The 57,671-nt window shown below is 44.1% G+C and carries 39 protein-coding genes (1 of these 39 running past the window's edge); 21 read left to right on the top strand and 18 right to left on the bottom strand.

Going from position 1 to position 57,671, the window contains the following annotated elements; genetic code table 11:
• The 9 genes from WJR50_RS15695 to WJR50_RS15655 form a co-directional block, all read right to left on the bottom strand.
• Window positions 1-171 carry the start of a VCBS repeat-containing protein gene (locus WJR50_RS15695; RefSeq protein WP_341294254.1) on the bottom strand. It extends 3,237 nt beyond the left edge of the window, so 171 of the gene's 3,408 nt are visible here — the first part of the coding sequence; the start codon lies at window positions 169-171; its stop codon lies beyond the left edge, outside the window.
• Between the two features lie 96 nt (window positions 172-267).
• Complete coding sequence (locus WJR50_RS15690) at window positions 268-1,794, bottom strand: RagB/SusD family nutrient uptake outer membrane protein (RefSeq protein ID WP_341294253.1); 1,527 nt, start codon at window positions 1,792-1,794, stop codon at window positions 268-270.
• A 14-nt stretch (window positions 1,795-1,808) separates the two neighbouring features.
• Window positions 1,809-4,760 (bottom strand): SusC/RagA family TonB-linked outer membrane protein, encoded by a 2,952-nt coding sequence (locus tag WJR50_RS15685; protein WP_341294252.1) that lies wholly within the window; start codon window positions 4,758-4,760, stop codon window positions 1,809-1,811.
• A gap of 629 nt (window positions 4,761-5,389) precedes the next feature.
• Window positions 5,390-7,177: a hypothetical protein gene (locus WJR50_RS15680; protein ID WP_341294251.1), complete on the bottom strand. Its 1,788-nt coding sequence runs from the start codon at window positions 7,175-7,177 to the stop codon at window positions 5,390-5,392.
• A 125-nt stretch (window positions 7,178-7,302) separates the two neighbouring features.
• Entirely contained in the window at window positions 7,303-8,928 is a 1,626-nt protein-coding gene (locus tag WJR50_RS15675; protein ID WP_341294250.1) for a RagB/SusD family nutrient uptake outer membrane protein, read from the bottom strand.
• Between the two features lie 27 nt (window positions 8,929-8,955).
• Window positions 8,956-12,432, bottom strand: a complete 3,477-nt coding sequence (locus tag WJR50_RS15670; protein ID WP_341294249.1) for a SusC/RagA family TonB-linked outer membrane protein — start codon at window positions 12,430-12,432, stop codon at window positions 8,956-8,958.
• 78 nt (window positions 12,433-12,510) lie between these two features.
• Window positions 12,511-13,494: a FecR family protein gene (locus WJR50_RS15665; protein WP_341294248.1), complete on the bottom strand. Its 984-nt coding sequence runs from the start codon at window positions 13,492-13,494 to the stop codon at window positions 12,511-12,513.
• Window positions 13,495-13,601: 107 nt separating this feature from the next.
• The gene (locus WJR50_RS15660; protein ID WP_341294247.1) at window positions 13,602-14,195 is read right to left on the bottom strand and encodes an RNA polymerase sigma factor; all 594 of its coding nucleotides are present in this window, start codon (window positions 14,193-14,195) and stop codon (window positions 13,602-13,604) included.
• 166 nt (window positions 14,196-14,361) lie between these two features.
• Window positions 14,362-15,801: a M20 family metallopeptidase gene (locus tag WJR50_RS15655; RefSeq protein WP_341294246.1), complete on the bottom strand. Its 1,440-nt coding sequence runs from the start codon at window positions 15,799-15,801 to the stop codon at window positions 14,362-14,364.
• A gap of 253 nt (window positions 15,802-16,054) precedes the next feature.
• Here WJR50_RS15655 and WJR50_RS15650 point away from each other — a divergent pair, with 253 nt between their 5' ends.
• Window positions 16,055-19,186 (top strand): WD40/YVTN/BNR-like repeat-containing protein, encoded by a 3,132-nt coding sequence (locus tag WJR50_RS15650; RefSeq protein ID WP_341294245.1) that lies wholly within the window; start codon window positions 16,055-16,057, stop codon window positions 19,184-19,186.
• Window positions 19,187-19,285: 99 nt separating this feature from the next.
• Here WJR50_RS15650 and WJR50_RS15645 read toward each other — a convergent pair whose 3' ends face one another.
• Window positions 19,286-20,293, bottom strand: a complete 1,008-nt coding sequence (locus WJR50_RS15645) for an LLM class flavin-dependent oxidoreductase (protein ID WP_341294244.1) — start codon at window positions 20,291-20,293, stop codon at window positions 19,286-19,288.
• 380 nt (window positions 20,294-20,673) lie between these two features.
• On the opposite strand from WJR50_RS15645, the gene WJR50_RS15640 reads away from it, so the two are divergent.
• A complete protein-coding gene (locus WJR50_RS15640; RefSeq protein WP_341294243.1) occupies window positions 20,674-21,387 on the top strand; it encodes an HAD family hydrolase in 714 nt (237 codons plus the stop codon).
• Between the two features lie 19 nt (window positions 21,388-21,406).
• On the opposite strand, the gene WJR50_RS15635 is transcribed toward WJR50_RS15640, so the two are convergent.
• Window positions 21,407-23,635, bottom strand: coding sequence for a hypothetical protein (locus WJR50_RS15635; protein WP_341294242.1), 2,229 nt, complete (start codon window positions 23,633-23,635; stop codon window positions 21,407-21,409).
• Window positions 23,636-24,059: 424 nt separating this feature from the next.
• Here WJR50_RS15635 and WJR50_RS15630 point away from each other — a divergent pair, with 424 nt between their 5' ends.
• Window positions 24,060-25,658, top strand: coding sequence for a M81 family metallopeptidase (locus WJR50_RS15630; protein ID WP_341294241.1), 1,599 nt, complete (start codon window positions 24,060-24,062; stop codon window positions 25,656-25,658).
• Window positions 25,659-25,772: 114 nt separating this feature from the next.
• On the opposite strand, the gene WJR50_RS15625 is transcribed toward WJR50_RS15630, so the two are convergent.
• From WJR50_RS15625 to WJR50_RS15615, 3 genes are all read right to left on the bottom strand, one after another.
• Window positions 25,773-26,300, bottom strand: coding sequence for an OmpH/Skp family outer membrane protein (locus WJR50_RS15625; RefSeq protein ID WP_341294240.1), 528 nt, complete (start codon window positions 26,298-26,300; stop codon window positions 25,773-25,775).
• Between the two features lie 533 nt (window positions 26,301-26,833).
• Entirely contained in the window at window positions 26,834-27,835 is a 1,002-nt protein-coding gene (araD1, locus tag WJR50_RS15620; protein ID WP_341294239.1) for an AraD1 family protein, read from the bottom strand.
• A gap of 220 nt (window positions 27,836-28,055) precedes the next feature.
• The gene (locus WJR50_RS15615) at window positions 28,056-29,237 is read right to left on the bottom strand and encodes an enolase C-terminal domain-like protein (RefSeq protein ID WP_341294238.1); all 1,182 of its coding nucleotides are present in this window, start codon (window positions 29,235-29,237) and stop codon (window positions 28,056-28,058) included.
• Window positions 29,238-29,464: 227 nt separating this feature from the next.
• Here WJR50_RS15615 and WJR50_RS15610 point away from each other — a divergent pair, with 227 nt between their 5' ends.
• From WJR50_RS15610 to WJR50_RS15595, 4 genes are all read left to right on the top strand, one after another.
• Window positions 29,465-30,325: an endonuclease/exonuclease/phosphatase family protein gene (locus WJR50_RS15610; RefSeq protein WP_341294237.1), complete on the top strand. Its 861-nt coding sequence runs from the start codon at window positions 29,465-29,467 to the stop codon at window positions 30,323-30,325.
• Window positions 30,326-30,548: 223 nt separating this feature from the next.
• Complete coding sequence (locus tag WJR50_RS15605; RefSeq protein WP_341294236.1) at window positions 30,549-31,838, top strand: PP2C family protein-serine/threonine phosphatase; 1,290 nt, start codon at window positions 30,549-30,551, stop codon at window positions 31,836-31,838.
• Between the two features lie 266 nt (window positions 31,839-32,104).
• Complete coding sequence (locus WJR50_RS15600; protein WP_341294235.1) at window positions 32,105-33,154, top strand: zinc-binding metallopeptidase family protein; 1,050 nt, start codon at window positions 32,105-32,107, stop codon at window positions 33,152-33,154.
• A gap of 121 nt (window positions 33,155-33,275) precedes the next feature.
• Entirely contained in the window at window positions 33,276-34,037 is a 762-nt protein-coding gene (locus tag WJR50_RS15595; protein WP_341294234.1) for an SUKH-4 family immunity protein, read from the top strand.
• Window positions 34,038-34,283: 246 nt separating this feature from the next.
• On the opposite strand, the gene WJR50_RS15590 is transcribed toward WJR50_RS15595, so the two are convergent.
• Window positions 34,284-36,464 (bottom strand): acylase, encoded by a 2,181-nt coding sequence (locus WJR50_RS15590; protein ID WP_341294233.1) that lies wholly within the window; start codon window positions 36,462-36,464, stop codon window positions 34,284-34,286.
• Window positions 36,465-36,594: 130 nt separating this feature from the next.
• Window positions 36,595-37,596, bottom strand: a complete 1,002-nt coding sequence (locus WJR50_RS15585) for an aspartyl protease family protein (RefSeq protein WP_341294232.1) — start codon at window positions 37,594-37,596, stop codon at window positions 36,595-36,597.
• A gap of 1,009 nt (window positions 37,597-38,605) precedes the next feature.
• On the opposite strand from WJR50_RS15585, the gene WJR50_RS15580 reads away from it, so the two are divergent.
• From WJR50_RS15580 to WJR50_RS15535, 10 genes are all read left to right on the top strand, one after another.
• Window positions 38,606-41,869, top strand: coding sequence for a CHAT domain-containing protein (locus WJR50_RS15580; protein ID WP_341294231.1), 3,264 nt, complete (start codon window positions 38,606-38,608; stop codon window positions 41,867-41,869).
• A gap of 126 nt (window positions 41,870-41,995) precedes the next feature.
• Entirely contained in the window at window positions 41,996-43,186 is a 1,191-nt protein-coding gene (locus WJR50_RS15575; protein ID WP_341294230.1) for a hypothetical protein, read from the top strand.
• Between the two features lie 150 nt (window positions 43,187-43,336).
• On the top strand, window positions 43,337-44,254 hold the full coding sequence (locus WJR50_RS15570; RefSeq protein ID WP_341294229.1) for a hypothetical protein: 918 nt from the start codon (window positions 43,337-43,339) through the stop codon (window positions 44,252-44,254).
• A 139-nt stretch (window positions 44,255-44,393) separates the two neighbouring features.
• Window positions 44,394-44,591 carry a hypothetical protein gene (locus WJR50_RS15565; RefSeq protein ID WP_341294228.1) on the top strand — a complete coding sequence of 66 codons (198 nt, stop codon included), beginning with the start codon at window positions 44,394-44,396 and terminating at the stop codon, window positions 44,589-44,591.
• A gap of 42 nt (window positions 44,592-44,633) precedes the next feature.
• Complete coding sequence (locus WJR50_RS15560) at window positions 44,634-45,170, top strand: C39 family peptidase (protein ID WP_341294227.1); 537 nt, start codon at window positions 44,634-44,636, stop codon at window positions 45,168-45,170.
• 127 nt (window positions 45,171-45,297) lie between these two features.
• Window positions 45,298-46,536, top strand: a complete 1,239-nt coding sequence (locus tag WJR50_RS15555) for a hypothetical protein (RefSeq protein WP_341294226.1) — start codon at window positions 45,298-45,300, stop codon at window positions 46,534-46,536.
• A 212-nt stretch (window positions 46,537-46,748) separates the two neighbouring features.
• Window positions 46,749-47,138, top strand: coding sequence for a hypothetical protein (locus tag WJR50_RS15550; RefSeq protein ID WP_341294225.1), 390 nt, complete (start codon window positions 46,749-46,751; stop codon window positions 47,136-47,138).
• 83 nt (window positions 47,139-47,221) lie between these two features.
• Window positions 47,222-47,794 carry an RNA polymerase sigma factor gene (locus WJR50_RS15545; protein WP_341294224.1) on the top strand — a complete coding sequence of 191 codons (573 nt, stop codon included), beginning with the start codon at window positions 47,222-47,224 and terminating at the stop codon, window positions 47,792-47,794.
• Between the two features lie 10 nt (window positions 47,795-47,804).
• Window positions 47,805-48,542 (top strand): tetratricopeptide repeat protein, encoded by a 738-nt coding sequence (locus tag WJR50_RS15540; protein WP_341294223.1) that lies wholly within the window; start codon window positions 47,805-47,807, stop codon window positions 48,540-48,542.
• Window positions 48,543-48,867: 325 nt separating this feature from the next.
• The gene (locus WJR50_RS15535; protein ID WP_341294222.1) at window positions 48,868-49,578 is read left to right on the top strand and encodes a hypothetical protein; all 711 of its coding nucleotides are present in this window, start codon (window positions 48,868-48,870) and stop codon (window positions 49,576-49,578) included.
• A 41-nt stretch (window positions 49,579-49,619) separates the two neighbouring features.
• Here WJR50_RS15535 and WJR50_RS15530 read toward each other — a convergent pair whose 3' ends face one another.
• Window positions 49,620-50,642: an alpha/beta hydrolase gene (locus WJR50_RS15530; RefSeq protein WP_341294221.1), complete on the bottom strand. Its 1,023-nt coding sequence runs from the start codon at window positions 50,640-50,642 to the stop codon at window positions 49,620-49,622.
• Between the two features lie 341 nt (window positions 50,643-50,983).
• Here WJR50_RS15530 and WJR50_RS15525 point away from each other — a divergent pair, with 341 nt between their 5' ends.
• Window positions 50,984-51,127, top strand: coding sequence for a hypothetical protein (locus WJR50_RS15525; protein ID WP_341294220.1), 144 nt, complete (start codon window positions 50,984-50,986; stop codon window positions 51,125-51,127).
• A gap of 209 nt (window positions 51,128-51,336) precedes the next feature.
• On the opposite strand, the gene WJR50_RS15520 is transcribed toward WJR50_RS15525, so the two are convergent.
• Window positions 51,337-52,716, bottom strand: coding sequence for a hypothetical protein (locus tag WJR50_RS15520; protein WP_341294219.1), 1,380 nt, complete (start codon window positions 52,714-52,716; stop codon window positions 51,337-51,339).
• Between the two features lie 379 nt (window positions 52,717-53,095).
• Here WJR50_RS15520 and WJR50_RS15515 point away from each other — a divergent pair, with 379 nt between their 5' ends.
• From WJR50_RS15515 to WJR50_RS15505, 3 genes are all read left to right on the top strand, one after another.
• A complete protein-coding gene (locus tag WJR50_RS15515) occupies window positions 53,096-54,544 on the top strand; it encodes an MltF family protein (protein ID WP_341294218.1) in 1,449 nt (482 codons plus the stop codon).
• 171 nt (window positions 54,545-54,715) lie between these two features.
• Window positions 54,716-55,036, top strand: coding sequence for an EthD family reductase (locus WJR50_RS15510; protein ID WP_341294217.1), 321 nt, complete (start codon window positions 54,716-54,718; stop codon window positions 55,034-55,036).
• A 323-nt stretch (window positions 55,037-55,359) separates the two neighbouring features.
• A partial coding sequence (locus WJR50_RS15505) for a ligand-binding sensor domain-containing protein (RefSeq protein WP_341294216.1) occupies window positions 55,360-57,671 on the top strand: 2,312 nt, incomplete at its 3' end.

Raw genomic sequence — 57,671 nt, 5'->3', positions numbered from 1 at the left:
ATTCCGAAAATCAATGCGGGTATGGTCTGGAGAAAGCAATGTAAATCGTTTGTCTGCGCCAGGATTACAAAGTTCTGTGCTTTCTTCTCCTTTTTCACAAGCACCCAAAAACAGACATGCCCAAGCAAAAATAGCGCAGGCAGGCTTATTCCTGGCAAAGCTTATAAGCATGTATATGTTCAGTATCCGCTGCATCATCCAACAAATTTTCAAAAGCAGGGAGTAAATTAATTCACTCCCCGCCTGAACTTATCTACTTCACACTAACTAATACCCTGGATTTTGTACCAGATTTGGATTACCGTTTAACTGAGCAGCTGGTATCGGGAATAAGTTTTTGTTGGGATCAGACGCATCCTTTTCCCACCAGGGAGCATTAAATCGGTCAAAACGAATCATATTGGTACGACTATGTCCTTCAAAGGCTACTTCTCTCTGAATTTCCTCAAAAAGTGCATCTTCTGTCAGAGGATCAATTGGACCCAGCTCTGATCTTTCCCTCACCTGACGCACCAGTTCTACTGCTTCCGCGCTGGATGGATTCAATCTCCACAAGGCTTCTGCTCTCATCAGGAGAATGTCACCATAGCGTAACAGCGGGAAGTCGTTGTCCATATCCAACTGGATTCCTCTTTCAAACTCAAACTTACCGATACGCGCACCTGCATCACTAAAGGCAAAAGGAGTCAGTTCATTGATGTAGGGCGTAAAAACAATAGGCGGGCCGCTGGGGTCCATATTACCTTCCGAGTCCACTTCAATCGCTCCGTTGGGATCTAGGAGGGGCTCACCAGTAGCAGAATACTGCTGCCCTACAATAAACATATCCTTGCGTACGTCTTCATCTTCAAAGGAATTGTAAAATTCTTCCAGGGCGGTATAACCATTCCACGGACCGGTAGAAAAATTGTAAGTACGGGCATTAAGAGGGTGCAGCGTACGCATGTGCAAGCTAAATCCGTTGGCATTGCCCGCCTCGTAGGGAATGACAAAAATATTCTCGCTTGACCCGCTATTCTGCACGGCAAAATTATCAAAGTAATTTACTTCCAGCGAAAACTGTCCGCCATCAATAATTTCCTGAGCCGTAGAAGCAGCCAGTTCCCACTCTGGGGTCCCGGTATACACTTCTGCATTCAGGTACAATTTGGTCAAGAGCGCCATGGCTGCCCATTTGTTCATTCTTCCGTAGGTTGCAGTACTTACTTCTTCTGGCAAGACCTGAATCACTTCATTCAACTCATCTACAAGGAAACCGAACACCTCGGCCCGTGCGGTACGTGTAGGATTAGGCTCAGCATCAGAGAATGAAGTAATGAAAGGCACGTCACCAAACATGTCTATCATCAGAAAGTAGTAGTAGGCTCTGAGTGCTCTCAGCTCTGCTACAAAGCGCTCAGCCTGCTCAGGTGGAGCTAAATCCTGAAGCTGCTCAATCAGACGATTGCAGGTAGAGATACCTCCAAAACCCATGTTCCAGGATGCATTAAACGCACCGAAAGTAATCTCCCATTCGTGGCGATGCAATCGTGCCCAGATGCCTCCATCGTCCCAGGGACCGAATTTGGCAGGTGCAGCGCTGGTGGCTGTTGACAGCTCCTGTACCGACCAGGGGTCACCGGCATAAGCATATAATGAAGTATAGGCTGTACCAAGTGCAGCGACAAACTGATCGTCTGTCTGAAAAAAGTCGTCGGGTGTGAGTTCACTATATAGTTCTGTATCCAGGTCTGTGCAGGAGAGCCCCAACATGATTGTCATGCACATTAACCCTTTTGTAAGTATATTTTTCATGAGTGGTTGCTATTTTAGAATCCTACATTAAGGCCAAAAGTGTATGTCCTGGTCCGGAAATAGGAGTTACGATCGTCTATGCCAGGTGCCAGCTGATTTCCTCCATAATCATAATGTACTTCAGGATCTACCCCAGTGTAATCAGTAATGACAAAAAGATTTTGTCCGGTAAGATAAAATCTCAGGTTTTTGAAAACGGATTCATCTCCCAAGCTCACATTGTAGCCTAGTGTAGCGTTATCCAGTTTAAAGAAATCTGCCTTCTCCACATAATAGCTATTCCAGGATTCTGGCTGAGTAAGCTCTGGCAGATAGTACTTGGTTCTCACCGGATTATAGTTGTTGGAAGCCGCCGGAGATTCATAATAAGCACGGTTGATGTTCACCAGGCTATGCCCGAATGCACCACGCATCACAAAGTTGAGGTCAAAATTACCGAAGGTAAGGGAGTTGTTCCATGACAATTCAAAGTCAGGAAGCCCGTTTCCTACTACTAGAGCATCGTCAATTTGGGTAATGTTACCATCCTCATTCTGATCTGTAATGATGCGTTGTCCATCTTCATTTAAGCCTTCAAAGATCGGTGCCATAATGTCCCCGATTTCTTCTCCTTCTTTGAGACGAATGACCAGGGTTCCATTCAGGCCGGGAGGGCCAAGGTTTCCTAAAAACAACTGGGTATTTTCATCATTTAACTTTACCAGTTCAGTATTGAAAGTTGAAAAAGTAACCCCGGTATTATAAGTAAACCCTTCATTACTTTGTAAGGCCAGATAATTCACCAACACTTCCAAACCATTACTTTTTAGTTCTCCAATATTCTTAAGAGTAGTGCCAAAGAAATTAGGTGGTACCGGAACACTGATAGACTGCAATACATCTTTGGTGTCTCGTATGTAATAATCTAACGAACCGCTCAGGCGATTATTCATGAAAGCGAAATCCAAACCTATATTTGTTTCTGCTTTTTGTTCCCACTTAAGGTCAGGATTAGGGTTAGAGGCTACGCCGAAACTGGGCACATAGGCTCCATTGTACAGAAATCTGGCTCCCGGACCTAAACGTTGAAGATACTCATAGTTTTCATTTGGAATGTTACCCGTGATACCATAACCCGCTCTAAGCTTAAGCATTTCCATAGGCAAATCGGCCAGACGCTGAATATCTATACCACCACTGAAGGAGTAAAAATCACCCCAGCGGTTATTGGCACCAAACTTAGATGAGCCCTCACGTCTGTACGCTGCTGTAAGGAAGTAGGTATCATCAAAGTTAAAGATAGCCCGTCCAAAAAAGGAGATTAGCCGGGACTCCTCCCTCGCACTCCCCATAGAAGCCAGGTTATTGGCGATATCCAGTCCCAAGCCTAAATTGTTGTACAATAATTCGTCGGTGATAAAATTACCATTGGCAGCACTGAAATTTTCGTAGCCTAGCTCCTGCCATGAATAACCTACTACCGTATTCAGGCCTAGCTTACCGATTTGTCTTTTGAAAGAACCGGTAAGTTCAAAAAGCTCGTTGAGACGATCTTCTGAAAATTTATTCGCCAATCCATTTCTTCCCTGACCGGAGTTAAACCTCATCCTGGAAGTAAAATACTGAGAACGCATGTCACTTTCGTACTGCTGAGAATAAAAGGCACTAAGATTTAGTCCACTGAGTACTTCAAACTCAGCTCTCAGGCTACCCAGTATGGTTTTGAAGTTTCCCTCATCGGTTACTTCCCTGGAAATCGCGTAAGGATTATGATACTCGGGCGTAGAAGGTTCCCAGTAGCCAAGGGTAGGATCATTTTCAAGATAGATAGGAGCCGTTGGGTCGGCAATAATGGCAAACCTAAGTGCTTCATAATTAACAAAGTCAGCCTTCCTTCTGGTGATACCAATATTGGCTGTCAGGTTCAGGCGATCATTGATAGCTCTCTGGGTAAGATTCAACCTGCCATTGAGCTGATCAAAACCACTGCCTATGGCAATACCTTCCACATCACGGTAGTTTACAGACACCCGATAGCTGGAAGACTTACTGCTATTGGACAAAGACACATTGTGTACATTGGAAACACCAGTCTGCGTAACCAGATCCAGCCAGTCGGTTTCATAGCCATTGTCCTGCCCTCCAGCTTCTATAAATTGCTCGGGAGTAGAGTTGGGTACAAACCTTGCTACTTCTTCTATAGCCACATAGCCATTATAATCAATAGCCGAAGTTCCTTCTATTCCTCCTTTTTTGGTGGTAACAATGATCACACCTGAAGCACCCCGTGTACCATAAATGGCAGCAGCCGATGCATCTTTAAGTACTTCAATAGATGCAATATCATTAGGGTCAACCGACTGCAGCGAGCCTCCTACCACACCGTCAATTACTATCAGAGGTTGAGAGTTGGCACCAAAAGTAGATAAACCTCTCAGGCGTACATTAAAGCCCGCGTTAGGGTCGCCACCTGGTTTGGCAATGGATAAGCCGGCTACTTTTCCCTGAAGCAACTGTGCAGGATCATTGACGTTTCCCCGGTTAAACTCTTTTTCATCCACACTGGCGACCGAACTGGTAATCTCCTTTTTTTCCGCAGTACCGTAACCAATTACCACCACTTCGCTCAGGCTTTTGATGTCCTCACTCAGCGTAATGTTGATAACATCTCTTCCATTAATAGCAACTTCTTCAGTAAGATAGCCGATGGAGGAAAATACCAGTGTGTTGTCACTGCTTGCTACCTGTATACTATAATTTCCATCCACATCCGTTACTGTTCCTTCACTTTTACCTTGTATGAGAATATTGACACCCGGTAAAGCAGAACCATCTGATAAAGCGGTAACTTGTCCACTAATGGTCCTGGTATTTTGAGCATATATGAAACTAACAGGTAGCAGTAAAAGTATAAATAGTCCTTTCCTCACTACCTGTCTGAGCAGATAGAAAAGGAGCCAACGATTGAATAGTAGAATCTTTGACATCGCATGATAGTTTTAGGTTGTGATAAAAAATAAATGAACCCGCTCAGCTTAGGACAGAGCGATATTCAGGTGTATAAAGCTACAGGCTTAGTAGCCTTTTTTTGGGGTATTAAATTGTAAGGATAATGGAGGTAATGGTTTAAGATTGTTGAATTAATTTTAATCTGATGCCCGTGGTCCCTGGTGTGTTGAACTACTGAAATAATCTGGGAAGATTGTTGTAGTCCCTACGAATTCAATGTATCCTCTAGGATACTCTGGTATCAGTCCGATACAGCTTACGCTTACAATCCAAAAATCACCCTATTACAAATCTCATAAAATTCTCAGATTGCTATGATACTAATTTGATGATTTGTAACGGGAAAAACATACAGTATTTTACCCTATATTTACACTATTTTATCTCAATTAGAAAAGCATATCCTAATATCGGGATAATTTAGTTTTATTTTTCAATTTTGGTTTGTTAATAAAGAATTGATATCAGCAATATCTATAAGGCCATTTCATTGAAAATTTTTCAACAAAATCCTTATATTCAATCTCTCTTCATTATCTTCTCCGCTGCTTTTTTAAAATATGCTCTCAGAAGGCTTCGTATGGAAAAGGTAGAGTTGACAAAAAAATTAACGGAAAGTGAGGGTATGCTTAAAGGGAGTAATGCCGGTAAGATAAACATGTTTACCTTCGGTTCTTAAGCTTCCGAAATGTGAGCTGTATTTTTCCCCTTCCAAACGGTGAATGGATCGGTGCGCAACTGTACCTGGCCCAAACTGTATGCTGTTGTCTCCTGCTTTATATTCTCCTGTTCCTTCTTCCAGAAAAAAGTTATCCTCTCCATCTTCCGCTCGGCTGACGCCTGATAACTCTCCTTCTTCTTCAAAACAAAGCTCAATAGTGACCGCCACTTCGTCCTGTCCGTTTACCTCAAAACTCACTTCATTGCTACCATTTTTTTCTTCTACAGTGACAGTAGTTTCCAGCATTTTTATATTGCTGGTGGGGCGATCAGCAAAGGACATCTTGTTCCAGAAACGATCATCAATACTGGGGGTGAGAGCATAATCACCGTTTTGCCTTCTTTTGTCCTGCGGTAAAGGCTGGTAATAGGGCACTTCCAGTTTTTGGTGCAGCACATACTTATTACCTTCTTTCTTCAAGCCTTCGCTTCTGAAGTAGCCCATGCTAAAAAATTGTGAAGATAAACGCATGTATTTCAAGACTGCATCACCTTTCCGAAACGAAAAGAAGTTCGGGCTGTTGGCACGTCCCGAAGCAATAATCATTGGCCAGTCTACCCCTCCAAAAATAGTGGTACTGCTATCTCCCCGGCGGATTCTAGCCAGATGAGAGGTGGTAAAAAACTTTTCAAAGTCGGTGGGCGGTGGCGTACTTTTAGGTAACTCCTGCTGCAGCAATGGTTCTTCCATAAAATCTACCAGAGCATGATCTAAGACATTTCCAAAATCCTCAAACTGCTCAATGATCCTGCATATTCCGGCATACTCATGGTTTTGATCTCGTATGGCCAGGTAGCGGTAATGCAGGTAATAGGCAACCATACTTTTAGAGGAGTACTGATCCTGCCGCCGAGAATCTACGGTTACCAGTTCGCCATTGGGTTCCATGTAATAATAGGTCATGTTCAGATTTTTCCGCACCGGTTCCAGCAGAGAAGGTATATCCAGCAAACGGCTTATGGTGATGAGCGCCCGATCTACGACTTCCGAATAATTCCGGCTTCTTTCCAGAAAATGTCCGTCACTGTCAATGTATATGCCCTCACCCAGCCAGTCATGGATTCTGTTAACGTACTTTTCATTCGGGTACAAAGCATTAAGGCGAGCCAGCGCAGCACTGATTACCCAGCGGTGGTTGGGCGTATGTACACCGCCTACCGTTAGCGCGTCGCCTGCTTTGAGTAAAAACTGTTTTACCCCACTTTTAACCTCTTCCAGTGCTTTCGTATCCTCCTCAACCAGCAAAGACGTACCAGCGCAGAGCAGTTCTACCAAAAATGCCGTATCAGGAGGTGATTCCAGATTACCTGCATTCATAGTGCCATCCGGTCGCTGCTCCTGTAGCAGAAAGCGAACGATTTTTTCAAGATAAGCCGATACTTCAGGGCTCTGATGGTAAGTGGATTGCTCATTGCTATAAGCTGCGGATAACATTCCAAACGCATAACCCAGCCTTCTGCTATAGCGGTTGATCTCCTCATCTTTAGAGGCGAGCAGTTGGGCAAGCTGGCTGTCATTCGCTTTGACTAATCTTTTCATGAGCGCTTGGTCAGTAGTATTTTTTGCAGGAGATAATTCATCTGCTATCGGCAAGGCATGCGTGGGAAAAGCTAATGCAAGCGTGCTTAACTGAAGGGATTGTTTAAGAAAGGTGTGGCGGGTGATTTTTTGCATCACAAGAGAGGGTTTTTATTATTTTTTCTGAAGCTAAACTTTGTTTCAGAATTCCAAAAGTCAAAAAGTGAGCATTAAAAAAAACTCTCGCCTTTGGTTAAGACGAGAGTTTTAAGCGTAGAGAATTAATTATAATCAGGATTTTGTGTAAAGCCACTGATGTCAATTTCAGACTGTGGAATTGGCCTTAGTAAATTTTTTACTGTCAGGTCATTGTTTAAGGCTGCATGCGGATTGTATTCTAAAGTACGCTCCACAAGCTGTCCGGTTCTTTTCAAATCCATCCAGCGGTTTACTTCACCCATCAGTTCTCTGGCTCTTTCGTCCAGGATAAAATCAAGGTCAACTTCGCTTTCAGTTATAGGCGTAGTAAGTCCTGCTCTGGCTCTTAGAGTAGTCAGAAGGTCAGCAGCTTCGGCAACATTTCCTAATTGTAGATTGGCTTCGGCAGCGATCAGGTAGGCTTCACCAGCCCGCATCATCACCATATCTCTGGTGCCTTCTGACTGTTGATCGGGTTGGGTAAAAGGTACGCCAGGATTGTCAAACTTTCTGAACATGGGATAATGCACGTCGGTGACCCCATTGTTGGTAAAGTACGTTCCTGGATTAATAACTGCATAAGGAACCGCATCTATGGCTTCCTGGCTCCAGGCCGTCTTGGGAAAATAAATGGCTGTATCTCCGGCCAGAATGCTACCATCTTCGGAATCTATCTCTGCGTAGATTACTCTTCTATAGGTTGCGTCAGCTCTTTCATCTCCTTCTTCAAACAGCTTGAAAAAGAATGGAGTAGGGGCCGGGCCTAGTCCTTTTTGATACTGATTGCCACGGGTCATGCCGGGATAATCAAAATAGCGGAATTTGTACATCATGTGCCTGGAATTGCCCCATCCTCTGCTCACCACATCACCACCGAACAAGTAGGCAAAAACCACTTCGGGATTCCGTTGGTTGCCGACGTCTACCAGTTCCTCAAAAGAGGATACCAGCGGATACTTTGAAATGATGGTTGCTGCCAAAGCAGCTGCTTCGGTAAAATCTTCAGAAGTTCCAAATGACTTGTAACCTCGGGTAAGCAGTACCTTAGACATCAGGTGTCTTACGGCGTCTTTGGAAACTCTGCCATACGCTTCAGGATTTTCACTCACCCCTTGCAGTGCATCTTCCAGGTCTGTGATAATTTGCGCATACACTTCCTCTTCAGAGGCACGAAAAAAGTCTGTTTCTGCGGTAGTCACCTGATACAAGACCAAAGGAACGCCCCCATAATTTTCAACCAGATTGAAATAAGACCAGGCCCTGAAAAATTTGGCCTCAGCCATACCTGTAGTTTTGGTTTCTTCATCTACGCCCTGAATGGCCTCAGCATTATCCAGCACCACATTGGCTGCTGAAATGACGGAATACTGATTGTCCCAGTATACATCAAATACCCAGATGGTAGAATTCATGTTCACGTAATCGTTGATAGGATCTACGCCTGAAACCACAGTTCCCCGTGTGACGAGATCGGTGCCCAGATCTTCCAGTGTGTAGTACATATCTGCTGTGTACTTGGTGGTGGTTTCCCGGGCACGTTCGTATACGGATGCTACCAGTTGGTCAAAAGTCTCAGGGTTTTCGCTGGCAGTTTCCAGAGAAAGTGCAGTGCGGTTTTCTTCTTCCAGAAAGTCTTCACAGGCAGAAAGCCCTAAGACAAAGAGGAAAGATAAGATTAAGCTGGTGATTTTATGATTGAATATTTTCATTGTGTTCATTTTTAATTTACTGAATTTTTAGAAACTCAGGTTGATTCCTGCCATGTAAGTACGTGACATAAAGGCTGCGCCCCAGTCATTTCTTCCGGCATTTTCAGGGTCCCAACCATCATAATCGGTCATGATAAATGGGTCCTGCACTGTGGCATACATGCGTAGGCTTCCAAGGTTCAATCGGTCAAGCAGCGTTCCGGGCAGCGTATAGCCCAGGGTAATGTAGCCTACCTTGGTGAATGACACATCTCTGTATTTGATCACATCCTGGTACTGACCGCCATTACCGGGCTGATACCATTCGTCGGTAGGGTTAGTAGGAGTCCAGTAGTCTATTTTGTATCCATTAAAAACTCTTGAAGGCACATTGTCCCAGGGAAATGAAGTAGCATTGTGGAAGTTACTCCTGATTTTATTACCCTGGCTGGTATAGACAAAGAAGGAGAAATCAAAATTCTTGTAGTTCATGGTACTGGTGATGCCCCCCGTCCATATCGGAGTTACGTTGCCGATAATGACCCGATCTTCTTCAGGAGTAATTTGTCCGTCATCATTCTGGTCTACTACTTTGACCTGTCCGGGAAATTGGTCGTACTTGGCGGCTTCATCCGCCTCATCCAGCTGCCATACGCCATCCAGCTCATAATTATAAATTGAACCGATAGGCTCGCCCACTCTGTTGATCAGGCTGGTTCCCTGTACAGTAAACATGATATCATCCAGGCCTCCGTACAGCTTGTCTATGGTATTTCTGTTGAGCGAGAAGTTGAAATTGGTGGTCCATTTGAATGCATTGTTATCAAAATTTACTGTATTCAGACCGAACTCAATTCCTTTGTTGGTAGACTCACCCACATTATCAAATGTTCCGCCAAATCCGGTCACAGAAGGTAAAGGTCTGAAGAATATGATATCTGTGTTTTTCCGATTATACACATCTATGGAACCATAAATACGGTTATTCAAAAACCCAAAATCAATTCCAAGATTCACTTCTGTAGTTCTCTCCCAGGTCAGATCTGCATTTGCCAGGCTATTGATATATAATGTCTGCACTGAGGCATCTCCCAAATTGGTGGAACTCGCTACCAGTAGTGACTGAGAGCCTAATGGGCTAAGCCCTCCTCCCTGACCGTTGTTTCCGGTTTGGCCATAGCTTAATCGCAGTTTGGCTTCTGAAAAAATATTCTGATCGCTCATAAAGTCTTCCTCTACAATTCGCCATGCAAAGGCAGCAGAAGGGAAAAAGGCCCATTTGTTTTGATCAGAAAGTATGGAAGCGCCATCGTAGCGTCCGGTAAGGGTAAATAAGTATTTATCCAGCAAGCCATAGTTGACTCTGGCAGTGTAGGACTCTATGGACTGTTTGGCAAAGTCACTGGACAAATCATTGATATCCAGACCAGCATCCAGGTTGTAAAACTTGTAGTCGTCGGTAGAGAAATTACGCACCTGAGTGAAGTAACTCTCCCGTCTCTCCATGTACTGAGAATAAACCAGGGTAGCATTCAGATTGTGGATATTACCAAAGGATCGCGAATAATTTGCGATGTTATCCCAGGTATAGGAAAAATAATTAAAGTTATTCACCTGCGCCCTTCTACTGGCTATATTCCCATTGGTACTTTTGGAATACAATCCTCTGTATTCTCCATAACGGGTAAATTTGATATTTGGAGAGAATTTGGTAGTGAACGTAAGACCTTCCAGAGGCGTGATCTTCAGTGCGATGTCACCCAGATATTGTAGGTATTTGTCTTCTTTGGTAATATTGGCGGGGTCAAATAGAGGGTTGGTAATCTGGGTTTCTTTTTGTGTGGGCCAGAATTTTAATGTTCCATCTTCATTATAGGGTCTACCGATAGGCTTAAGCCGGTATGCACTTCTAAAAGCTTCCCAGCTACCGGTGTTTTGAATAGCCATGGTTACATAATTGTTGTAACTCAGGTTGAGCCAGTCGGCAAGATCACTGCTGAAGTTACCCCGCAGGTTAAATCTGGTAAAGTCTTCACCCTCAATATTGCCTTCATCTTTGGTGTAACCAAAGCCAACACCATACACAGTTGTTTCTGACCCACCACTGAGGTCTACGGTATGGTTGGTCTGAAAACCATTTTGTAATATCAGATCTACCCAGTCGGTATTAACGCCATCGGCAACATTCTGCATTTCCTCTTCATCCAGATAGTCGGACAAAACCACATCTTCTCTCCTATAATCCAGGTCGCCGCTGGCAAACTGATTACCCACCACCACATCTTTCAGAAACTCCACATACTCAGGCCCGTTGTAGTTTGGGGGAAGATGGTAGGCCTGCTTCACACCGACATAGTTGTTGTATCTGACGCTCAACTTGCCTTCGGAACCTCTTTTGGTTTTGATAATCACCACACCATTACTGCCTCTTGACCCGTAAATTGCTGTGGCTGAAGCATCTTTCAGCACATCCATTCTTTCAATATCGGCAGGGTTTAGAAAAGAGATATCATCTACAAAAATGCCATCTACAATAAAGAGAGGATTCTGTCCCGGATTAAAACCACCTTGCGCAGCGGTCTCATTGGTATTGATGGTACTTGCTCCCCGAATACGGATGTTAAAACCCCCACTGCCCGGTTTGTTGTCGGTTCGCTGAATCACCACTCCGGGCACCTGCCCCTGCAACGAAGAAACCGCATCTACTTTGTTCACTTTTTCCAGTTGCTCCGCATCCATAGACACTACTGAGCCGGTGAGGTCGGTACGCTTTACTTCTCCGTAGCCCACTACAACTACTTCGCCCAAGGCCTGAATATCAGGTACGAGTGAAACATTGATTACATTTTGATCACCAATCGCTACTTCTTCGGTGGTGTATCCCACAGAAGAAAAAACCAGTGTCGTAGCATCATCCGACACATTGAGGCGGTAATTACCTTCTATATCGGTCACTGTACCTGTGGTAGTATTTTTAACCAAAATACTTACCCCCGGCAAGGGATCATTATTCTCATCGGTTACCTTACCAGTGATGGTTTTAGCCAGTATCATTTTCTGAGAAACACTCTGCATGCCCAGGCTAAATACCGGGCTAATCACTCCCTCCCTTTCTTCATTAATGCTATTTCTGGCTTCAACTTTTTGAATAGCCTTTTCCTCACGTTCTGCTGCCTTGATGATATAATGGCTTTCATCAATTTTCTTGTAGGTAAGTCCCAGCGGTTCCAGAAGATGAGACAGCAACTGATCAAAATCCTCAAAGTTCAGTGCCGACTTATTCACAATTTTCTTCTCCACCACTTTCTGGTCAAACATAAAATTGACCTCATAACGGGTACCTATTTCTTCCAGTACCTGCTTCAGTTGCTGCTGGTTCTGCACTTTTTCTGAGGCAGGCTCATTATGATGCACCTCCCTGCTGTCTGTTACAGCGGCAAGCTGCTGAGCCATTGCTCCGCTTTGGTAGCAACAAATCAGCGCGACCACCAAATAATTAGTACATTTTTGTACAAAATTTACCATAATCGTTTAGTTTTAGGATTAGACGTTTATTTATCATCCTGCCGGTAATGGTGCCCCCACACCGCTGGCAGGATTTTTTTATGGATTGCTAAATATGATTTGCTTACCCTTCTGCTCTACCTCTATCCCATAGATCTCAGAGATTGCAGATAATATCACTTCTGTATCTTTCAGGGATAGCTTGGCAGTAGCGGTTAAGCTGATATCTTTCAGCTCATTATCAGGGATCACCACTTCAAAGCCGTAATAATCTTCCAGTGCACGAGCGATTTCAGCCAGAGAAGTATTGTCCAGCAGTAGTTCCTGGTTACGCCAGGTAGAATAGTTTTCCGGATTGACAATTTGCTTTGAAAGGCTTTGGGTATTTTCAGAGAAAGTAACCAGTTCGCCAGGCTCCATAAATATTTCCTCCGAAGTATCTTCTTTGTTCACTGCCAGTTTTACTTTACCGGAGTGCAAAACTACTTCCGTATCGCCGCGGCGGTTATTGACATTAAACTCAGTGCCCAAAACTTCCACATTCATCTGCGAAGCGTGCACTTCAAATTTGCGGTCATCCTGGGTATGTACCACCGAGAAATAAGCTTCGCCATCCAGCCATACCTGACGTACCGGATTCTCTTCCCAATCAGTAGCATAACTGAGGCTGGAATTGGCATTTAGCGTAACTTCAGAGCCATCGGGCAGGCTAATGGTTTTCACCTCCCCGAAGGCTGTTTGCACAGTGGTAGTATTGTTTTGAGAGTTGAGATACAGCAATGTGGCAAAACCAAGCAGCAATATGCCCACCCAAACCGCTGCCATGCGGTACCACGGACGAGAGCCTTGCACATATTGCGTTTTTTCCTGAAGAGGAGAAAGTTGAACAGACTTAGCAGCGGTGGCTTTGGCAAAAATCTCTTTACGGAGTTTTTCTTTTTCAGCACTACTTAACCCTTCAAGAGGAGAAACTTTATCCTCAGGAGCAGCATCAAACCAGGCGTTAAACAGCCTTTCGCCTTCCTGAGAGGGTTTTCCGGATAAATAGTCACGGATAATTTTATCCAAATCTTTTTGACTCATGCACTATGTAGATTGTTGTCTCTATACTAATAGCCGTATAAGACATATCTATCCCCTACGCGTCATCAAAAAAAATTAAAATATTTTCTGGAGTGGGAAATTTTGGTTCAACCCAAGAGGTCAAATATGAACAGAAACACAGCGGAAATGGTAAACTCCTGTATATTGGCACGCAATATTTTTATTGCCTTAGTGATCTGGTTCTCTACGGTTTTGGTAGATATCTGTAGTTTTTTGGCGATCTCCTGATTGGAATAATGCTCCATCCGGCTGAGCCTGAAGACTAACCTGCACCTTTCCGGCAATTGATTGATTGCTTCTTCTAGCGTCTTACTCAGTTCTTCAAAAGCAATGAAGTCAAGCGTAGAATTGTCGGTTTCCGATGCTGTTTTCTTGATTGCCTCTACATATTTGTCTTTGACTGCCTGTGCACGGATATGGTCAAGCAGCGTATACTTTAAGGCTGTAAAGATATAAGCCGCAAAGCTGGATTTGATATTGAGCTGCGTTCTTCTTCTCCAGAGATTGGCAAAAACCTCCTGAGTAAGTTCTTTGGCGGTCTCCAGGGAACCAGTACGATGATAAGCATGGGTTAACATTTTCTCCCAATACCTATTATAAAGCATTTCAAATGCATCTTCATCTCCTTGCCGCAGAAGCTGTATAAGAAGGTTCTCATCAAAATTTTCCTTATCAGGCATTGGAATAAAGTAAGTAGGCAGTATTCGTTTTGGCTATCTAATTTTGAACATTATTTCATAATATTCAAAAAATCACAAAACAATATCAATCAAAAACATTTTTTTTACCATGCTTACTTTACTCCAATGCGCGTATGATAAGGCTTTGAACGCTTGCGCTTATTCGTTATTCCGAACCGCGATAGTCCAGAGGAGGTTCTCTGTCGCCTACCAATGATTCATATTCAAAATCCTCTCCCTGTCGGTTGGTCAATTCATTATCAGCTTTGTTAATAATGTCAGGATTAGTGTAAATATCGTAAGCAGTCAGGGCAAGAGTTTTGGCAGCCACGATAAGCCCTTTGGTTCCTATGCTGGTGCCACCTGCCGCAGTAGACTGCCAGCTATGGCCGGGGGTGCCGGGAACAAAACAGGCCGTTCGCAAACCGGCGGTAGGTACTACCCAGCTAATATCCCCAACATCGGTAGAGCCTCCCCTTCCTCTTTCTATCACCTCAAAGGGTTCTACTTCTTCAGCTTTGGACAAAGGCACTGGCTCATCCAGCGAAGTTTGTAATTTCTCAGCAAAGGCTTTTTCTTCCTCCGAATACTGCACACCTCCCACTGCTCTCAGATTCTTATCCATCAGCGTAGAGAGTGTTTCGTTGGGCAGCACATTATAAATTCCATGGATAATCTCATAATCCATTTCGGTACCGGTTCCCAGGGCTGCGCCTTCGGCAGCTTTCACCACCCGTTCAAAAATTTCTTTAACTCGCCTTACTTCGGGGTGACGGACATAGTAATATACTTCAGCAAAGGCAGGTACAACATTAGGCGCTTCTCCACCGCTGGTAATCACATAATGGATACGTGTTTCCATAGGCACATGCTCCCGTAAAAGATTAACCATATCATTCATGGCTTCTACTCCATCCAATGCTGAGCGTGCTTTGTCAGGAGAAGACGCGGCATGGGCGGCAATGCCATGAAAACGAAATTTGGCAGATTTGTTGGCCAGCGAGGAAGTTGCTACCGCTGAATTGCTGCTGCCCGGATGCCAATGCAAGACGGCATCCACGTCATCAAAAAGTCCGGCTCTCACCATATATACTTTACCGGCGCCTCCCTCTTCAGCGGGAGTACCGTAGAAGCGAATCGTACCTTGCGTTCCTGAAGCCTTAAGCCATTCTTTGATGGCAACAGCAGCCGCTGCAGAACCCGAACCAAAAAGGTTATGCCCACAACCGTGTCCGGCTCCGCCTTCTACCATCACTTCTCGCTCCGGTACAGCAGCCTGTGACAAACCCGGCAGCGCATCATATTCTCCCAGAATGGCAATAATCGGTTCTCCGCTACCATAACTTGCAGTAAAAGCGGTAGGAATATCAGCTACGCCACTGTTGATCTCAAAACCTTCTTCCTGCAAATGCTCCATCAATAGGGCCGAGCTTTTCTCTTCCTGGTATCCCACTTCTGCATATTCCCAGATTTTGCGGGCAATTACTCCGTAGGTTTCCTGCTGCTCATCAATATATTCAAGCATCATTTGTGGGTCAGTTTGCTTTTGCGCAAAAGCAGAAACGCAAATGCATAACAGGCTAAATAACAATAATGACTTTTTCATAATATATAGGTTAGCGTGTCTCTCAAACAGCTTTGTAATAAAGACATATATAACATCTTCAATTTTAAAACTAAATTTTACAAAAATAAATTATCAAAAAATTAAATGTAAATACACGCTCAATTTTCGTTATTTTCTTCCTCAAAGAAAGCGGACTTGGTAAATCCTCATTATATTTACGGCTTCTACTCACTATACAACTGATTGAAAAAAGAGGCTAACAACTCTTTTTTATAGAATGATAATTTAGCTTATGATGAAAACATTACTATCTAGCCTATTGTGCCTGAGCCTGTTTTTTGGAATTAATCCAGCCTATACACAAAGCGAGCAGGCAAACAGTAATTCGGCCTATTTTTCGGCCATGAAATTCAGAAATGTAGGCCCTACCCGAGGAGGGAGGGTAACCGCAGTGGCTGGAGTTGCTTCCAAGCCTGGCACGTTCTACATGGGCAGCACCGGAGGAGGCGTCTGGAAAACTGAGGATTATGGTATCACCTATGAAAATCTTTCCGATGGTTACTTTGCCTCGCCCTCTATCGGTGCTATCAGCGTTTATCAGAATAACCCTGACATTATTTATGTAGGCACCGGTTCGGATGGTTTACGATCCAATATTATTTCCGGTAAAGGCATGTATAAATCCACCGATGCTGGCAAAAGCTGGGATTTCTTAGGCCTGGAAGATGCTGGCCTGATTGGGGCCGTGGAAATCCACCCTCAGCATCCCGATACCGCGTTTGTAGCAGCCATCGGTCAGCCTTTCCAGCCCAATGAGCAAAGAGGGGTTTTCCGTACCTATGATGGTGGCAAAAGCTGGGAAAAAGTGTTTTACCACTCAGATACCGTTGGAGCAGTAGATCTGGAGTTTGCTCCTGATAATCCCCAAACTATTTATGCGGCACTTTGGCGTGCCGAGCGCAAGCCCTGGACCATCATCAGCGGAGGCGCTAATGAATCTGGTGGTATCTATAAATCCACAGATGGAGGTGATAGCTGGAGCAGACTGGAAAATGGTCTTCCTCAGGGGCTGATCGGTAAAATTGACCTGGCCGTATCTCCGGCAGACCCCAACCGCCTCTACGCGCTGGTAGAAGCTCCTCTCGTGGATACCCCCGGAGCATCCACTCCGGGAAAAGGTGGAGGGCTCTACCGCTCCGATGACCGAGGCGAAACTTTTGAATTTATCAGCAACCACGATGGACTGCTGGATCGCCCTTTTTACTATTGTAATATAGCGGCTAACCCACTGGATGCTGATGTACTCTTTGCCATGGCTACCCAATTCTTTAAATCTACTGATGGAGGAAAAAGTTGGAAAACCATGAGCACTCCGCATGGAGACAACCACGACATCTGGATCAATCCTAATGATACTTCCCTGTTTATTCAAGCCAATGACGGAGGCGTAAATGTGACTACTAACGGTGGCAAGACCTGGTCTACCCAGAGCAATCAGCCCACTGCTGAGCTTTACCAGATTGAAGTAGATGACCAGCATCCCTATTGGGTATATGCCGGTCAGCAGGATAATACGACCATTGCAGTTCCCAGTCTTCCTCCTTATGATGCACCTGCCGGAGGCCCGGGTTTCTGGCTGGCTGTAGGCGGCTGCGAAACCGGGCCAGCGGTGCCTAAACCTGGTAACCCCAATATTGTGTATTCCAATTGTAAAGGACGCTTCGGCGTATTTGACAAACGTACCGGACAAGAGCAGCAGTATTATGTTGGTGCGGCTTATATCTATGGACATAATCCTGAAAATCTGGAATACCGTTTCCAACGGGTATCACCCATTCATGTTTCTCCTCATAACCCTGATGTCGTCTACCATGGCTCACAGTACGTGCATAAAACCACAGATGATGGTAAAACCTGGGAGAGAATTTCTCCTGACCTGACAGCCAACGATCCTGCCACGCAAGTAATTTCCGGTTCTCCTATTACCCGTGACGTAACCGGGGAGGAATACTACAGTACGATTTATTCAATCCGGGAATCTCCTTTAGAAGAGGGCGTAATCTGGGTAGGCGCTAATGATGGTCCTGTTCATGTGACCAAAGACGGCGGTAAAACTTGGGAAAATGTAACGCCTAATGACTTACCGGATGGTGGCCGGGTAGATAGCGTTGAACCCTCTCCGCATCAGCCGGGTAAAGCTTACTTTTCGGTACTGCTCTACCAATTGGGTGACTGGAAACCTTACATCTATAAAACAGAAGATTATGGTGCAAGCTGGACCTTGCTTACCGATGGTACCAACGGTATTCCGGCAGATTATCCCACACGAGTAGTACGTGAAGACCCTGTGAAAGAAGGTTTACTGTATGCAGGTACTGAATATGGACTGTTTGTATCTCTGAACGATGGAGAGAGCTGGCAGCCATTTCAACAAAACCTGCCGATTACGCCGGTCACTGACATCAAAGTTTTCCGTAACGACCTGCTCCTTTCCACCATGGGCCGTTCTTTCTGGATACTGGATAATATTACGCCTTTACATCAACTAGCGAATGCCAAAGAAGCAGCCAGCGCTTACCTTTATCAACCGGAAGATGCCTACCGCTATCGCTACAGAGATACGGACAAAGATGAAATTCCTTACTATCCTGAGCCTTCGGTTATCATTGATTACTTTTTGAAGAATAGCTCTGAGGGAGAAGTGAAACTGGATATTCTGAATGCCAAGCAGCAGTTGATACGCTCATTTAGTAGCAGTGATACGCAGGATACCACTCAGGAAGAAATGGTAGATATGGCTACCGGTTTCTACAAAGGAGAAACTTCAGACGCACTGAAAAGCTCGGCAGGCTCACATCGCTTCCGCTGGAATATGCAGTATCCCGGCCCCTGGGATCAGAATCCTAAGCGAAGCTATCAGAGAGGACCTATGGTAAGCCCCGGCACCTATACCGCTCGTCTGACAGTGGATGGAAAAACCTATACGCAAAGCTTTGAAGTGCTGGCCGACCCTCGCCTGAAGTATCAGAATGTGAGCGAAGAAGATATTAATGCGCAAATTCAACTGGTGATGAACATCATCGGGCTGGAAGACAGCACCAAGCTAACCGCCGCCAAGATCAAAGAAAGAAGAGAAGAACTGGCAAAACTGATGGAAGAAAATGGTGCAAGCAATAAATACAAGAAGGAAGATCAGAAGTTGGCCCAGATTCAGGATCAGTTGGTTACTTCAGAAGGTATTTACATGCGTCCGATGCTGATTGATCAGCTAAGCTACCTCCGCTCCATGCTGGAGCAGGCCGACCAGCGACCCGGCAGTGATGCCTATCAACGGTATGAAGAGCTAAAAGCCCAATGGAACGACCTTCAGGATGAACTCAATAGTTTTGAGCTGGAAGGCTTACCGCGGAGTAGCGATGACTAGTGAGGTAAAACCTCATCCATCCGAAATGAAATGTTTATTCAAACGGGCGCTTAAGTTTAAGCGCCCGTTTTTTTTATTCACATTATTTTTCCAAGAAAATCATGCTTCTTTCATGATTTCCGAAAAAATGCGGTAAGAGTTGAGCCTGTCTTCATGATGGTAGATATGAGAAGCCACCATCAGTTCATTGACGCCTGTCTCCTGTAAAAAAGCTTCTGTTTTTTGTCTCACCGTTTCCCTGCTACCGATAAAAGCGTATTTGAGCATGCGCTGAAATGCTGGATGCTGCATTAGCTCTCTGATCTCAGCATTCATCTCAGTGGGAGGCTGCATATAATCCAGATTGTTGGTCAGCACCCCAAGCATCATTCTGACCAGTGAGGTAGACATCTTTTCCGCTTCCTGATCGGTTTCTGCGGCGATCACATTGATACAGGCAATAGCATAAGGCTCCTTAAGATGTTCGGAAGGCTGAAACTCATTATGGTAAATGTGCAGAGCTTCAAACAAATGGGTAGGCGCAAAATGGCTGGCAAAAGCGTAAGGAAGTCCCTTTTTGGCAGCCAGATGTGCACTGTCGGTACTAGAACCCAGAATGTAAATAGGCACTTCAACTCCTTCTGCTACCGTAGCCCTTACCTGATGATCAGCATTATCTTCTGAGAAATACTGCTGAATCTCATCCACTTCTTCAGGAAACTGGTACACCGCCCGCATCCTGTCAGAGCGGATAGCCTGGGCGGTCACCTGATCGGTTCCTGGCGCTCTTCCTAATCCCAGGTCAATACGACCGGGATACAATGAGCCTAAAGTACCAAACTGCTCAGATACTATCAGAGGTGAATGATTGGGTAGCATAATGCCACCCGAGCCTACTCTGATTTTCTCTGTCCCTCCGGCAATATGCCCGATCAACACCGCAGTGGCGGAACTGGCAATGCTGATCATATTGTGGTGTTCGGCGAGCCAGAAGCGGGTATAGCCCATGGCTTCGGCTTTTTGTGCCAGGTCCAGGCTATTTTTGAATACTTCAGCCGGACTGAAACCTGCCCCAACTGAAGCCAGCTCCAATATGGAATAAGGTATATTTTTATGATTCGTTGACATCTCAATAATTTATATCTTTTGTACTAAATGTTGTAACACATATACAGACTCTCTATCGTATCTTTCCGCCAGAGGTTTTGATATGTGAACAATTTACTGACGGCAAACTATCATGTTTTCCAGGAATGCTCACCTGAGAATAATAGTTTTCACCTTATTAAGTTGTACGCATAACATATCATAACGTCCAATCATTTCTGTTTTCCGGATTCTTAGCGTAAATTCACTCCTACAAGTTCAGCTAAGCCAAATGCTGTTCATTTGAGTAGCATAGCATAAGTAACTCTATATTTCTATGCTGTAAAAATCTAATATTTAGCATTTTAGGCCACCCTGGCAGGGTTTGGTAAATAAAAGCACTGGTGCTTATTTTTAAATCAATGATGAAGAACCCCGACTTAAAGAAACTTCCCCAAAACATAAGCTGTGTCATATTTGATTGTGATGGCGTACTGGTAGACAGTGAAATACTGGCCTCTCAAGCTTCACTACGCATGCTTAAACCTTATGGTATCAGCATGACACCCCAGGAATACGCGCACTTGTATGCTGGTAAAAAAGAAGAAGACATACTCGCCAGTGTCCAGAAAGATTTTAACATCAGCCTGCCCGACGACTTTCTCTCAAAAGTACGATTGGAAATAGAGCATAGCTTAGACCATGATTTGCAGGCAATAGCCGGAGTTGTAGAAACCATTTCTCCCCTGCCTGTTACCAAAGCAGTGGTCTCCAACAGCCGCCTGGTGAGAGTAATTTCTTCCCTGAAGGTAGCCGGACTCACTGAGCTTTTTGGAAAAAAACTGTTTGCTGCGGAAATGGTAGCACGTCCTAAACCGGCACCGGATGTGTACTTGTTTGCCGCGCAAGAGTTAGGCGTTAAACCTTCAGAATGTCTGGTGGTAGAAGACAGCCAGAGTGGTGTTACTGCCGCGCATAGTGCGGGTATGCATGTGATCGGTTTTCTGGGCGCTAGCCACATTCCTGATGGACATGAAAAAACTGTAAGGGAGGTCGGTGCTTTCACTGTGGCTTCCAGTATGGAAGAATTGGCGCAACTCTTCACCGAAGTCTTTGATGATTATAGCCTACAATAGCCTTAGCAGAGTTTATCTTTTATTCAATGGTTTCAAATCCAATGTCGTCCAGGATGATTACACCATAATTATTTTGGTCAAATACAAACTCAATTTGTCTCAGTTGCTGGAGGTCGAAGGAGGAATCGTTTTGCTGGAATTTTGAAAGCGGTAGATGGAAAGTTTCGGGCTGCACTTCCCATTCATCTCCAATCATGTCTTTGCTCAGCGAAGCGGTTTTCATAAACCTGGTTTTCAGCATGGGGGCTATCTTTTTTTCATCGCTAAGCTGCATACTTGCGGTTTTGCCATCCCGGTCGGAAAGTACAATGCTAAAGTTAAGCGTCGGTTCTTCTCTTTCATCGGAAGAATTTTGCTCTTTATCCTGTTGTTTTAACTCCCGATAATCTCCTGCAGCCAGGGTAACTAGCATACTTCCACTGCTATCTATCTGCACACCCAGGCTATCTTTCAGCACAATCTCATAGCTAGCCAGAGCATCAGGCTGCATCTCTTTTCCATAGTCCCAACCCAAAACAACAGCATTATTTTGCTGGCTTTCCCCATCACGGGTACTCAGGTTTTCTTCTCTCCAGATGACTGTATTTTCTGCCTTAAGCTCGGCAAATTCCGAAGCTGTTGTAATATCCATGTCATCTTCAAAATCTACCAGCGTTTGGGTATGCTGGTCATAGAAATGTGTAAGATAATATTCCTGAGGAAGCCAGTCTCTTGCTAGAACTGCATTTTTGAAGAGGGGCAGGTAGCTTTTATCATCATGCAAGGCTGCTTCGGTAAAAGCACTGATAAAGACCTTTGCCGCCTCTCGTTGCTCTTCTCCGCTAAGCATAGGCTCAGTATTTAACAACCATTTTGCAGGAGCGCCAAAATCCGCTCTACCCCAGCTGGCATTAAACTGCCCGTGATTGGCCTGATGCAGATATACGCCTGCTTTAAAATAATTACTACTGTCAGCAAAAGCCAGGCGCCGATAAGTACGCATACCCCAGAAGCTTATCTCATCTGAATCATACGAGCCTTGTAAGGATAAATAGTTAACATTCTCAAGGTCTATTTGCCGGTGGTAACGGTAATCCGTAGGAGCAATAGACACCACGCCTTTTATGTTGTAATTAAAATTGAATTCCTCATCGGCATTATCCGGGAAGTACAGCAGTTCGTTGAAAACTGCTGCAATACATACCGCCTCCCCTCCACGAGAGTGGCCTACCAGCATGATATTATCCATATCCACTTTTCCGGAAAGCTCATGCTCAGGGCTATTATTCCATTTTTTCCACTGCTCCAGATGCTTCAGTAACAGCCATGCCCGTGCAGGCATCTCCTTGCCTCTAAAATCACCTGACCAATGGGCATTGATGAAATTCTCATCTACCGAAACAGTAATGAAACCCCGACTGGCCAGTAATTCTCCCAAATAAGCGTATCCACCGTCCGAATAATCTATCATACTATGGTTGCCATGTACGATCAGCACCAGGGGAAAAGGCCCTTCACCTTCCGGCAGGTAGACGCGGCCATTTAAAGGAAATTCAGTAACGCCAAATCCCCAGTAGCGTTCCCTCCATTTTTTCTTGTCACCCTTCCATTCGGGAAGCAGCAAACTGGCATCTACCGCTGGGGTTTTGAACCTGACCGCCTCAGCGTACTCTTCTCTTTTTTGATCATTGCCGCTACCGTAGGTAAATGTCTGCACTTCATAATCACCTTGAGAAGCAGGGTTTTCCAGTCCCTGCTCAGACAATGTACTTACCTTTGCGTTTTCAAAAGGCGGAGGCAGCGTTTCCGTATAGGGATCATAACCTTCCTGCAACAGCCAGTAGATGCCAACTCCCACACATAACACAACAGTCGCTATTCCTACCCAGGCCGGTATGGCTTTTTGGTTTACCGACAGCTTTCTGATGCTATAGTAGCCAATGATGGCGCATACAATGCCCAGCAGCGACGCGATAAAAAAAACCTGATCGGGCCAACGAAAAGCATAGGTTTTTACTAGAATAAGTGCTGCTACTGTGCTCAAAACAGCCGCCATCAAACTCATGGAAATCTGCCTCAAAGCTTTCCCTGAATATATAATAATGTAGTAAAGTGAGAGATTTGCCAGCAGGCCAATTACTGCGCCAATCAGCATCATCAGCAGAGGATGCAGACTTGTCTGAAAATGATAACCGGCAATGCCAAATACAAAAACGCTAAAGATCAGTAGGGCAGGGAAAGGAGTAGCTGTCAGGGACTTTCTGTCCATTGTGAGTTTTTATTGAGATGGTGATAATACTTTTATGCAATCAATAGCTTACAGTATCAAATTACCTGAAAAAGAAAATGACTGCCTCTGGTTCTTAATGAAAACTCCACTTTGAAATCACCTAACGGACCAGGCAATGCTATTGGGAGCGACAAACTTAATATGTAAACATAATATTGCAATAATTATTCTAGTCAAAATTTTTGCGATATATTGTAAATTTATACCACATATAATTTTAAAATCACACATAGCTTATTTCATTTGCATACTACAACTATCAGGTAATGAACTGATAATCAAAACTACTGATCAGAAGCATTCACTCATACTTATGGAAGCCTGAGCAAGCGTTTACTCAAGCTATGTAAACCGAATTTTCTTTATATTCCCGCTTTTTGAAACTTAACCAAATACGCTATACATGAAATTTGTTTTCTACCTGACCACTGCCTTTTACCTTCTCATTGCCTCAATATTTTATTCCTGCACAACCAATAGTCAGGGAGAAGAGGCCGAATCAGCAAGTCAGCAGGAAGAGTTGCCCAGAGTGGCCATTGCCGGGCTGGGCATAGAGTCCAGTACATTTTCACCCGCACTTACCGAAGAAGAGGCTTTTCATGCCAGGTATGGTGAGGAAGTTTTTGACCGCTATCCCTTTTTATCAGAAGACAATTCGCACCGGAACAGGGCGGAATGGTTTCCCACCGTAGTGGGCAAGTCTATACCTGGTGGAGCAGTGACTCGCGAAACCTATGAGTCGTTGGTTACACAGACCCTGGAAAGACTGGAGGAAAATCTGCCTTATGACGGCCTGTTTCTGGATATACACGGAGCGATGAGCGTAGTTGGCCTGGATGATCCGGAAGGAGATTATATCAAAAGGATTCGTGATGTGGTAGGCACAGAAACCCTCATTTCTACCTCCATGGACCTGCATGGAAATGTTTCCTTACGACTGGCGCAACATAGCGACCTGATTACCTGCTACCGCATGGCGCCTCACGAGGATGCGCTGGAATCCAAAGAGAGAGCGCTGGACAATCTGCTCACCCGACTGGAAAATGGCAAAGGTAAACCTGCTTACAAAGCCTGGATACGCGTGCCTATCCTACTGCCAGGAGAAAAGACCAGTACTAGAATAGAGCCGGGCAAAAGTTTGTATGCTCAAGTTGACCCCCTAACCCAGCAGGAAGGCGTGATTGACGCTGCCATCTGGATGGGGTATCCCTGGGCGGATGAACCACGTAACCACGGGGTTGTAATGGTAACCGGTGATGATCAGGAGAAAGTGACCAGTGCCGCTGAAAAGCTGGCCCAAAGCTTCTGGGAAGTCCGCAATGAGTTTGAGTTTGTAGCCCCCACGGCTACTCTGCACGAAGCCCTTGACAAGGCCGTAGTCAGTGACAAGCAGCCGTTTATGATCAGTGATTCGGGAGATAATCCGACTGCCGGAGGGGCCGGGGATGTTACCTGGACATTGAAAGAGATTCTGGACCGCCCTGAATTTAAATCTGAGGATGGTCCCTCTCTGATTTATGCGTCTATTCCCGGACCTGAGTTTGTGGAAAAAGCAGTGGAAGTCGGTGTGGGTGGAAAGATAGACGCACTTGCCGGTGCCAATGTGGACGACCGCTTTGCCCCTCCGGTACGTCTTGCCGGCACCATAGAAGCGATTGAACATGGCGATAGAGATGCCGAAACCGAAGTAGTAGTGAAGGTGGGCAGCGCTCATGTCATTGTTACCAAAAAGCGTAAGCCTTACCATCACGAAAGCGACTTTACCAATCTGGGGCTGAACCCCAAAGAGACCGATATCGTGGTCGTAAAGATTGGTTATCTGGTACCGGAGCTTTATGATATGCGTGCCGACTGGTTGCTGGCACTTACCCCTGGCGGAGTAGATCAGGACCTGGAACGTCTGGACTACAAAAGGCTGCAAAGGCCTATCTTCCCTTTGGATAAAGATATGGAAGATCCCGACCTGGAGGCCAAACTGATTCCTGCTTCGGATGAGATTTGACAGGAAGCTGATTTCAATTGTTTAAAAAAAAGGTAAGGCGAGTATGATACTCGCCTTACCTTTTTTTTGCCCAAGCTCTGCCTGATGAATCGGGCAAATGAATATAAATATCTTCTATTGTTCTACCGTAACGCCCAACTCCTGTAATACCATATCTGAAAAGCTATTATCCTGCACATCAGGATAAAGCGCAATCAAATTACCGGAGATTGACTTTGAGAAAACATGGGTATAGCCATTGGCCTCTGCTACCTTTTCAATCGCATCCATCACCTTATCGCGTACCGGTCCTAACAGTTCAGTGTATCTTTGCTGTAGTTTTTGCTGAGCCTCCTGCTGTTTTTGCTGAATTTGCTGTTGAAGCGCCTGTAACTCCTGCTCTTTTGCTGCTTTAGCTTCTTCTGTCATGGTGCCTGCGCTACTCTCATACGCCTGAACGTCTTGCTGAAATTGCTGCGTCATCGTCTGCATCTCGGAAGTGAGCTGCGTCTCAAACTCACGCAACTGCGTATCAACAGTCTGTGTTTCAGGAAGTTGATTGAGAATATAGTTTACCTCTGCAAACCCTATTTTTGTCTGAGCAAATACGCTAGTGCTTGCAAAAACTAACAGCAAGCCAAGCATTGTTTTCTTCATCATCATTGTTGTGTAGTTTAATATCTCGGTAAGATAAATATTTTCATACTATTATCGTGAAAAAGAGAGAGAAACCTCCATAGGTAATCAGCTTTAACCCTTAGAACGAAAGCGCTAATCGCAAATTGCCTACCCCTTCTCATCAGTTTGATGGATAGTATTTGATATCTCCTGAGACTAAATACGCAGCCTGTACAGAGATAAGTGTAGCATTTGAGCTGAATATGCGCATTTATGATGAGCCTATTCGCCTTTGATATAGCTTTTAATCTCTTGTTTCTCTACCCAGAATGATTGTATATTTCCTATAATGCAGGTTCAGGGTGAGTCCGTAGATCTTTCGTTGATCCTTCGTTTTTTCTCCATCATACCTCAGTCTCTGGTTTTTGTACTTATTTGAGATCAAAGGCAATCGCCCCTATCCTAATTTACCTACATAACAGTGGTAAGCCAGGCGGCTATGCTGACTGTAAGGTTATTCCAATTTATCAGTAAAATCAAAGCGTATTGCCCAAAGCGTAACTCCTCAGCGTTCCTGACTATATATTCTGGACACGAATTAATTTTTCTTCCTCCTGTACTATGTTCAGCGGATTTTTCAAGGCTCTGCCCATGCCTTTCCAATGTACTTCCATCAGGTCGTGCTGTTCCAGTTGAATCTGCTCTCCGAAGCTGAAGGCATCGGCACCAAAGAAATGTACATGCGCCTGAAAGGGCTGTCTGTGTCCCGGATATTTGAAATGATGGTACTCCAGATTGGCCAGGCTATGAGCCATATGCTTCTCTCCGGTGTTAATTTCTTTGCTCCAGATAAGCTTCTCTTCTCTGTAAATATTCACAGTGCCGACAATATCCTGAAAGTCCTGATCTATCACCAGTTCGGGACCGATCGCACACTGCCGCAGCTTGGAAGGCGCCAGATAGAGATAATTCTTTTTCTCCATCTTATGGTCGGAGAACTCATTGGCAGTGCAGTAGCCCACCCTGCGGGGATTACCCTGCTCATCCACCACATAGATACCGGCTACCTCCGGTTCTTCTCCCCCATCATCGCCAAAAGAAGGTACTTCCAGCGGCTCGCCATGCGCACGCAGTATATCGCCCTGTCCTTTGTAGAACCACTCCGGTTGCACACCTATGTTGCCCTCAGCCGGCCTACCACCCTCCAAGCCCCACTGGTACATCTGCATACTATCCGTAAGGGCATTCTGCTCGGCCTGATGCATGCTCTGCCGGTTGAGGGCACTGCTTTTATGGGTCAGCCCGGTACCTGCCACGATGCAGGCGGCAGGATTGTCAGGGTGATCAAAGGCCGGTAAAAGCTTCCAGTCAGATTTGCCCTGATAGATCGCATCATAATCAAGTGTCTCTTTGCTCAGGCTGGCCTCTATGGAGTGCTGCATAGTATTTCCTGCTTTTATCGCTTTTTGTGCCAGTTCGTATACCGAAGGGAGATGGTTTAGCAGTACCAACTGAGGTTCTTTTACCAAAGCTACTCTCCTGCCCTGCTGAGGATGCTGTATCTGGACCAGGTGTGTCATATTCGTCATGGTTTGATTGGCTAGTGTTTATTTGCTAAGGTGCTGTCTCATAAGTTCTTCAAGTATCATTTTGAGCTTAGTTAAGTATGAAGACTTATTTACATTACACTAAAAACTGGTTTCAGTCTTCAAGACTGAAATCATGAATGAGGACAAAGTCTGAGACTTTGCTTCATTTGTCCACTTCAGTTAGAAACTGAAGCGAGTAACTGTTAGCTACTTATGTTATGATTTCAAAATTCTCCAGGCCTTCCGTTTTCAAAGTCAATCCCATACCGGATTTGTGATCGTCCAGTTGAAGCTGACCGTTTTCTGCTACGGCTTCACCCTCAAAGATATACCAGAAAAGCTCATTGCCTACTTCAACCGGTGTTTTAGGAAAGTACTCAGCCATCGGGCTGGCAAATGAACTCATCACCACATGCAGGTTGTGCATCTGCCCTCCGTGGGGGATCACTTCTACGCCGTATACCTCTGCCATATGACAAATTCTGTGGGCTTCGGTAAAGCCACCCACCCGGTTGGTATCAAACTGTATGATGTCCAGGGCGTTGGCCTGCAACAACTCATGAAAGCCATAGCGGCCAAACTCATGTTCTCCTCCGGAGATGGGAATATCGGTTGTCTGCTTCAGTTTGGCAAAGTTGGACACTTCGTCGGGCAGCAGCAGTTCCTCCACCCAGCGGAGGTTGTAGGGTTCCAGGGCTTTCAAGAATCGCTTAGCATAAGCGAAGTTGAAGCCCATGTAGGCATCCAGCATCACATCAACTTCATCCCCCACCGTGTCCCTCACTACCTTTACCATCTCCACATTCCTTTTCATACCCGCCATACCTTCTGTCATCGGATAACCGCAGCGAAGCTTCATGGCTTTGAAGCCCTGCTTCTTGTAGGTGTCGGCCTCCTGCTGCAACTCATCCAGCTTACGGGCATACAGCCTGCTATAATAAGCTGGTATAGAGGCTTTGGTTCTGCCACCCATCAGCATAAATACAGGTTGCTTCAACTGCTGGCCTTTCAGGTCCCAGAGGGCGATATCCAGAGCGCTAATGGCGGCCAGCACTGCCCCTTTTCGTCCGTAAGCGATGCTGGAGCGGTACATTTTCTCGTAGAGATATTCGGTGTTCAGGGGGTTCTCTCCGACTAAGAGCGGGGCTAATCTGCTGTCAATAATGTTTTTGGTGAGGTCGGGAGCAAGACCGGCATTGCCGATACCTGTCAGGCCATTGTCGGTTTCTATTTCCACCACCAGCCAGCTGAAAAAGCGGAAAGGTGCCTGGGAGTCCTGTCCGGCCGGAGGCTGAAAAGTTAATGCGCTTAAGGGTGTGGCAAAGATGGTGTCGGAGGTTTTGACCTCTCCTTTCCATCGGTATACTTTGCTGGTGACTTTGTTAATCTTCATGGTTCAGGTTGTATGCTTAGTTTTATGTGTGATAGGCTGTATATAAGATAAAGCTTCACGCTTCTAAAATACAAGTTATTATTTTTTGATTGCCAGACCAAAAGAGGTATAATACTGCTACTATAAAGCTCATAAGTTGAGTGACAATTGTGGAAGCGAGTATATATTTCAATTAAGATAGCCCTTTTCTTTACATCTTTAGGTAAAAAGCTACTTACACTATCGTTATGAAAAGACGAAAATTTATTGAAAAGACATTATTCACCCTAACCCCATTAGCTATAGCATCCGGCACATTGTCAGCCAGAAATTGGCAATGGTTCCCTAAAAAAAAGATTACCACCATCACCTATAACGTATATGCCTTTCAGGGCTATCCCAAGACAGATGATACTCAGTTTATTTTGAAAGATGTGCGCGCTCAAATGCCCGAAAGGATAGCATTAGAGTTAGCCTTATATCGCCCCGATATCATCACTTTTCAGGAAGCGCCTGCTGAAAGTGAGGTGAGCAAAGTGGCCCAAAAACTAGACATGCACTACACTTATTTTCCCGGCGGATTTCCGGGGGCCTTGCTGACTAAATTTGACATTGTCTCCACCCAAAACTGCCCTTTGGTGGAAAGGAAAGAAGCCGGAGCTCTTTTTTCCCGGCATTGGGGCAAGGCACTGCTCAAAACTGATGATGAAGAACTGATGATCTATAGCGCCCATTTGCATCCCAGTGATGATGCCATTCGTGAGCAGGAGGTAAAAGAAGTGCTGAAAGTAATTGACGCCGATGCACAAGAAAAGCGCAACTTTATCTTCCAGGGGGATCTCAATCATGAGCCAATACAAAATGAATATACGCGATGGCAAGAAGCAGGCCTCAAAGACTGTTATATGGCTAAAGGAGTAGAACAACAGAATACCATTAAGAGCACTGTCCCCAACCGGACGGTAGACTACATTTGGGTAAATGAGTCGTTGGGTAAAAGGCTGTTGCGCTGTAAAGTTTTGTATGAAGGCAACTTTCGCACTAACCTCCTGGATGAGCGCTCTTTTGCTTTAAGTGACCATTTGCCTGTCATGGCAGAATTCAAATAATCCACGAAGCATCTGAGGTAATAGGTAGCGTATGCATAGAATGTATTGTTTTTGGATTGGAACCCCCTGCCTAAAATGTTGTGAGCTACCCACTTTTAAGCCTTTTTTATTTCCTTTTTTCCTGCCATTACACAGGTAACATCTCCCTACTTTTGAATCTTTTATTAAGCTTTGGAAGCATATTTTTACTTTTTTATATCATTCCACTATTACTCTTTCACTTATGATCTCCGCCTCACGGCCCCGAAATGAAAAAAAAAGGTTAGCCGCATTGGCGCGCTATAATATCCTTGACAGTGCTTTTGAAAAAGATTATGACGAATTAGCCCTATTAGCCTCCCAGATTTGCGATACGCCTGTCTCTCTGGTCTCTTTTGTAGACCACGAGCGACAATGGTTTAAAGCAAAAGTTGGCATGGAATGTCGGGAAATGCCTCGGGAAATCGCCTTCTGTGCCCATACCATCCATGATGAAGAAATCATGGAGATTCCTAACACCTTAGAAGACGAACGCTTCCATGACAATCCTCTGGTAAGCGCTCAAAATGGTTTTCGCTTTTATGCCGGCATTACACTTCGGACTCCTGATGGTTACAATCTTGGTACTTTGTGTGTTCTGGACCAGCGACCACGTGCCCTTACGGAGCAACAAAGGTTCGCACTAAGAACCTTGGGCAAGCAGGTCATCAAGCAGATGGAACTGTCCTTGAAAATAAAAGAAATGGAAGAGGCGAATGCACAGTTGGAGAAGCAACGTAAGCGCATCATGGATAGCATAAATTATGGACAAAGGATACAGCAGGCCATGTTGCCTACCCAACAGTATATCCACACCTATCTGCCCAACAGTTTTACTCTGCTTATGCCCAAAGAAGTACTGAGCGGTGATTTTTACTACTGTGTAAAGCTGGAAGATAATTTATTTCTGGCCGCAGTGGACTGTACCGGACATGGCGTACCAGGCGCATTTATGAGTGCTATCGGACACGAGTTGCTTAACGAAATCATCCTCCAGAGAAATATTCTGGAACCCGCATACATCCTTAATGAACTGCATGAACGCATTGTCTATGCGCTGCGTCAGGAGGAAGGAGACAACCGTGATGGTATGGAGATAGTCTTATGCCGTATCAACCTTCAATCCCATGAGCTTGTCTTCTCCGGAGCTGGCAGACCTCTATACAGTGTTAAAGAGCAGCAACTGGAAACGCTTGAAGGTTACAAACATGGTGTAGGGGGTACTTTTAAGGTGGGTAGGCACAGAGCGTATGTTCAACATAAGCTTTCAATGGAAAAAGACACCTCTTATTATCTTCTGTCTGACGGGTTGCAGGATCAGTTTGGAGGCATAGGTTCTTCAAAGTTTGGCAAAAAAGAGCTTAGATCTCTACTTGTCCGCACCAATCAGTTACCCATTCGGGAGCAAGGCAGGGCACTGGAAGAAGTGGTTCGCTCCTGGACAGGCAGCCAGGATCAGATAGATGATATCATGGTGCTGGGCTTTCAACTTTAAGGAAGCAAATATTTTATATTGCAGCAGGTGAGAAGTATATGATGTCACTCCCCTATATTCTCACCTGCACTGAGCTTTATTTCCTCATACATTCAGTACCACTTAAGATGCCTGCCTTCTTCAAAGCTATCACTTAACCTTCCCGATATACCTTCAGAAAAGAGCATTTACCCACTGAAAATAATTGCTGCAAACCCAAAACTTAATCTGAGATTTCCCGCTTATATTAAGTATTTACTTTATAGGCCTTCAATTTTTTTAGCCATATGAAATTATTCACCTGTAAGCAATGTGGGCAGTTGTTGTATTTTGAAAATACTCACTGTGAGAGCTGCGGAAGCACCCTTGGTTTTCTGGCAGAGGACATGGAACTGCACACCTTACCCGCTAAGCCCGGCAGTATTTTTAGCTTACCCGGAAAGTCTGGACAGTATCGCTACTGCGAGAATATGCAGCATCAGGCTTGCAACTGGTTGGTTCCTGCCAATCAGGACGATCCTTTTTGCGAAGCATGCAGCTTAAACCATACGATACCTAATTTACAGGAAGCTAATCATAAACAGCTCTGGCAAAAGATGGAACTGGCAAAGCATCGTCTGATTTACACCTTATTGTGCTTGAATCTTCCCCTGGTCAGTAAGGCCCAACAGTCTGAAACCGGCTTAGCCTTTGACTTTAAAGCAGATCGGCGAGAGGCAGTACTCACCGGACATGATCAGGGATTAATTACGCTCAACATTGCTGAAGCCGATGATGCTGAGCGTGCCAAGAGGCGTGAGGAAATGGGAGAGCCTTACCGTACTTTGCTGGGACATTTCAGGCATGAGGTAGGACATTATTATTGGGACCGGCTTATTGCTAACACTCATTTTCTATCGGATTTTCGCAGAATGTTTGGAGATGAACGCCAGAACTATGGGGATGCACTCAAAAGGCATTACCAGCAAGGGCCTCCTGCAAACTGGAAAGAAAATTACATCAGCGAGTACGCCACGGCCCACCCCTGGGAAGACTGGGCAGAAACCTGGGCGCACTATCTCCATTTATTGGACACTCTGGAAACCGCTCATGCTTTTGGCTTACAGGTTTCCCCTCAGGCGGCCGAACAAGATGATAGCATGGATGCCAACATGAATATTAATCCCTACACGCTGACAAACTTTGACGATATCATCAATTTATGGTTGCCGCTCACTTTTGCGATGAACAGCATTAACCGGAGTATGGGGCAAGCGGATATGTACCCTTTTGTGATTCCGCCCCCTGTGATTGAAAAGCTGCGCTTTGTACATCAGGTGTGTCAAGGAAAGCATTAAGTCATTATTGTAAAGAAGAAGGGATAAGCAAGTGAAAGCCAGGGAGTAAAATGAAGCTTAGTTTTAATTTCTTTTATGAATCAATACTTTTTATTTTTGATAAATATTATCCCGGCATACAATGCTTATTGTCAGAGTGTTTGTTTTCGCTAGCTTATGCCTGGGCATTTGGGCATCCTGCAGTTCATTGAGTCAGTCAGAGCCACAGCAGGTATCGGTAGACGAAGAATTTATCTTTAGCGAAGCTATAGCGCCAGAAGTATTCAGAGAAGCCTGGAAGGATGACACTCTGTCTCAACTGGTCGCCTACGACTCACTTTCTCTCAAAGACCTCCCTATCAGTGAAGAGAATAAGTCTTTCCTGAGCCGGGCAGGTTTACCCAATAGCTGTGCTCCGTTTTTGGGCTTCAATGAAAAACTGTACACCGAAAACTTAAGAACTATTAAGGAGGTGCTTACCCTAGAAAATGATGATTTTATTCACCATTATGTCATTGGTTCAGGAGAAATAGGAATCATCTATATTGATAGTGACGATAGTGACAAAATTAAGATGATTGATATCGCTTATGCCCACAGGATAGATGACAACAACACTTCTCCTGTTCACCCGGATTATGTACCGCAGCGTTTTATGAATAGTTCTGTAGGTCACCTGGCACATTGTCTGTTAGTTTACCGCCAGTATGTTGACCAGATAAGAGCAGCAAGAAACAATCAGTCTTTCTTAGACATTGAACCTACTGCCCGGGAGTTGGATGATTTGCGCCAAAAATTACTAAAAGCTGACCCTAACTGCCTGTCAGAAAAATCTTTCTGGGCCTTTGAAACAAGATCAAAGGTCATAGATATCAAAGGCCCCAGTAGTGTAAAATTACCTTAAATACACTATAAATTAAGTTTTTGTGGTATTAGTCATCCCGTTAGGGATCTTTACCATGTAGCTGATCGTATGCGTGGTAAAGATTTCTACGCTGCGCTACGAAATGACAGCTTCAAGAAAATGTTGCACAACTTAGTTTACAGTGTATTAAATAGTTGAGCATAAATAATAAGGCATTTCTTTGCTGTAAAAGGTTGGTATATAGCATTTTAGTTTTGGAGTAAAAAAGCACAGACGCTTAAATTTTTATTCCCCGGGACGATAAGTTTGCTCTGCTCTGGCTTCTACATCTTCACGATAATAGGCCACATCTTTGAATTTGCCGTCTACATACATCTCTACCTGATCGTCAAAGTGCGGAGAATCGGGATCACCGCTTTGCCCTCCGGCCAGTAGGCTTTTGGCTTTCACTTTATCACCAAACTCCACTACGGCCACAAAGCTGTTGCCTGACGTACCGTACATCCTTTTGGTACCCGGATAAGTACGCGCTCCGAAGGAAGCCAATGCTCCCCATCGGGAAGAAGCCATAGGTACACCTACACTAGGCTCATCATCATTAAAGGGCTGCCTGATATCGCCATTCAGCCGCTGGTAACGGTTGATCTCCAGCCATTCGGTTTGCCACTGCCCGAAGTCTTCCTCCAGGCTTTGCTTTGCCTCAGCAAAAATCTGCAATCGCTCCTCATATGGTGATTCTTCCCCGTAATAGCTCACTCTTTCCATATAATTCAAATCTTCGGGCGCAGTGGATGCCTCCAGATAGTGCTGCCCATAGTACACCGCCAGCGACATGGCTACTGAATTTCCGGAAACGCTATAGTTCCAATTTCTAAGGGTATCAATTGCTGCACTTAGCTCAGGCATATCCTGACCTGCCTCATCATAAGCTTTGATCAGTCCGGGAATCAATGCTTCAAAAGCGGTTAAATAAGGATCATAAGCCACCTTGGTAAGTTTGTCCAGCGTAAAATCTTTTTGACCGGTCAAAACCCTTACTGCCTGTATGCCACGGAAATTCTCGTCATCGGGAGCCAGGTAAGCGGGAAAGTCTTCGGGCTTAGGGCTGAACTCTGCCGCTGCGGTAAAAGGCGTGGAATTACAGTTCTGTATCCAGCCATTTTGCGGATTCAATATGGTAAGTTGTTCGCTGAGCGGATGAGGTTCCTGCCAGTCGGTAGCCGGATTACTGCCATCTACCGGCTCAGCATAGTTGAAGCTGGTGTCTCTTTTGGGTACAAAATTGCCGTGATAGTAAGCGATATTGCCTTCGGCATCGGCATAGACCGTATTGTTGGAAGAGTTGGTACTGATGGCCATCATCTTATGAAAGGAATTATAGCCAGTGGTTTTGGTACGGGTGTAGGACTGGGTCAGGGCTTCTACTGGTTTCCACATGATGCTGGTGGCTACCCAATGCTCGCCCTGCTTCCTGACGATAGGTCCATGATGGGTATGGTACATCGGGAAAGTCTTGCTTTTCACCTCTTCTCCCTCTTTATAAGCAAGCGTTACTTCCGATACTTCTACCGGCCGCATTTCATCTCCATACTGATACTTTAGCTGCCCATCTTCTTCCACCACAGTTTCCAGAAACTCATCTATACAATCGGTGCGGGTAGAAGTATGCATCCAGCCGGTCTTATCGTTGAAGCCCTGATAGACAAAAAACTGTCCCCAGGTAACTGCTCCATAAGCATTAAGTCCTTCTTCACTCACCATATGCGTCTCTCCTCTGAAGAAAAAAGAAGTATGCGGATTAATCAGCAGCATAGCATTGCCTGATTCGGTCAGTTCCGGGGCAATGGCAAAACCATTGGAACCCTGAGGCTCCTCAAAAGGGTCGGGATACACCAGGCCATCACCAAACTCATTCAGCGCAAGCGATTGGTCTTTTTCATAAAATGCCTGCAGTCTTTTGGTAGAAACTCTTTCAATATCTCCTCCAATGGAACCTTCGCTGAAGTACATGGGCATCCAGGGCTCAAAGCGGGTGATCAGCTTAGGCTGTACTTCAGGATGCGTATGCAGATAATAGTTGACACCATCGGCGAAGGCATCACAAAGTTTTTTGAGCCACTCAGGGCTTGCCTCGTAGTAAGCTTTGGCTTCCTCTTCAGTCATGTAGAGCCGGGCCCGCAGATCATTGTACAGTAATTCCTCCCCTTCTACTTCCGCCAGTCGTCCGATAGCTGTGATGTAGTTCATCTCCACCCGGTTAAAATCATCTTCGCACTGGGCGTAAATCATCCCAAAAACCGCATCAGCATCTGTTTTGCCATAGACATGAGGTATCCCATAGTCATCGCGTATGATGGTAATATTCTCAGCCTGCGCTTCCCAGACTTTTATTCTTGAATCTTCCTGATTAGGTTTACATGATATTACAAAAGAAATAAATAGCAGTAGGAAATAGTAGTTTTTCATAGTTAGGCAGTTAATCAGTTGGAAAGATAAGTCATAGCAGATTGAGGTACAAATTAATGTTTTTGTAAGCTTCAGAGAGAGGAAATTGATACTTTAGGCATGGAAAACTATTCTCACCTGATGCGCATTACTATTTAACATCTTCAGCGAAGAATTTTGTAAAGTCAGGTCTTTCCTTATGATCTTCCCGTATGTAGATGGTCTCTGCAGCATAGTCAAGCACGATGCAATATCTTTTGAGCAAAGCATTGCCTATTGTCCCATTTCTATCACTGACTTTCCTCAAAACGGCCTTGTAGCTATGATGCTCAGGAAAATAAGTATGGACATCCATGAGTTCCTGCCCTGCTATTTTCAATGCGTCCACATGGGCAACAGTAGCTTTCACTTTCCCACTGTAGCCTTTCCCAATTTCTTCAACAGAGGTTTTTACATAGTCAAATGAAGTATGGTCGTAAATAATCATTTCATTGCTTAATCCGGTATCTATCATAAGCTTGAGCTCATATTGCTTTTCATTAAACTCCAGCACACTTTTCAGGATAGGACGACTACAGGACATCTGCATTTCATGCTCAGAGAAAGATTGATCATCCAGAAAGTTTTGCCCCTCATGTAATCTCAAATGTTGTGTGAGATAATCAATTTCAACAGCAAAACTCTTGAAGAGGCTGGCACCAAGTACGCCATGAATTTTGATTCCATTAATCCTTAAATTCATCAGCGGGTTATCTTTCAATACTACGCCACCTATATGATCTGCATAAGCATCGGCGATTTGCAGGCTCATGGATGAAATTACAGAACCTTTACACGCTGCGCCCATACCTGCTCCCTGAAAATTGATCTCTCTGTTAAGGGGTAAATCCAGGTTTTTGATATACTTACGATTAAGAATAAGCGGTGAGTCTGTGCCTGTGTCCAGGATAAAACTCATCTCTTCTGTTCCATTGACAAGTACCGGGATGATGATAAGGTTATCTTCCAGCCTGAAGCGGACTTCGGTATAGGATTTTTGATTACGTAACTGAAAGATCTTGGAATCAAAGGCTCCATCTACTGTGAGGCTGATCATCATCAAAGCAAAGGATATGCATAGGGCGCGGAAAATAGTTTGGATAGCCGTTATCATCGTACTGAATATTAGAGGATATAAAGAGGGTGCCTGTCAGCATACTTTTGTAGCTGATAAATGATGGCGGGAGAGAAAATTTGACATTAATCTCTCATCCACTCTTGAAGATTATTAAGAGAAAAGGTGGGCTTGATTTACCTTCGTATCACTATTTTAAGCTTAAATAGAGGGGTTCTCTGATTCAAAAACTTTCTTGAAGACAAAATCAAGCTGACTAAGCAGTGCTTAGGAAGAAGTGAGAAAAACCGGATTGTACGATCAGCCTATACTATAACCTGACAAATAAGCCATGTATCTGTGGAAACTTAACAGCAATTTAGATTAATGAGTAAATTTCCATAATACCAGCTCGGAGCTTCTTTCTTTATCAATTTGTTGGAGAAAGCAAAGTCAGAAGCTTGGTGGATTAATAGCAAGTGATAAGTAGGGCAGCTTAAACGTACAGCCAGAAATTCTACTGCAAGTAAGCGTTGGGGGGACATAAACCAAAGAAATCACGATAAACAGCAGCCAGTATTGAGATGACCCGGCTCTTAGAAAAAATGCTAAAAATGTGGAATATCGTTTCCATGGTTATGAAATTTAACAACAGTTAACTGATAAGCATTAACTGCGGCCTAACGGTGATTGACTAAACATTAGGTAGTTGATAAATATTTTAGGATTCTTTAAAAATTTAATAATATATACGGGATATTAAGCTATAATGTTTTAAATATTACAAGTTCTTCTTAGAATCCAAATTAATCAATCGTTTAAATTACAAAACCTATCCATTCCATTGTTTAAACATAGCTTTGTATTTACTTCGCAAAAAATAGTTATAAATAAGGAAAGGTTATATTTCAAAAAAATCTTCTATAAAAATTGAGTGAAGTCACATTTTTGCAAGTTCAATTCCGCACTTGCCAAGCTTTGCTCTGTTTGTATAAAAATAGTTGGCCTTTAGGCTAAGTGTTCACCTACAAAGTATTGCGATTACAGCTTCAATTTAGTTTCTTATGATGTGAAAAAACCTAAGCAAGACTATAGCAGGCTATTCTGGATTCTTCCCCTTCTTTTGTTATTAACCTACAATAACGGTTTTACCCAAACTATTTCTTACGACTATGCCGATAGTTTGTACCAGCAGGGAAGTTATGCCGAGGCAGCAGAAGCCTATCACCAACTGGCTACTTATCAGCAGTCTCTAAAGCAGAATGATAGCTTAGCTTTTTACCAATACTGGGAGGCCAAGTGCTATATTCAGCAGTATGATTATGAGCATGCTAGAAGCATTCTGGAAGGGTTATTATCTTCTTCTACCACCGTCAAGCCTGCATTGCTGAGCAAAATTTACCATGAGGTAGGCTATACCTATATGGGTGAAGGCAATCTGGAGCAGGCCATGGAATACTCCAGGAGAAGCATTGACACTGAACTTGGCAGAACAGAAGTAGATTCTTTTCAACTGGCGAAATATTATGAGCTGAAGGGCTTCATGTCTATGCAGTCGGGAGCCTATGATGAAGCGGAGAAGTGGGTAAAGCATGCCCATCAGCTGAGAAAAAGAGTATTAGACCCGGTAGATAAAGAACTGGGATACAGCGCCAATACGCTTTACATCATCCTCTCTGCCCTGGGCAATCTCCAGGAAGCTGAGGCAGCCATCGCTGAGGCCTGGACCATCCTCCAACATCACCTTCCGGAAGATCATCCGCATATCGCGGTACTGGCCAACAACTACAGTACGCACATGATTGATATGGGCGATCCTCAACAGGCTAAAACCTTTTTACTGAAAGCTATCGTTTCTAACCGAAAAGGAGAAAGGCACCTGCCATTGGCACAAAACTATGTCAACCTGGGGCTTTTGTACCTGAACCTAAACGAAAGCAAAACTGCCGAATCCTACTACCTGCAAGCCTTGGAAATCGCGGACACGCTCATCAGCTATCCCGACTATCAGCGGGCTAATATCAAGGACGCACTGGGAGCTGCATACTACCAGCAGGAACAGTATGCAAAAGCGGATTCTATATTTCTGGCGGCTTTGGCAGAAAAAAGAGACTTATACGAGACTGAGACTGCCGAAATTGCGCAAAGCTTTTTTAATCTTGGCCTCATCGCAGAGGAAAGAGAAGACTGGCAGAAGGCCAAAAGCTATTTTACGCAATCGGAGCAAATACGGGCAGAGACAGTAGGCGCTGATCATCCCAAACGGGCAGATGCGCTCTACGAATTGGGTAGCATTGCCTGGGAGCTTGATCAAAAAGAACAGGGAATAGCTTACTGGAAAAAGGCCTTCAGCATCTATCGTCAGAAATTCGGGCTTACTCACCATCATGCTCAGGAAAACCTGCTTCAGTTGGCCATCGCTTACGAGCAGCTTCAGATGCAGGATAGCTTACAAAACTATCTGCACATGGCCTGGGGAGGCGCTTCCGGCATGAATGAGTCAATCACTGATATTAAGCAGTTGGATACGCTACAAATCCGTGTGTACAGCCCAAAGGTTTTGGATTTAGTTAACTTCCAGTTGGGTCTGTTTTTGGAGGAGGGTAATAAAATCAAGGCAGAAGACCTGCACACCGCCAATAATATTTTCATTGCGGTGCAGCGCTGGCTTCCCACTTTTCAGTCGCTCTACAATGATGCCTCTCTGTATGAGTCCGTATCCGATCAGCTACAGACATTTTACCGGCAGAGTGCGGTCCTGGCTCACCGGGCTTTAGCTTATAGCCATGCAAATCCAGAGGTTTGGGAGAATTTATTGCTCAACTGCATACAGGCCAGCCGGGGTGCTACCATACAGTTGGCTTTCAAAGATCGGCAGGCGATAAGTTTTGCCGGTGTTCCCGATTCTCTGGTGGCCCAAAGCCAGGTTTTAAAAGAGCAGCTTCGCTTTTCTCTGGCGCGCCAGCAGGGCAGTGAAGATGAAGAAAGTGCTTCCGAAATCGCCTTACAGCAACAATCCATTCTCCAGGCCTGGCAGGAACTTCAACAACAACTGAAGCAGGATTACCCTCAGTATTATGAAGCCCGCTATGCCATTCAGTCACCGACAAAAAATGAAATACAGGCTCGTCTGGCTGATCAAAACTATACTGCTCTCGCCTATTTTGATCTGGACTCTGCCCTGCTGGCAGTGCAAATTGAGCCCAAGCAACTGAAAACCAACTGGCTCAATATGCCTGATGGCTGGCAGGACTCATTGCAGCAGTATCAGCAGCTTTATCAGCAGGATGGTCACACTGAGAAGAAATCCGCATTGGGCTACTTTCTCTACCAAAACCTCTGGCAACCCCTGGGTATTCCTACCGCTACTCCTGTCAAAATTCTGGCTGACGGACCACTGCACTATCTGAACTTTGAGACGCTACTGACCCAGCAAGCAGCAGACGGAAGTCCGATGGCAGCCTGGCCCTGGCTCATCAGAGATTACTGTGTATATTACGGTTATAGTTTAGCAGCTTCAGAAGCTGTCAATGTCAGTGTTGGAAAGGGTATTTTAGGCATAGCGCCTGGTTTCTCACAGGATCTCAAAGATAATTACCTGGAAAAACTTCCGCAGCATCAACCGCCTGACTCTACCTTCCTAAGCTGGCTCCGTACGCCCTGGTCATTGGCTTTTGCCAGAAAACTACAGGAAGAAGGCTGGGGTACTTCTCTCACTGAGCAGTCCGCTACCGAAACGCATTTACTTACTCAGGCAAATGAGGCCAGCGTATTGCATTTTGGCACCCACGCCCGACTACAGAATGAGTCTCCGCTTTACAGTTTTCTGGCACTCACTCCCGAGCCTCAGCAAGAACAGGATGGCTATCTGTATGCCTATGAATTGTACAGTAACTCTCTGAATACCCAACTGGCAGTGCTTACCGCCTGTGAAACCGGACTGGGACAGTACCGCCGCGGGGAGGGAGTTTTATCTCTTGCGCATGCATTCCGCTATGCTGGCTGCCCCACTGTGATCTACAGCCTGTGGAGCATAGACGATCAGCAGTCCAACCAGATTGCCGAGGATTTTTACCGGCATCTTAACGACAATATGACATCGGCAGAAGCGCTGAGGGCTGACAAGCTCTCTTATTTAGATAAAGCAGAAGGCAATTTACAATCTCCTTACTACTGGGGAGGACTGGTGCTTACCGGTGATAATACGGAAATCCATTTGAATTCTACCCAGTATGCGGGCTGGAGTATAGGGCTGGGCGTCGGCATTCTCCTCATCATCGCATTGTTTTTTATCAGACATCTGCAGAAGCGCAGAGCAGAGACTAAGGGCTAGTTTCCAAACTGCTTACCCAACCCTAAAGATCGCGTAAAATATTTTTTATTTTTTTGAAAAAATATGATGACCTAAGTGCGGCAGGCGCTATAGATAGGTAAACAAACTATTTAAATCCTTAGCACTATGAAATCTTTTAAAGAACTTTCCACTACCCACAAAATACTCGTCATCGCCAGTGGCATACTCGCCGGAGGTTTTTTTATGTTGGACGATCAGGACGAGGCTTATGCTGAAAATGGAGGCTATGCCTATGCGCCAGGTCAGTATCCTAATGATGGGCAAGCCGTTACTGCTCCTTCTAACCAATTCACCACTAACCCATCTTCTGAGGGCGGCAAGATCGTATTGTATGACAAAGGCTTACAGATGCCTATGGGTACTTATACCATTCCTGAAGACTGGAAACTGAGTCAGGACATCGCTGTGGACCCTAATACCAATGAAACAGCCAGGTATCATGTAGAAATCACAGGGCCAAATGGAGAGCTAATCCGCTCTCTGGGTACTACCAAATTTGGTGCAATGGCAGGCATAAGCTTTGAGAAAGGTTTGCAGAGAGCGCTTTCTGGCTTACAGCTTGAGCAGCTACGTGTAGGCAATCTGGAGCAGGACCCACAGGCACAACAAGTATTAATGAAACTTAAGGTATATCAGCGCCTTGTGAATAATGGAACTCAGATTCAGTGCTTAAAGGCTCCGGTATCCGGTTACCTTAATGGACAAAGCTATGAAGGTTTTGTGCAAATCAACAAGTTAGGGAATGCACAAATGGGGTCTCTTTCAGTAAGTGGTTCCATCGCCCCTTCCGGTAATCTGGCTCTGCTGACAAAAGTCAAGACAATGATTGATGAGAGCTACACCTTAAACCCTGCATATGAGCAGCGCAGAGAGCAAATTCAACAGACAGTGATGCAACGCCAGAATAACTTCCATAATCAGCAAATGGCTAACTCAAGAGCAAATCATCAGCAGAGAATGGCCAATAATCAAGCTGCTTTTGAAGCTCAGCAGAACACCATAAGGGAAATGGGTCAGATACAGGATGCTAACCACAATAGCTTTATGAATGGCTTGAGAAATAGCGGCTCATACAATACGAACGGCTATAGTAGTCATGATGCCTATATTGATCAGATTCATGAGCGCAGCACTTTCAACGATCCCTGGTCTGGGCAGGAGATGCATATGGATGGGCAATACGACTACAACTATACCAACGGCCTGGGCGACTACTACCGCACTGATGACCCTAACTTTGATCACAATTCACTCCAGGGTGACTGGCAGCATATAGAACCCGAGTATCCTTACTAAACATCCTCTTTGTCAATCTTCAATAAGCCTGTGGTTATTGTGCCACGGGCTTTTTTTATCAGCGGTGCTTTTGATAAAAATTCTTCCTGTATGATGACCTTGCCGCTTCGGATTCTATCAATGGGTAAAACTCCTAAACGAAATTATGCTATGAAATTCTTCACTTATTTTCTACTCATTGCGGAAGTCATCCTAGCCATCTGCTTTGGTTTTATGTTTATCGGTTATACCATTGCGCCAGATGACAGCATGCAGAATCCACATGCAGTAAAGCTCAGCAGCGTCGCCTTTATGAAAAAAGATCAGGTGCTCAGTGACACTGTCAAAAAGATAGCTGTCTACGACCGGGGTCTGCAAATGATCCGAGGGTCCTACGTGATACCTCATAACTGGCTGGTGCAGCAAGATATTTCTACTGACCCCTATACCGGCGGTAGGCTTACCAACTACTTTCTAAGTTTTAACGGTCCTCATGGAGAGATGATCCGCAGCCACATGTATATGGGCAACTACAAGCTTGGCAAAGCTTCGGATTTTAAGGACTTTGAAGAGGAACTGCAACCCCTTATCAAGCAAAGTTTACAAGGCCTTATGGACGAAATGCAACTGGAAGAGATAAGGACCGGCAAACTTACGGAAGCCAGTTATCTGCGTACCTATGTCAGGATTGACAGTATGTATCAATATCTGGAAGTCCCTTTCAGCGGAAAGCTGGAAGGAGAAAGCCAGAAGGGTTTGGTCAGGATTATTTATCCTAATCCGGTATACAATTATGTAAATATCGTAACGATAGGCATTATCACTGCACCGGAGGATGAACTGGCTGAAACCCTTAAAAAAGAGGAGCAAATTGCATTCAGCTATCAGGCTAACCCCGCCTTTGAGGAATACTGCCTTCACCTTTATAAAATATACCAAAGGACGATGGATAGATACATACCGGAGAGAAATGGCTGGCACAGTAATGACTGGCACAGTAATGACTGGCACAGTAATGACTGGCACCCTGACTCCAGCTATCATACAGATTATAGTGACTGGGAGTATATACAAAGCGATACATATTAAACCATCACCTTTTTTTTTCACCCCAAGCCACTGTACAAAACAGTGGTTTTTTTATAAAAAAAGCCTCTGCATCTGATGACCAGCCGCAAAGCTCTTCTATTAATGAGTAAACATGCTAAACCTCCTAAACACTAACGTCATGAAACGCCAGCACATACTCATCCTCATCATGATCGCGATTTTGAAGGCCCTACTGGCTTTCACCAATCATACGTCAGAAGCGAACACTAAGGTAGATGGAAGAAACAGCAGTCTGCATTCTTCTCTCTACGCCGCTGACCCCAACAGGTTCAGAGTTTCTGCGGATACCCTATCTCTCCAGGAAATTCGGAAATAATACCGCAACTGATTTACTAATAAATAAACCTCTACCAGAACGATGAAAAGTACCAAGCCCTTCAAAAGAATCAGCTCTCTGCTTCTCCTGTTATTTGTCTTAATTACAAGCGAGGCACAGGCCCAGATCAGAGTACAGGAAAACACAATGTGGTGCTGGGCTGCCTGTGTACAAAGTGTACTCGCCCAGGCACAGGTCAATCAAACGCAAACTGAGATTGTGAGCCGCCTGACCGGCACACCTCAGAACCGTCCGGCACATGTCAAAGAGGTGGTGCAGTTGCTACAGTCTTACCAGTTCAGAGCCTGGGAAGTGGGTTATCCGGCTTCGCCCGAGCAGTTGTATTCTACTTTAGCCAATGGATGGAAACTCATCGCCCTGGTCAATCCCAGTAACAATCCTAATGTAGGTCATTTTATCATTCTACAAGGGCTTACACCAGAAGGAATGATACGGGTAAGCGATCCCGCCAACGGTCAAACATATGCTCAGGCACCACAGCAACTTTATAACGATTGGCGGTGGAATTATTCGGTAGTAGTGGGCACGCCCATTAACAACATGATGACCTATAATTAAACCGTGTCTTTGTGGGGCAAAAATCAAAGCATGATTTTTTTTTAAATTTTTTAATAATTATTGATGACCTCCCGATACCTGCCTCTATAGATAGATAAACAAACTTCAAAACTAAATTTACCTTACTATGAAATCCTTCAACGAACTTTCTCGCACCAAAAAAATAATCTTTATTGCTGGCAGTCTGCTTGCCGGTTCATTTTTCCTCTTTGATGAGCAGGACAAAGGATACGAAGCAGGCCATGTAGAAGCAGGTGGCTTCAGCAGCGATAGCGGACAATATCAGGAATACCCTCATCAGGAAGCCACGGGTGACACTCAGGCAAGTTTCACTGCTTCTGCCAATGATGATAGAAAAGTAGTGATTTATGACAAAGGTTTACAAATGCCTATCTCCACCATTGCTTTACCCGAAGGCTGGAAAGTAGAGCAGGATATTGCCTTTGATCCTAATACCGCTCGTCCAGTTAACTTCAAACTTGATATTATTGGTCCACGAGGAGAACTGAACCGGGCTTATGCCAATATTTTTGAGTACGGCTGGAGAAATAGAAAAAACTTTGAACAAGCCTATCAGGAGGCGCTTGGATTGGTGCTTAACAACACCCTAAATCAAGTCTCAGTAGCTAACTTAGTGCCTAGCCAGGAAGGAGAGCAAAATAAAGACTTTAGGAAAATGGCTCAGAAACTAAGTGCCCAGGGCATGCAGGTAAGCGCACTGGAAGTAGCCGTAAGCGGACAGAGAAACGGACAGGCATATCAAGGTAAAATAGCTTTTGCTAAGTTCATACAACCCACCGCTATGGGCGAAGTGGGAATGTTGCAGCCTATGGCCCTTATGCTTGCTCCGGCAAATCATTACGAACAATCTGAGGCCATTATCAAGAGAATAGGTGAGAACACAGTGAAAAATCCTGCTCATGAGCAGCGTATGGACCAGATTAACCAAAGAGTAATGCAGGAGATAGCGATAGCCAACCAACAGCGCAGTGCTAATGCCGCGGCAGCACACCGCCAAAGAATGGCTAACAACCAGGCTGCTTTTGACGCCAGCCAAAGAAATATTAGTGAAATGAACCAGCTAAGAGATGCTAACCATAACAGCTTTATGAATGATCTGAGAAACAGTGGTTCTTATAATACTAACTCTAACGGATATAGTAGTCATGATGCCTACATTGATCAGATTCATGAGCGCAGTACTTTCAACGACCCATGGTCTGGTCAGGAGATGCACATGGATGGGCAGTACGACTACAACTATACCAACGGCCTGGGTGACTACTACCGCACTGATGACCCTAACTTTGATCATAATTCACTCCAGGGTGACTGGCAGCAGATAGAACCCGAATACCCTTACTAACATCCTCTTTGTCAATCTTCACTAAGCCTGTGGTTATTGTACCACGGGCTTTTTCCATTTATAGCGATGCTGATTTCGCACCGTCTAAATGATTATCATATAAACTTTCATTAAGCTAAAAAGCGAGTCTAAAAAAATCTCACCTACATGATGACCTTTCTCTTACTAGCTCTATTCATTGATAGAAACAATCATTGAAAACATTTAGGATTATGAAAACTTCAGACAAAATGCTTAAAGATTATCTTTCCGGATTTAAATCCAAGAAGGTCATTCTCTGGATAGTTGTAGTGGGCGTTGTTATCACTTATGGTACAGACGATTCTGCTCCATCAGCACCACAGCAAGCGCCTTATGCTACCCAGCAACCTTACGCTCCTGCCGCACCTCAGTCTCCTCAAAACGGACAATATACGCAGGGGCAACAGATGAACAGAAGTAACCCATCTGCTCAACCTATGCGGCAAGTACCACAGAATCAAACCTTTACTCAGAATCCTGCTGATGTACAGCTGAATTATACCAATGGAGGGTATCCTACCGGCAATGCCCAAAACAGCAATGCTTATCCGGGAATGAGTGCCCAAAAACCGGCTTATTAGTCTTAAATCAATATTTATGCTTATATTCTGCAGTTTGTTTTCTCATCTTAACCCTATGTACTGATGAGTAACCCTCTGTAAATATGACACCAAAACTGACTGCCTCCGAATATGACGACCATGCCCTGTATCAAGGATTACTTAAAAATGACCAAAGTGCTTTTGAATATCTGTACACCCGGAATTTTCCGGCAGTGCGCCAACTGGTATTTCAGTACAAAGGCAATGAAGATGATGCCAAAGACATCTTTCAGGAAGGGATCATCGCACTTTGGAACAACATACGCTCCGGCAGCTATCAGCTTCGTGAAGGCGTAAAGCTAAGCACTTATCTGATACAGATTTGTAAGCTCCGATGGATGGACAAAATGAAGAAAGCAAGCTCACGTTACGAAGTAAAGCAGGAAGTATACATGGAACCTGCGGAAGAGGCTGAAGTTATGACAGAATGGATTGACAAAGAAGAGCAAAGCCAGTTTCAACAGCAGTTTGCCCAGTTGGGAGAGCGTTGCCAAAGCTTACTGAAGCGCTTCTACTTCCTGAAGCAAAGCCTGCAGGAAATCGCCCAGGCGATGACTATAGGTGAAGCTTCTGCCAAAAATGAAAAATACCGTTGCATGCAACGGCTCAAAAAAATAGTACTAACCCAGTCTTGACATAAGCATCATGGACGAAAAACTTTTTGAAAAAATGGAAGATTACATTCACGGAAGGCTCTCAACTTCTGAAAAGGAAAGTTTTGAGGCTGAGATTGAAAAAGATGAAGCGCTTAGGGAAGAAGTATCACTTCATAGAAAACTTATTTCTTCTATAGAAACTGAGTCATTGCGCCAAATGCTGGATCAGATTCATGAAAAGCATTTTGAAGAAGAAACGCCCGTAGTCTCTATGCAGTCAAGACGCGCTTACTTCACCTGGGCTGTGGCAGCTTCACTGGCACTCTTTGTCCTGGCCGGATGGTGGTTTTTTAGTTTACAATCTTCTCAGCCAGCTTCGCTTTATGCTTCTTATTTTGCTCCGGCCACCGGCCTACCCACTACGCTCGGCTACTCCAACAATACAGACTTTGCTGAAGGCATGGTATCTTATAAGCTGGGAGAATTTGCAGAGGCAAGAAGCTTCTGGCAGCCACTGCTGGAAGCTGCCCCCAATAACGATACGCTCAACTATTATGTAGGCATCTCTTACCTGGCTGAAGAAAAACCTGAGCAGGCCATCGGACACCTGGAAAAGGTAGCGCAAACTGAAAGCTCCGTATTTTCTAACGATGCCCATTGGTATCAGGCGCTGGCATATCTGTTGAACGAACAGGAAGAAGAAGCCAAGGCTATCCTCAATGAACTGTCAGCCGAAGGCAGTGCCTACCGTAAGCAAAGCCTTGAGATAATGGAAGAGTTAAAATAAGAGACCTGATATCTAATTTATGTAGCCGTGGAAAATCTGTGAACCTTTTTAGCGCCGGACCATTCAAGCACGATTTAAATGCTCCTGCCAAACAAAGCGTAATAAACCACAAACTAAGCCTGAAATCATGGTTAATATTTATGTTTTCAACAATTTTTTGAGTTAATAAATATCAAAAATAATACTTTTAAAAGTCAAAAAAGCATCATAACTGATAATTAATAGAAAAACTATAGTGTTTTTTTACATCTTCCAAACTCATATTAAAACTGTGTTGTTGGCTTTTCAGTAAATAATGTGAATTGTTCATTGAAATATCCCGCGCATGTTCCAACACTTATCAGTTTTACTGTTTATAGTTTTTTCTACCATCAGTTTTGGTCAAAAGGATGCGAGTATTAACCGTCATAAGCATGATGTAGAAAAAGAGCAATTTTTACCGACAAAAATTAAGGACAGTGAAAAACAAATCTTAAAAAACAAAAAAGTACCTTCTATCATCCAAGAGGAGGTTGCCGAAGTGCTGTCCTACTTTCCAGAATTGGCTGAAATACAAATAGATTTTGTGTTCAAAGACAGAATCAACAAATCCTTCATGCAGGCTCAGCCTAAATGGTATGGCTTCTTCCAGTCTAAAAATAAAAGAGATTACGTCATCAAAATTTCTCGCAATTTTCAGATGGAAGATTATATGCTTCCGATAGAAGAACTGCCTAAAGATATAATCATCGGCTGGCTGGCGCATGAACTCGGCCATATCATGGATTATCAGGATAAAAGTGCTTTTGCACTGATAAAATTTGGCTTATCCTATATCACTTCACATGAGTATATGATAGAAGCTGAAAGAACTGCTGATGTAAAAGCCATTCATTGTAATCTGGGCGATTATCTGGTTATCAAGAAAAATTTTATTCAAAATCATTCCGATATTCCTTTGAATTATAAGGATAGAATCAAGCAATTTTATATGTCAGCAGAAGAAGCTATAGAGCTGATGGATAATTTGTCAGGTGAAATGCTAACATCGGATTGAGAGGGATATGCATAAGCAGGAAAGCTGCCAGCCAACCATCTCTAGAAAGCCTGTGATGAAGAGTCCGCCAAAACAGGCATACCTAGGGTTTGGCGGCAAAACAAGATAATTTCCTGCTGGGCACTCCTCCAGTTCTTGGATTTGATGCTACTGCCAATAAAATGCGTACCCGGTTCACCGAGTGCAATGAGCCTAAGCAGTGAATCAGGAGTAGAAAGTGCCTGATAAACTTCCGGATAGCGGTCTACTTCTACATGTTCATCTTCCAACAAAAAGTTTTTGTAGTAGTACAACGTAAGCATCGGACAATCAATCTTATTGAATGTCTTTGCATGCATGGTTGATGACACCAATACCTGAAGGTTGAGCAAAGCTTCGGCCGGATAGATGGTGTCCCAATATTGAGTGGCGATTTCTTTTTCATGCCGAACTTTACGATGTTCTCCCAGAGCTGCTAAATGGGCAATTTCATACCCCCAGGGAGAATTTAACAAAAATGCGCCGAAGGCATCATCCCGAATATTAGGAGAAATATTGATCAGCGCAAATACTGAATCGGGATAGGTAGCGGCCAGCTTTAGGGCCAGTGTCCCTCCGGTAGAAGTGCTCATGACAATTACTTTTCTTCCGATACGACGCCCTATCGCCAGTGCCTCTTTGGCCGACTTCCAGGCAGCTTCTGCTGAAAAATTTTTTAAAGCAACCGATGGTTTTAAGCCATGACCAACCCAGCGGGAAAGGTAAATATTAGCATTAAAAGTATCGGCAACGCTTACGTTAAGCGGATAACCGTCACGATAGCTACCCGCGAAACCATGAAGGTAGACAAAGCTATATTCGGTAAGCTGAGGGGTATTGTTATGCCAAAGAATTCTGGCCTGATTATTTTTTCGTACCGCATGCTTGGCTTCAGTGCTTTTGATATACTTTTCTAATTTGGTCAAAGAGTAAGGTAATTCCGGCCATACTTCTGAATACGTAGGGTTGGGAGGTATAGGCCCGACAAGATAGGCTATCAGTAAGGCTAAAATTATGAGTGAAGGAATCCAGATTCTTTTTTTCATAGAAATAGCATAGATACGATTACTAAACTCCTTATAAGGCGCAGAGTTTGCACAAGCCCTGGAAGAAGGAGTTTAGAAAGACTTCCTTATTAAATATTCTATTGAAAGTAGACCTCATTTTTTTGAGAAAAAGTTACTTTTCTATGATTAAAAAAGACAATTCTTTAACTCTGGAGTGATTCCTAAGCTTGTAAAGTTCACGGGAAACCTAGCCATGCACTGCTCAAAGACTTTAGTGAATAAATATCACCAATTGTTTTTTACACATGATGACCTTTCTCAACTGAGCGCTATAGAAAGAATGTAACATAAACATTCTCCAACATAGAAACGCTGATATTATGAAAGACTCATCTAAACTCCTTATTGCCTTAGTGATTTTTCTACTTGGATTAGTAGGCTGTCAGGAAAAAGAATCTCAACTTAAAAATGCTAGTTATCATGCTGCTGATGCACCGGCTGAACTCATTCATACTGCCTTCTAACCTACTTGTAACTGGTGAATCTGAGCAGTGAAGACCACCTATACAGGAAGAATTTACAGAGGGTAAAAGCGAGGTTTTCTGCATTATAAAGTACTAGGATATCAGTTTTCTGCAGGTTGATATTCAGTGAAGGAAGCTGAATGCTTAATGTCAGAGTAAAACCCCGATCTCATTTTGGGGCTCTCCTTTACCGTTCACTTCAAAACAGACTAACCTAACAACAGCTCTGAATTTCCGCGCTTCAGATTAAAACATACTATCACATCATTTCCCTGCTGATAGTAGCTGCCCTGCTTCAGTGCTTTCCCAGACTTCACCTGCTCAAGCGGTTGTTGCAGTCCCTCATTTACCAGGTGTAGTTTTCGTGCTTTAGCTGCATTTATTTGTAAGGTAAAATTCTCGGTTGCAAAGGGGGCGTACAGGCTCACTTTTTTACCATCATGGTTAATTTCAGTCAACTCTTTGGCGGCCCAGTACCTCGCAATCTCACTGTTCTTCATCCAGTTTAGTGTACCGTATTTCTGTTCTAGGCGATTTACCACTTCCTTGAAAATGTTAAAGCCTAATTTCTCACCATTGTAGTAAATACCCGGCCAGTGGCAGACCATAATGGCCGGTTCCCCGCTATCCATGACTTCCACCATGCGACCACTGCTCAAATCCTCAGTGATAAATTTATCCACCGAACCGGGTGTCAGGCCATCCCAGCCTCCAAACCAATCACCGGTACAGCCAATTACCGATACCACACATTTAGGGTCATTAGTACGCAGATCTGCCGGATACTTTACCTGAGGCGCTACGCTTTCGGTAGGCTCAGTATACAAATCCCTGAAATAATGCGACACATCTACATTTCCGTAAATCTCTCTAACGGCAGCTAAGGTGCCCTGGGCCAGATTTTCTTTGTTTTCACTTCCAAAGCCACCGGGGGTGGTCACACCTTCACAATCTAGCTCAGCATTTTTCAACACCTTAAGTGCATAAGCCAGATACTCTCCCAGTTCATCAGCACTTTTGTCCTGGCTCCAGCCCCAGTTTTCCATATACTGTTCATCCGCATAAGGAAATGGACGTCCGGTTTTAATGTCTATCACCCGGGTATGGCTGATCATTTCGGGATGGATATCCCAGTCAGGCTGCAAAGTATCCCGTACCAGTTTCAGGCTGTCCTGAAGCTCCTGCTTTGACCAACCGGGAATAAAGCGATCTACCCAACCCGTACAGGCAGGATAGGGCACTATGCTGTACTTACCTTTCACCCCATGCTGTTGACAGTAATCTCTGAATTCACGTACAAAATCATCGGGAATCTCCTGGGGCAACTTCTTCCAATCCTGCTGATATTGATCAGGGAATACTTCCTTAAACTGAGGAATACCATAGTAAGCCATATTCACCAGAGGAGTAGAATCGTCAATGATGAAGCTGACCGGCACCTGATCTTTAGGGTTCAGTACTTTTACCTTGTCAGCAAAAAACTGTGGAGCAAAGATACTACGGTCTGCTCCTACTACGATACCTGCTCCGGCAAGAGCAGTATGTTTGACAAAATGCCTGCGGCCAGAATGATTAGGGTTTTGATTCATTGGATATGCAATGCTTAGGTCGGTTGATTAAAAAGTTTTAAAATCATTATTGAGAAAAAGTATTCATTTCACCCACTAAAAACAAGCGTTTTGCTGCTGAAGTGGATAACTAAAACTATGTCACTACAAGATGTAGTAGCTCACTGCGCTGTCCTTGTTTCGCGCACGTTAAAGAAACAGCAGAAAAAAAAGAGGTAAATCTGAGTGGAGCCTAGAGATAAAGCTTATGATAGGTATGCTTAAATAGCGGCCAATTCAATAACTATAGGGAGTTTTATCCATATAGTTATATTTTATACATCAATAATTAAAGTATTTGAACAAAACGTTTTTTTTTGTTTTATATAAGTGTCACATTGATAAATAAACTCTATGAAACATGATTACCCGAAAATCGTCAGCACTTTTCTTGTTTGCATCACTTTTTGTTTTTCTCGGACTTAACCAATGCAATGATCGTCTGGCTGATGAAATTACTTATGACCTGCCGGAGATCAAGGAAAGAGGTACACTAATTGCCCTTACTACCTATAGCCCCACCAGTTATTTCTTGTATCGTGGCAAGACCATGGGTTTTGAATATGAACTTATGGAGCGCCTGGCAGAGTCTTTAGACCTGGACCTGGAAATTAAAGTAGCCGAAGATATTGACGAACTCACTAACATGCTCCGCAGAGGAGAAGGGGACATCATTGCCCATAACCTTACTATCACGCCTGCTCGTCAGGAGCAAATGACTTTCACAGTGCCTTTACGTCAAGTAGAACAGAGGCTTGTGCAGCAAATGCCTGAAGGCTGGAAAGATATGGAGGAGGAAGAAGTAGAAGCAGTGCTGCTCAGAGATACCGCCCAGCTGGCAGGAAAAAAAATATACGTCAGGAAAAACTCCTCTTACTATGAAAGGTTGAAAGAACTTTCCAAAAATATTGAAGGTCGGGTAAAAATAAGAAAAGCAAGCGGAACCAAAGAAACGGGTACACTGATCGCTGAAGTTGCCGAAGGGCTGATTGATTACACTATAGCAGACAATAATATTGCTGAAATCACGCAAACACTGCATGAAAATGTAGATGTCAGCCTGCCTGTATCGGCCGAGCAGGACATTGCCTGGGCAGTCCGTACCTCTTCTCCTGAACTGCTGGAAGCAGTTAACCAATGGCTCAATAAAATCAAGCGTACTGCAACATTTAACGTCATATACAATCGTTATTTTAAGAACAAGCGTAAGTTCAGAGAACGTCATGAGTACGAATATTCTTCACTAGCCAGAACCGGCAAAATCTCAGAGTTTGATAGCCTGCTACAACAATACGCCGATAGTCTGGGCTGGGACTGGCGACTACTGGCTTCCCAGGCATTCCAGGAATCTCGCTTTCAGATCAGAGCAAGGTCGTGGGCAGGAGCTCGGGGACTGATGCAGGTAATGCCCCGTACCGCCCAATCTTTTGGTATTACCAACCTCAATGACCCTGAACAAAATCTCCAGGCAGGAATTGCTTATCTGAATCATCTGAATGAATTCTGGAGTCACATACCCGATGAATCTCAGAAAGTAAAATTTATGCTGGCCTCATATAATGCAGGACCCTATCATGTAGAAGATGCACAAAGACTGGCAGCCAAGTTGGGCAAAGACTCATTGGTCTGGGACAATAATGTGGAAGATTGCATACTGCTTAAGGCACAGAAACAATATTATCGGGATGCAGTCGTCAAATACGGTTACTGCCGCGGTTTGGAGCCATACAAATATGTGAAAGAGATCACCAGCCGCTACAACCGTTATGTTGATCTTATTGCTGAACTGAAAGAAGATGAGGCCGTATAGGTCTTTTCTTTTTTCCCATCAATCCATTCCCCGCAATGGTGAAAAGAATTGCTATGTGTTACCAAATTACCAGCAATTGTAACATCATTACCAGCTTCTTCTAGGGCATTTGAGTAGCTTTAATGTAAAAGAGTGAGACTTCAAATGTCAGATAATAAAAGCTTAACGGTCATGAGCAAAGTAGTTTTTATCATTTTCAGAAAGGCTGGGTTCCGCCATGAGGATTGCATAGCAGAATTAAGAAGCGAGCGCCATGTTTCTATTGTCAGTAAAGTGAAAGGCTTGGTTAAGGAGGTACTCAACGATGTAAAGCCTAACGGCAACCCAAATGCTCCCGATGCGATAGGTGAACTGTGGTTTGACAATGACGAAGTCATGGCGTTGGCAATGAATTCGCCTGAAATGGCAGCCGCCAATGAAGATGCTAGTACTTTCCTTGATATGGACAAAACCTATGCAGTGATGGTAGATGAGTATGATAATGTCAATTGAGTTTGCATAGATAAATTATAATAAAAAGCCTTGAGAGAACAAATCATGGCCTTGGAGAGCGTTTAAGTCTACGTTTAATTTAATAGCATGATGTTTCTGCCCTTATGGATTTTAATAAAAAAAATCATTACCTTCTAGATACTATTACTTGATGATTATATAGCAAAGGAATCTGATTATTAAATATTATGTCCTTTCAGCCCCTGTATTGATGCAAATAATATATGGTTTCAGTAAGATTCTAATTCACTTCTATTAAACCTGAAAAAAATACATGCTTTTGTATCAATCATGAGTTTGATATGTATCTAACCTCCAAACCTATGAAACGAATACTACTCACAATCGCTACTCTTTTTGCTTGCCTTTGTTTTTTGGTTGTGAAAAGTTATGCCCAGGAAGAAGCGTTTCATTTTGAATATCTTACTGATCAACAGGGCCTCTCACAAAATACTGTATGGTGTATTGAGCAGGATAGTGAAGGCTTTATGTGGTTTGGTACCTCAGATGGGCTAAATAAATATGATGGTTATAACTTTACTGTTTTCCGGCCAGACCCTGATGATCCTGAGCATACTTTGCATCATAGTTATATTACCGATATATATGAAGATACATCAGAACGATTGTGGGTGACTACATACGGCGGAGGTTTCCATCAGGTGGATAAATTCACTGGTCAAGTAACACACTATGATATAGAACCTGTAGGCACCAACCTATGGAATTACTTTTGGGCAATCCATGAAAGCCAGGATGGTATTCTCTGGTTAAGTGCGGTAGGAGGAATTGTACGCTTTGATCCTTCAACAGGACAGTTTACCCCCTATGTTCCCCCTGGCAAAATGCTGTGGTTTACTAATATTGCTGAAGATAACTCTCAAAGGTTATGGACAAGCTGCGAAAACGGCGTGTATCAATTGGACAAGGAAACAGGAAAATTCACTGCCATGGTTTTAGATGCTTCCTTGGAACGCCAACCAGGTGGTCATTCCGTATATGTGGATGAAGAGGGCATACTCTGGGCAGGCACATTCCAAGAAGGATTGTTTCGTATGGATACCAATAAAAAACCGTTTCATTTTTCACGATACAACGCTGACGGCCAAATCAAAAAGCAACACCCCTATATTTATGACATTGAGCAGGGTTATTTATGGTTTTGTGGCGCGCGCGGCCTCTATCGTATTGACAAACAAACTGATCAGGTATTAACTATAGAGGCCAATCCGGAAGAACCAGGTAGCCTCAGCCATAATCACACGAATGTGGTGTATAAAGATCGGTCAGGCACATTTTGGGTTGGTACCGTAAATGGTATTAACAAAGTGGCCGCACATCCCAAGCGATTTCAAAATCATCAAATTACCCCAACTTCGCTATCTGTTATACTTGATAAAAATACGATAGGTTCTTTGGTAGAAGATCATAATGGAAATATTTGGCTGGGGACGGGCGGGGATTCCTTTTATTTAAATTCCAATGAAGGATTATACCAGTTTAATCCAAAAACTAAAAGTATTATACATTACCCGGCAGACCCTACCGATCCTGGAAGTTTAGCAACTGATCTGGTTTGGTCATTACATCTGGATAAGAAAAACAGGCTTTGGGTAGGCACAATAGAGGCCTTATATATGAGAGAGAGCAGCTCAGGTAAATTTATTCGTTATCCTACTGATATACCCGTAGAGCAAATCGTTGAAGATCCAAGTGGGAAAATATGGATTGGAAAAGGTAATTGCTTTGTAAACCCATTTACTACGGGTATAGCTTCTTTTGATCCAAACACAAAAAATTTTACTTATTATGACTATGACCCCAGAATGGCTAATGGCTTAATATACTTATCAGTATATGACATACTTGCAAGCCGTAATGGAGATATATGGATGGCCTTTTCAGGAGGGCTGGCTCGTTTGGATCAGCAAACCAATACCTTTACTACTTACCTACCCAACCCTGCTCTCCATGACAACATCGAGGATACAATCAATGCAACCACATATCAGAAAGGACACAATCGCTTTGAACCTGGTACACATGACGCTATGTCAAACGTTGTTCTGCCTTCATCCTCACAAGAATTCTTAAATGATAAAGTTGTCCATGCACTTTACGAAGATGCGGAAGGTATCATATGGGCAGGTACTAATCAGGGAGGCCTCAACCGTTTAGACCCTAAAACCAATGTGTTTACAAACTTTACAACGAAAGATGGACTACCCAGTAACCATATCGTAAGTATCATTGGTGATAAAAATGGATATTTATGGCTTGGCACTATCAATGGTCTCAGCCGATTTAATCCTAAAACAAAAGCATTTCACAACTTTGATGTAAATGACGGATTGCCTGCCAATGAATTCAGAGTTGGGAGTGTATATGCAAGTGAAGGTAAGCTGATGTTTGGTAGTGTCAATGGCTTCGTGATTTTTGATCCGGATAGCATTCAGGATAATACCACTATGCCACCCGTCTACATCACCGGCTTTCAGGTGATGGATGAAGAAAGAGCCGTACCTTCCGGACCTATTGAACTTGCTCATGATGAAAACTTCCTCTCTTTTGACTTTGTCGCGCTCAATTATGATGCTCCTGAGAAGAATCAATACGCCTATATGCTGGAAGGCGT

It is taken from the genome of Catalinimonas locisalis (assembly GCF_038039535.1).
Classification (GTDB): domain Bacteria; phylum Bacteroidota; class Bacteroidia; order Cytophagales; family Cyclobacteriaceae; genus Catalinimonas.
Note: the sequence above shows the minus strand (reverse complement) of the source record. Positions and strands in the feature narration are given on the sequence as shown.

Coding starts and splice junctions, on each gene's coding strand:
- WJR50_RS15555 (WP_341294226.1), top strand. CDS start 45,298: ATGAAATCCTTCAACGAACTTTCTCGCACCAAAAAAATAATCTTTATT.
- WJR50_RS15600 (WP_341294235.1), top strand. CDS start 32,105: ATGAAATTATTCACCTGTAAGCAATGTGGGCAGTTGTTGTATTTTGAA.
- WJR50_RS15585 (WP_341294232.1), bottom strand. CDS start 37,596: ATGATAACGGCTATCCAAACTATTTTCCGCGCCCTATGCATATCCTTT.
- WJR50_RS15625 (WP_341294240.1), bottom strand. CDS start 26,300: ATGATGATGAAGAAAACAATGCTTGGCTTGCTGTTAGTTTTTGCAAGC.
- WJR50_RS15680 (WP_341294251.1), bottom strand. CDS start 7,177: ATGCAAAAAATCACCCGCCACACCTTTCTTAAACAATCCCTTCAGTTA.
- WJR50_RS15605 (WP_341294236.1), top strand. CDS start 30,549: ATGATCTCCGCCTCACGGCCCCGAAATGAAAAAAAAAGGTTAGCCGCA.
- WJR50_RS15515 (WP_341294218.1), top strand. CDS start 53,096: ATGATTACCCGAAAATCGTCAGCACTTTTCTTGTTTGCATCACTTTTT.
- WJR50_RS15525 (WP_341294220.1), top strand. CDS start 50,984: ATGAAAGACTCATCTAAACTCCTTATTGCCTTAGTGATTTTTCTACTT.
- WJR50_RS15545 (WP_341294224.1), top strand. CDS start 47,222: ATGACACCAAAACTGACTGCCTCCGAATATGACGACCATGCCCTGTAT.
- WJR50_RS15690 (WP_341294253.1), bottom strand. CDS start 1,794: ATGAAAAATATACTTACAAAAGGGTTAATGTGCATGACAATCATGTTG.
- WJR50_RS15650 (WP_341294245.1), top strand. CDS start 16,055: ATGATGAAAACATTACTATCTAGCCTATTGTGCCTGAGCCTGTTTTTT.
- WJR50_RS15660 (WP_341294247.1), bottom strand. CDS start 14,195: ATGCCTGATAAGGAAAATTTTGATGAGAACCTTCTTATACAGCTTCTG.
- WJR50_RS15645 (WP_341294244.1), bottom strand. CDS start 20,293: ATGTCAACGAATCATAAAAATATACCTTATTCCATATTGGAGCTGGCT.
- WJR50_RS15535 (WP_341294222.1), top strand. CDS start 48,868: ATGTTCCAACACTTATCAGTTTTACTGTTTATAGTTTTTTCTACCATC.
- WJR50_RS15670 (WP_341294249.1), bottom strand. CDS start 12,432: ATGGTAAATTTTGTACAAAAATGTACTAATTATTTGGTGGTCGCGCTG.
- WJR50_RS15610 (WP_341294237.1), top strand. CDS start 29,465: ATGAAAAGACGAAAATTTATTGAAAAGACATTATTCACCCTAACCCCA.
- WJR50_RS15595 (WP_341294234.1), top strand. CDS start 33,276: ATGCTTATTGTCAGAGTGTTTGTTTTCGCTAGCTTATGCCTGGGCATT.
- WJR50_RS15560 (WP_341294227.1), top strand. CDS start 44,634: ATGAAAAGTACCAAGCCCTTCAAAAGAATCAGCTCTCTGCTTCTCCTG.
- WJR50_RS15640 (WP_341294243.1), top strand. CDS start 20,674: ATGATGAAGAACCCCGACTTAAAGAAACTTCCCCAAAACATAAGCTGT.
- WJR50_RS15575 (WP_341294230.1), top strand. CDS start 41,996: ATGAAATCTTTTAAAGAACTTTCCACTACCCACAAAATACTCGTCATC.
- araD1 (WP_341294239.1), bottom strand. CDS start 27,835: ATGACACACCTGGTCCAGATACAGCATCCTCAGCAGGGCAGGAGAGTA.
- WJR50_RS15570 (WP_341294229.1), top strand. CDS start 43,337: ATGAAATTCTTCACTTATTTTCTACTCATTGCGGAAGTCATCCTAGCC.
- WJR50_RS15550 (WP_341294225.1), top strand. CDS start 46,749: ATGAAAACTTCAGACAAAATGCTTAAAGATTATCTTTCCGGATTTAAA.
- WJR50_RS15675 (WP_341294250.1), bottom strand. CDS start 8,928: ATGAAAATATTCAATCATAAAATCACCAGCTTAATCTTATCTTTCCTC.
- WJR50_RS15520 (WP_341294219.1), bottom strand. CDS start 52,716: ATGAATCAAAACCCTAATCATTCTGGCCGCAGGCATTTTGTCAAACAT.
- WJR50_RS15685 (WP_341294252.1), bottom strand. CDS start 4,760: ATGTCAAAGATTCTACTATTCAATCGTTGGCTCCTTTTCTATCTGCTC.
- WJR50_RS15635 (WP_341294242.1), bottom strand. CDS start 23,635: ATGGACAGAAAGTCCCTGACAGCTACTCCTTTCCCTGCCCTACTGATC.
- WJR50_RS15665 (WP_341294248.1), bottom strand. CDS start 13,494: ATGAGTCAAAAAGATTTGGATAAAATTATCCGTGACTATTTATCCGGA.
- WJR50_RS15655 (WP_341294246.1), bottom strand. CDS start 15,801: ATGAAAAAGTCATTATTGTTATTTAGCCTGTTATGCATTTGCGTTTCT.
- WJR50_RS15530 (WP_341294221.1), bottom strand. CDS start 50,642: ATGAAAAAAAGAATCTGGATTCCTTCACTCATAATTTTAGCCTTACTG.
- WJR50_RS15630 (WP_341294241.1), top strand. CDS start 24,060: ATGAAATTTGTTTTCTACCTGACCACTGCCTTTTACCTTCTCATTGCC.
- WJR50_RS15510 (WP_341294217.1), top strand. CDS start 54,716: ATGAGCAAAGTAGTTTTTATCATTTTCAGAAAGGCTGGGTTCCGCCAT.
- WJR50_RS15565 (WP_341294228.1), top strand. CDS start 44,394: ATGAAACGCCAGCACATACTCATCCTCATCATGATCGCGATTTTGAAG.
- WJR50_RS15590 (WP_341294233.1), bottom strand. CDS start 36,464: ATGAAAAACTACTATTTCCTACTGCTATTTATTTCTTTTGTAATATCA.
- WJR50_RS15540 (WP_341294223.1), top strand. CDS start 47,805: ATGGACGAAAAACTTTTTGAAAAAATGGAAGATTACATTCACGGAAGG.
- WJR50_RS15615 (WP_341294238.1), bottom strand. CDS start 29,237: ATGAAGATTAACAAAGTCACCAGCAAAGTATACCGATGGAAAGGAGAG.